The sequence below is a fragment of the Aquincola agrisoli genome (assembly GCF_036621135.1).
In the GTDB taxonomy this organism is placed as follows: Bacteria; Pseudomonadota; Gammaproteobacteria; order Burkholderiales; family Burkholderiaceae_C; genus Aquincola; species Aquincola agrisoli.
On the sequence record NZ_JAZIBG010000014.1, the window covers coordinates 1 to 57,671 of the forward strand.

The window sequence follows — 57,671 nt, forward strand, 5'->3', positions numbered from 1 at the left end:
GGCGCCGCGGCCCAGGCGGCCAGCCGGTCCGCGGCCTGGGCAGCCGACGCCGCCACCACGGCCAGCCGGTGCGGCAGCCGCGCGCGGCCGCGCCGGGCGCTGTCGCAATGCGCGCGCCAGGCGTTGCCCGCACGCAGCGCCTGCGCATGCCGCGCGGCCAAGGCACGCAGCGCGTCGCCGTCGCGGGCGGAGAGCATCAGCACGTCGGCGCCATCCGCGTCGCCAGGTTCGCCGGACGGCGCTGCGGCCACGGCCGGTGACGCCTCCAGCACCACGTGTGCGTTGGTGCCCGAGAAGCCGAACGAGCTGACGCCCGCGCGCCGCGGCGAGCCGTCGGCATGCGGCGCCCAGACCTGCCCCGCATGCGGCAGCGCCAGCGGCAGCGCCGCCCAATCGATGTGCGGGCTGGGCGGCTGCGCATGCAGTTGCGCTGGCAACCGGCCGTGCTGCAGCGCCAGCACCACCTTGATGAAGCCGCACAGCCCCGCGGCCGCCTCGAGGTGGCCGACGTTGGCCTTGACCGATCCGATCGCCAGCGGCCGGTCGGCGGCGCGGCCCTCGGCGAACACGGCACCCAGCGCGCCGGCCTCGATGGGGTCGCCCAGCGCGGTGCCGGTGCCGTGCGCCTCCACGTAGTCGACCTGTGCCGCCGCCACGCCCGCGGCCTTCAGCGCCTGGCGGATCACGGCTTGCTGTGCAGGCCCGTTGGGCGCGGTCAGGCCGCTGCTGCGGCCGTCCTGGTTGACGGCCGAGCCGCGCACCACGGCCAGCACGGTGTCGCCGTCGCGCTGCGCGTCCGACAGGCGCTTGAGCACGACCACGCCGCAGCCTTCGCCGCGGCCGAAGCCGTCGGCCATCGCCGAGAAGGCCTTGCAGCGGCCGTCGGGCGCCAACATCCGCGCGCGCGAGAAGTTGATGCCGAAGGCCGGCGACAGGATGCGGTTGACGCCGCCCACCAGCGCCACGCTGCATTCGCCCGCGCGCAGGCTCTGGCAGGCCAGGTGCACCGCCACCAGCGACGAGGAGCAGGCCGTGTCGACCGCGAGGCTCGGGCCGGTGAAGCCGAAGGTGTACGACAGCCGCCCGGCCGCCACGCTGTGTGCGTTGCCGGTGGCGAGGTAGGCGTCGATGGCCTCGGATGGCTGCTGCAGCAGGTGGTGCGAATGGTCCTGGCTGCTGATGCCGACGAAGACGCCGACGGGTTGTCCAGACAACTGGGTCGGCGGCAGACCGGCGTCTTCCATCGCTTCCCACGCCACTTCCAGCAGCAGCCGTTGCTGCGGATCGAGGCTGGCCGCCTCGCGCGGGGCGATGCCGAAGAACGCCGCATCGAACAGCTGCGGGTCGGGCACGAAGCCGCCTTCGCGCGTGACGATGCGCCCCGGCGCGGCCGGGTCGGGGTCGTGCAGCGCGTCGGCGTCCCAGCGGTCGGCGGGCACGGGGCCGATGGCGTCGCGGCCTTCGGCCAGCAATTGCCAGAAGGCCTCGGGCGTGTCGGCGCCGCCGGGGTAGCGGCAGCCCAGGCCGACCACGGCGATGGGCTCGCGCGCGGCGCCTTCGGCGACGGCCAGGCGCGCCTGCAGGCGCTCGATGGTGTGCAGCGCGCGGGCGATGCGCGCGTCGTGGGGGTCGGACATCGGCTTATCCAAGCGGGGCCTCGTCGAGCAGGCGGTCGAGGGCGTCGAGGCGGGCGTCGAGCTGGTCGGCGAGCGCGGTAGCAGGTTGATCGGGCGCTGCAGGCCCGCTCTCGCCCGTCGCCGCGGCCGGCTTCGGTGCGGCGGCGGCCGACGCCGGGCCGGCCTCCTCGGCCTGCGCCTGCAGGCGCGACGCCAGATGCGCCACCAGCGCGGCGGGCGTGGGATGGTCGAAAGCGAGCGTGCTGGGCAACGCCAGGCCCAGCTCGTGCTGCAGCCGGTTCTTCAGCTCCAGTGCCGACAGCGAATCGAGGCCGAGGTCGAAGAAGCCGGCCTGCCGGTCGAGTTCGGCGACGCCGAAGCCCAGCGTCTGGGCGATCAGCGTGCACAGCGCGTCGTCGAGCGCGGCGGCGCGTTCGGAAGCGGGCAATGCCAGCACGCGACCGCGCAGCGCGCCGGCCGGTGTAGCGGCGGCTTGCGCGGCGACCGCATCGGCAGGCGCGCCCGCGGCATCGCCGGCCGATGAACCCGCGACCAGCGGCGACCACATCGGCGCACCGCGCAGCGCCGGGTGCGCCGACAGCTGACGCCAGTCGATCGGCAGCACGCCCAGCACCGGCTGCGGCGCATGCCACAGCCGGCCGAGCCACTGCAGGCCTTCGCCGGGATCGATCCAGCCGACGCCCGGCAGGCCGCTCACCTGGCCGGCCCGGCCGGCGGTATCGGCCACGGATCCGTCGCGCCGATAGCGGAGCGCCGAGCCCACCTGCGACCACGCGCCCCACGCCAGGCTCAGCGCCGGCAGGCCCTGCGCGCGGCGCCAGCGCGCCAGGCCGTCGAGGAAGGCATTGGCCGCGGCGTGGTTGGCCTGGCCGGGCGCACCCAGCAGCCCGGCCGCGGAGCCGAAGAGCACGAAGAAGTCGAGCGGCAACGCGGCCGTGAGGCTGTGCAGGTGCCAGCCGCCCGCGAGCTTGGGCGCGAGCACACGCGCCAGCCGCTCGGGGTGCTGCTGCTCGATCGGTGCGTCGTCGAGCACGCCGGCGGCATGCACCACGCCGCGCAGCGGGCCGGTGATGGGTCCGCCGCCGCCGATGCCAGCCAGCAGCGCGGCGAGCCCGGCCCGGTCGCTCACGTCGACCGCACGCAGGTGCACCCGTGCACCCTGTGCGCGCAGGGCATCGAGCTGCGCCGCCGTGGCTTCGTCGGGTTCGGCATGGCGGCCTGCCAGCACCAGCTCGCGCGCGCCCTGCGCCACCAGCCATTGCGCCACCTGCAGGCCGAGCCCGCCCAGGCCGCCGGTGATGAGCGTGCAGCCGTCGGCACGCACGGTGACGCGCGACGGCGCCTCAGCGTCGCCGGGCGGCTGCAGCACCAGCTTGCCGAGGTGGCGTGCCTGCTGCAGCGTGCGCAGCGCGGCCGCTGCATCGGCGGGCGCGAACACCTGCACCGGCAATGGGCGCCAGCGGCCGGCCCGCACCTCCGCGGCCAGCGTGGTGAGCAGCGACTGCACATGCGCCGGCGCGCTGCGGCTCAGGGCCGCCAGGTCGACGCGGTGCAGCCGCACGCCCGGCGCCACGGCGGCGAAGCCGGCGTCGTCCAGGCCCCCGCCCTTGCCGATCTCGACGAAGCGGCCGTCGGCCGCCAGCGCGGCGAGGCTTTCGCGCTGCATCGCGCCGGGCAGCGGGTTGAGCACCACGTGCACGCCCGCGCCGCCGGTACACGCGGCGATCTCGGCCGCGAAGCCCGTGCTGCGCGAGTCCATCACATGCTGCACGCCCAGCGCCTGCAGCGCCGGCCACTTGGCCCGGCTGGCGGTGGCGAACACCTCGGCGCCCAGCGACTGCGCGATCTGGATCGCCGCCTGGCCGACGCCGCCGGTGCCGGCGTGGATGAGCACGCGCTCGCCGCGCCGCAGGCCGGCGCAGTGCACGAGGCCGTGGTATGCGGTGGCGAAGGCCACCGGCAGCGTGGCAGCGGCGGCATCGTCGGCCAGGGCCGCGGCGTCGGGCACGGGCACGACGAGTGCACGCGGCAGCACGGCCTCGGTCGCGAAGCCGTCGGCCGCCAGCGCCATCACCCGAGTGCCAACCGGCAGGTCGTGCACGTCGGTGCCGCAGGCGATCACCTCGCCGACACACTCGGCGCCGAGGCGGTCGGGCTGCGCCGGGTCGGCATGCGGGTACTGGCCGATCGCGATCAGCACGTCGCGGAAGTTGAGGCCCGCGGCACAAATGCGCACGCGCACGTCACCCGCGCCCAGGGCACGGGGCGTGAACGGCCGCCAGGAGAGCGAAGCGATCGAGACGCCGTCGCCTTCCAGCCGCTGAGGCGTGCTGCCCTCGTTGGCCTGCGTGATCGCGACGTCGACCGGCCGCAGCCGCGCCACCTGGCGCTGGCCGTTCAGCATCCGCACGTGGCGGTCGGCCGTGGCGTACAGCAGCGCGCTGGCCGCATCGGCGGGCGTGGCGACCTGCAGCAGCGTGCATTGCAGCTCGGGGTGCTCGAACTGCAGCGTCTGCACCAGGCCCCACAGCGCCGCGCTGCGCAGGGCGCCCGCGGCCGTGGGCTCGCTTGCATGGACAGGTTGGTCGGCCGCACCCTCGAGCAGCACCAGCCGCGGCGCGCGGGGCCACTGCGGCAGCTGCGCCAGCAGCGCCCGCACCTGGCCTGCGACGGCGTCGACGGCGGCGGTGCATTGCGCCGGCAACGCGTCGGCCTGCGTCTCAACGAGCGCGGGCAACAGCAGCGCCACGGTATCCACGGGCTGCACAGGCGGCGCGAACGCCGCTTCGCCAACGACGACGTGCGAAGCGATGCCCTGCACTGCCAGCGCGGTCTGCAGCGCCGCGGCGCCGGCCGTGCTGCCAGCCTCCACGATGCGGCACGCCTGCGCCGCGGCGCGCTGCGCCAGCAGCACCGTCTGCGGCAGCGCGCGTGCCCCCGCCACCGGCACCGCGGCGGCGAAGCCGGCCGACTGCAGCGCGCGGCACCAGGCCTCGGCCGGCAGCAGCGGATGGTCCGCGCGCAGCGCACGGTCGGTGAAGCGCCACCAACCGGGCAGGGTGCCGAACACCAGGTCGAGCCACTGCAGCGGCGTGGTCGCTTCCAGCAGCAGCAGCAGGCCGTGGGGCGCCAATCGATCGGCCACGTGCCGCAGCGTGCGGCCCAGGTCTTCGGTGGCGTGCAGGACGTTGGCGGCGACGACGAGGTCGAACCCCGTCTCGGCGCCGGCTGCGGCCTGGGCCGACTCGATGTCGAGCAGCCCGAAGCGCAGGAAGCCGTGCGCCGCGAAGCGCTCGCGTGCCTGCTGCAGGAAGTGCGGCGACACGTCGGTGAAGAGGTAGTCCACCGGCCGGCCGGCCCGCGCCAGCCCGGCCAGCACCGGCAGCAGGTGCGCGGTGCTGCCGCCGGTGCCGGCGCCGATCTCCAGCACCCGCAAGGGCGCGTCCGGCGCTGCCGCCGGCGGCAGCGCGGCCACGGCCGCCTGCAGCGACGCACGCAGCAGGCCGTTCATCACCTGCGCACCGGGCGAGCGCTCGTACAGCGCGGTGAGCAGCGACAGGTCGCCGCCCGGGAACAGCACGGCCAACGCATCGGCGCGGCCGGTGAGGATGTCGGCCAGCGCGGCGCCGCAGCGGCCGACCAGTGCCAGCTCGGGCCGGCCGGGGTGAAGGGCTTCGAGTTCGGCCTGCAGTGCGGGGGCATCCAGGCCTTCGGGCGTGCCCGCGGCAAGCGAGCCGGCGAGCGCCACGTCGCCGCCCGCGGCCGCCGGGCCGCGCTGCCGCGCCGCCGCCAGCGATCGCAGCAGTGCCGCGAGCAGCGCCTGGCGCTCGGGCGCCGAGACACCGCGCTGCGCCGCACGCTCGGGCGTCGCCAAAGCATCCGGCCCCCCGAGTTGGTCGATGGCCCGTGCCGCCCAGGCCAGGCTGAGCGCTTCCAGGCCGGGCTGCAGCGCTTCGTAGGCCGCGCAGTCGGCCGACTGCAGCGCGGCCTCGAAGGCCGGGCGCAAGCGCGTGGCCAGCACCGCGGGCGCCGGCCAGCGCGCGGCGGCGGGCAGCGGCTCGGCCTGCCAGGTGGGCTCGACGATGCGGATCGGCACCGAGGCGGTGGCAGCCGGCGAGGGCGCTTCGGCCTGCGCGGCCGGGAGCGACAGCGCCGCCAGCCGCAGGCCGTGCAGGCGCGCGACGCAGCGGCCGTCGGCCGCATGCCAGCGCAGGTCGATACGCGGCGACGCATCACCGGCCGGCGTGAGGCGCTGCGCGACGACCCAGGCCGGTGTGCCGCGCCGGGCTTCGAAGGCGGCGATGGCGGCAGGCAGCCACAGCCGGGCCGCGGCGCCGGTTTGGGCTTCAGCGCCCTGCTCGCCCGCCACCGCCGCGCCGGCGAGTTGCAGGCCGGCGTCGATCCACGCGGCGGCGACCGAGGCGTCGTCCCACGCGGCCTCGTCGCTTGCCGGGTCGGCAGGCGCATCGTCGTGCCGCACGCGGCCGATCGCCACGGCATCCCCCCAGGCCACTTCAGCGAGCGCCTGGAAACGCGGGCCGTAGACCAGGCCGTGGTCAGCCAAACGCCGATAGAGACCGTCGGACGACAAGCGCCGCGGCAGGCCCGCCCACTGCGCGCCCACGTCGCCGGCCGGCCAGGCCGCGCCAGTGTCGGCCGGCTTCAACCGGGCTTGCACGTGGCGCTGCCAGCCCGCCAACGATCCGGCGCCGCCGCGGCTGTGCAGCGACCAGCGCACGCCGGCCTCGCCGTCGGGCTGCCAATGGACCTGCACCGGCACGGCGCCTTCTTCGGGCAGCCACAGGCCCTGCTCCAGGCTCAGGGCTTCGATGCGCCACGCACCCGTGGCGGTGCGCGCCGCGGTGGCGAGCACGGCACACACGCTGGCCGCGGCCGGCAGCAGCGTGCGGCCGGCCACGCGGTGGTGGTGCCACGGCAGCTCGGCGTCGGCGGCCAGGTCGCGTTCGAAGACCTTCAGTGCATCGCCGGCCAGCGGCACTTCGCGGCCAGGCCAGCGACTGGCCGAGGGGGCCAGCGCGGATGCGGACAGCCGGCCTTCGGCCGGCCGAGCCGGCGCCGGCGGTGCATCCACCCAGCAAGGCCGGCGCACGAACACGCTCTTGGGCAGCGACGCGGGTGGGGTGCCCAGGGGCCGTGGCGACAGGGCGGACCAGTCGAGCGCGGCACCGGCTTCATAGAGCTGGGCGACGCTGCCGAGCAGCACCGTCGTCTCATCGCCCATCGGCGTGCCGCGCAGGCTGGGCAGCATCAGCGGGGCCGCAGCCGCTGCACCGGCCGCACCGGCCGATGCCGCCAGCAAGCCCAGCAGCACCGGCCGCGGGCCGATCTCGATGGCGACCTCGCAGCCCTGCTCGGCCAGCGTGGCCAGCGCGGCGTCGAAGGCCACCGGCTCGCGCACCTGGGCGACCCAGTAGCCGGGCTGCGCGATGTCGGCACCGGCCAGGCGGCCGCTACGGCTGGAGACCATCGCGATGCGCGGCGCGGCCATCGGCACCGCCGCCACATCGCCGGCGAAACCGTCGAGCATCGGCGCCATCAGCGCCGAATGGAAGGCGTGCGACACCTTCAGCCGCTGCGCACCGATGCCCTGCGCCGAGGCCACGGCCACGGCCTGCGCGACCGCGGCCTGCGTGCCAGCGACGACGGTGTGGGCGGGTCCGTTGCGCGCCGCGATCTCGGCGCCGGCCGGCAGCAGCGCGGCCACCACGGACGGTGCCGCCTGCAAGGCCGCCATCGCGCCGCCGGCCGGTAGCGCCTGCATGCGCGACGCACGCGACAGCAGCAGGTTCATTGCATCGGGCATCGCCATGACGCCGGCGGCGACGGCCGCGGCGTATTCGCCCACGCTGTGGCCCAGCACGCAGTGCGGCACCACGCCCCACGAGCGCCACAGCGCGGCCAGCGCGACCTGCAGCGCGAAGAGCGCGGGCTGCGCATAGCCGGTGCGGTCGAGGTCGGCGTCGCCAGCTTCTTCGTCCGGCCACATCACCTCGGCCAGCGGGCGCGGCAGGCGGGCATCGGCCAGTGCCGCGCAGCGGTCGAACGCCGCGCGGAAGACCGGCCAGTCGCGGTACAGCGTGCGGCCCATCTGGCGCTGCTGCGCGCCCTGGCCGGTGAAGAGGAAGGCCACGCGCGGCGCGGCGCGGCGTTCGGCCGGTGCGGTGGCGGCAGCGGCCAGCGATGCACGCAGCGTGTCGACGCTGCCCGCCACGAACGCGCGGCGGAACGGGCCGTGGCTGCGTGTCTGGCCCAGCGCATGGGCCAGCGCATCGGGCGACAAACCCGGCTTCGGCGCTTCGAGCCAGCGTGCCAGCGAAGCGGCCTGCGCCTGCAGCGCCGCGGCATGGCGGGCGGCGATGGGGAAGAGCTGCACGCGGGATGCGGGCGCGTCGCCAGCGGCAGGCGCCGCGGCGGGCGGCGCGGCCTCCACCACCACGTGCACGTTCGTGCCGCTCATGCCGAAGCTGCTGACGCCGGCGCGCCGCGGACCTTCGGTATCGGGCCAGGCGGTCGATGCGCGCGGCACGCGCAGCGCGAGCCGCTCCCAGGGCACGCGCGGGCTGGGGGTGCGCAGGTGCAGGTGTGCGGGCAGGCGGCCGTGGTGCAGCGACAGCACCGCCTTGATGAGCCCGGCCACGCCGGCCGCGGCTTCCAGGTGGCCGATGTTGGTCTTGACCGAACCCACCCACAGCGGCGCGGCGCGCTCGGTGCCGGCATAGGCCTCCTGCAGCGCGAGCAGCTCGATCGGGTCGCCCAGCGGCGTGGCGGTGCCGTGCGCTTCGACGTATTGCACATCGCTGGGCGTCAGCCCCGCACGGGCCAGCGCGGCGCGAATCACCGCCACCTGCGCGGGGCCGCTGGGGGCGGTGAGGCCGTTGCTGGCGCCGTCGTGGTTGACGGCCGAGCCGCGCAGCACGGCCAGCACGGGCCGGCCGGCGGCCTGCGCATCGGCCAGGCGTTCGAGCACCACCAGGCCGCAACCTTCGCCGCGGGCGTAGCCGCCGGCGTCGGCGTCGAAGGTTCGGCAGCGGCCGTCGGCCGACAGCGCGCCCAGGCGCGAGAAGCCGACGCTCGGCTCGGGCGCGAGCATCAGGTTGACGCCGCCGGCGATCATGCGTTCGGCCTCGCGCGAGCGCAGCGCCTGGCAGGCCAGGTGCACCGCCAGCAGCGACGAGGAGCAGGTGGTGTCGAGCTGCAGCGTGGGGCCCTGCAGGCCGAACACGTAGGCCACGCGGCCCGCGGCGATGGCGCGGTGCGTGCCCAGCGCGCCGGCCGCGTCGATGCGCGTCGGGTCGCCCGAAGCCACATGGCGGCGCGCATAGTCGTCGAAGCCGGTGCCGACGATCACGCCGGTGGCGTGGCCCCCTTGCGTGCCCTTCTGCGCGAACGGCGCGAGGCCGGCGTTCTCCATCGCCTCGTGCGCCACCTCCAGCAGCAGGCGCTGCTGCGGGTCCATGCGCTCGGCGTCGCGCGGGGTGATGCCGAAGCACTGCGGGTCGAAGCCCTGCACCTCGTCGTCGGACAGGAAGGCGCCGTGGCGCGTCACCATGCCCGCGTGGTCGCCGGAGGGGTCGTGCCAGCGCGCGGCGTCCCAGGCTCGGGGCGGCACTTCGCTGACGGCGTCGATGCCGCCGTCGAGCAGGCGCCAGAACGCTTCGGGCGTGTCGGCGCCGCCGGGAAATCGGCAGGCCATGCCGACGATGGCGATGGGCTCGTCGACGCCCTGCTGCGCTGCGGCGGCCTTGGCCTGCGACTCCAGCGTCTGCACACGCGCGCGCAGCCGGCGGATCTGCAGCGTGGCGTCCTGCAGCAGGGTGCGCATCGAAGGCGCGCCGGCGGCAGCGGTGGGGTCGTGCGGTACGTCGGCCATCGGGTCGGGGTCAGTTCAGGGCCGGATCGGCGGCCAGTTCGGCGGCCAGCGCGCGGGCGAGTTCGTCGTCGGTGAGCGTGTCGAGCGCGGCGGACCCGGCGGTGTCGCCGACGTCGGCACGGGCCGGGGGCGTGGCGTTCGGTGCCGCGGCGCCGGCAGGCGCAGACAGCGCGGCGACGTGCGCAGCCAGGGCCTGCAGCGTGGGGTGGCTCCAGGCCAGCGTCGCGTCGAGCGGCTCGCGCACCGCGAAGGCCTGCTCCAGCGCCTGCACCAGCTCGACGGCCAGCACCGAATCGACGCCGAGGTCGGCCATCGGCGCTGCGCTGTCGATGGCGCCGGCGCGCACGCCGAGGCGGACAGACAGCCAGTCGACCAGCCAGCGTTCGATGCCGAAGGCGGTGCCCGGGGGCGGCGCGGCCGGATGGGCGGCAGCGGGGGTCGCCCGGGCGCTGCCGGCGGCAGCCCCACCGGCCGCGCCGTCCCTGCGCAACAAGGCATCGGGCGCGTGGTCTTCGCCGATGCCGTGCACGTCCACGTCGCCGATGGCGTCGGCATAGGCGGCGACGCGCTCGGCGAACATGGCGGCATCGGCACGCCAGGGCTCCTGCGCCGGGTCACGCAAGGCGCGGGCGCGGGCAGCGTCGAAACGCGCCCGCGTCCAGGCCAACGCGGCAGCCTTGGAAGTCGCGGCGTCGGTCGCGTCGTGCAACGCAGACCAGGCCATCGCCCAGGCCGCCGCCTCGCCCAGCTCCACCTGCCGGCCGGCAGTGGCGGCACCGGCGTGCGCCAGCGACCGCAGCGCATCGCCCGCCTCGCCCTCGCCCGCGAACTGCAGCAGCGGCCGCGGCTGCCGCAGCAGGCAGGCGCCCAGGTGCGCCGCCAATGCCTCGGTCGGCCCTTCGAAGATGCGCAGCACGCGGGCATCGCGCAGCATCTGCGGCACGCCGTTCGATTCGATGTAGCCGCGGCCGCCGAGCATCTGCATCAGGCCGTCGACCGCTTGCCAATACAACTCGGGCGCCAGCACCTTGCAGGCGGCGTAGGCCTCTTCGGGCACGGGCCGTCCGGCGTCGAGCTGCGCGGCGAGGCGGTCGACCAGCGCCTGCAGCAGCGCGATGGCGGCGGTGAGTTCGCCCAGCCGGGCCAGCGTGGCGGGCTGGTCGAGCAGGCGGCCGCCGGCCACGTGGCGGCGGCCGGCATAACGCACGATGAGCTGCGCGCAGCGCTTCATGCCGCCCACGCAGGCGGCGGCGATGGTGAGGCGGCCGTAGCTCATCGCGTCCTGCGCGACGGCCATGCCCTCGCCGGCGCGGCCGAGCCGGTCGGCCTGCGTGACGGGCACGCCTTCGAGGTGCACGGCGTTCTGCACCATCGCGCGCATGCCCATCGTGAGCGCCTCGGCGCCCTGCCGCAGCCCGGGCCGCCCGCGCGGCAGCACGAAGGCGCTGATCCCGGCCGGCCGGCCTTCGGCGTCGTGCTCACGCACGAACACGTTGAGCAGGCCGGCCCATGCGGCCGCGCCGCTCCACAGCTTGTGGCCCTGCAGCCGCCAGCCATCGGCCGCCGGGTGCGCCGACGCACGCATCGCATGCGGATGCGAACCTGCGCCCGGCTCGGTGAGCGCGAACGCCGCCAGCACGCGCCCGCTGGCGAGCTGCGGCAGCCATTCGGCCTGCTGCGCGGGCGTGCCATGGCGCAGCAGCGGGCGCACGCCGAGCACGTTGTTGAGGCCGACGAAGAGGCCGAGCGTGGCGTCGATCGCGGCCAGTTGCTCGACCACGCGCAGGAAGCCGGCGTGCGACAGGCCCGGCCCGCCCCACTGCGCGGGCACCTGCAGGCCGAGCAGGCCGCGGTTGCCGAAGTCGAGCACGACCGCCGGGCTCAGGCTGCGGCGCTCGTCCATCAGGCGGGTGTCGAGGTGGTGCTCGGCGTAGTCGCGCAGCCAGGCGAGGTACGGTGCCGCGTCGTCGCCGGGACGGGTGCCGCTCCACCCGGGCAGGCACCAGCGCGCCACTTCGGCGAGCGTGCCCTCGCGCCAGCCTTGCGCGCAGCGATGGCGCTGCAGCTTGCCGCTGGGCGTGCGCGGCAGCGACTGCGGACGCACCAGCACGATGGCCGCGGCCTGGACGCCGTGCTCGCGCGACAGTGCGGCGCGGATGGCGGCGATGGCCGCCTCGGCATCGAGGCCATGGCGCGCGCTGCGGTCGACCTCGGCCACCAGCACAAGGCCGGGTTCGTCGGCCGTCTGTGCCGGCGGCGTGGCGGTTAACGCGGCAATGCCACCGACGGCCAGCGCCGAATGGCTGCGCTCGGCGCTGTCTTCCAGGTCCTGCGGCGCATGGTTGCGGCCGCGAACGATGACCAGGTCGCGCAGCCGGCCGGTGACGTAGAGCGCGCCGTCGTGCAGGAAGCCGAGGTCGCCGGTGCGCAGGTAGCGCGGGGGCTCGGTTGCGGCGCCGGGCAGGCGTGCGTCGAACAGCGCCTGGTCTTCCGGCGCGGCCTGCCAGTAGCCGCGCGCGACGCTGTCGCCGCGGAGCCAGAGTTCGCCGACCTGGCCGTCTGGCAGCGGTGTGCCGGTCTCAGCGTCGACCACCGCAAGCGTGGTGCCGATGGGGGCGCCGCAGCCGACAAGCATGGCTTGCCGGCCTGCGCCGCCGTCCGCAGCAGCCGTGGCCTGGAGGGGCACCACGCGGTGCTCGGCCAATGCATCCCGGTCGACCGTGAGCGTCCGCGGCCGGCCGGTGCCGCCGGCGACGAGCAGCGTCGATTCGGCGAGCCCGTAGCACGGCAGGAAGGCCTCGGGCCGGAAGCCGTGCGGGCCGAAGGTTTCTGCAAAACGGGCGAGCGTGGCGGCGCGCACCGGCTCGGCGCCGACGAAAGCGACCTGCCAGCTCGACAGGTCGAGCCCTTGCAGGTCGGCGCCCACGGCACGGCGCGCGGCATGGGCGTAGGCGAAGTCGGGGCCGCCGCTGGTGGTGGCGCGCACGTGGGACACCGCCTCCAGCCAGCGCAGCGGCCGCTGCAGGAAGGCCTGCGGCGACATCAGCGTGACCGGGAAGCCGCTGTACAGCGGCTGCAGGATGCCGCCGACGAGCCCCATGTCGTGGTACGGCGGCAGCCACACCAGGCCGCGGCTGCCGGGGCCGTGGCCGAACAGCGCCTCGATCTGCGCCAGGTTGTGCGCGAGGTTGCCGTGCGTGACGACCACGCCGCGCGGCCGGCGCGTGGAGCCGGAGGTGTATTGCAGCAGCGCGGGGTGGTGCGCGTGGGCGGCCAGGTCGCTGGGGGCGGCGGCTTCATCGGCCACGGCGGCATCGAGTGAATCGACGGCGATGACCTCAGGCCGCCGCGTGCCGGCGGGCGCGTGGGCCATCAATGCCTGCACCGCCGGTTCGAGTGCGCTGGTCGTGAGCACGGCCGCCGGTGCCGCGTCGGCCAGCACCTGCAGCCAGCGCGCGGGGTCGTCGCGGCGGTGCGGCGTGGGCATCGGCACCGCGATGGCGCCGGCCCGCAGGCAGCCGAACAGCGCGGCGACGAAGTCGAGGCCCGGCGAGAAGGCCAAGACGGCGCGCGGCGCGGCGTTGCCGTCGTCGGCTGCCCCGGCAGGCAGCCCGAAGGGCGCTGCCGGACGCAAGGCGTTGGCCACGGCCGCCGCGCGGCGCTGCAGGCCGGCGTAGGTCAGCGATGCCAGTGCGGCGTCGTTCAGCGGGCCGGTGCCGTCGGGCAGGAACTCGTAGGCCAGGCGGTCGGCCTGATGGCGCGCACGCCACGCGAGCAGCGCGGCCAGGCCCGCGCGCAGCGGCGCGCCGGCCGGCTGCATGCGCTGCGCCGAGCCTTCATGACGCTCATCGCCCCGGCGTTGATCGCCCAGGCTGTTGCCGCCGACTGCCACGTATCCGCCCTCTTGTTGCTGTTCGATTGCCATGATCTTAACGCGAACCATTCTCACTTACACTATCATTTGTGAACTGCATCACGTCCGGCAACCTGCCCCCATGACGGCCACGACAGCCCCCATCGCACACGACAAGTCCCTGCAACGTCCGGCCGCCGAATGGGTGGCCACGCTGGCGCAACAGGGCGTGCGGCTGTGGGCCGACGGCGAACGGCTGCGCTGCGCCGGGCCCGATGCGCTGCTGACCGACGCCCTCTTCGCCGAGCTGCGGGGCCGCCGCGACGAGCTGCTGTCGCTGCTGCGGCAGCCCGTGTCGCCTGCCCCTGGCGCAACGGCCGATGCCCCCGCACCGCTGCCGCGCGACGGCGCGCTCCCCCTGTCGTTCGCTCAGCAGCGGCTGTGGTTTCTGGAACAGATGCCGCAGGAAGCGGGCGTCTACAACGTGCCGCTGGCCGTGCGCATCACGGGCTGGCTCGACGTGCGCGTGCTCCAGGCCACGCTCGACGCCGTCGTGCGCCGCCACGAAGTGCTGCGCACCCGCTACGCAGCCGACGCGCTGGGCCAGTCGCGCCTGCAGATCGACCCGCCCGCCGCGGTGCCGCTGCGGCAGCTCGACCTGCGCGGCGACGCCGATGCGCGTGCCCGGCTGCAGCAGTACCTGGCCGACGATGCCGTCGCGCCCTTCGACCTGGCGCAGCACTGGCCCTTGCGCGCCACGCTGTTGCGCCTGGCCGACGACGAGCACGTGCTGGCGCTGACGCTGCACCACATCGCCTGCGACGCCTGGTCGCTCGACCTGCTGGTGGCCGAGATCGGCCGCCAATGGCGCGCCGCATTGATCGGCACGCCGTCCGAGCCCGAAGGCGCGCAACGTCTGCAATACGCCGACTTCGCCGCCTGGCAGCAGCAGCGCCTGCAAGCCGGCACGCTCGAAAGCCAGCGCATCTACTGGCGCGACCGCCTGCAGGGCGCGCCCACCGTGCTGCCGCTGGCCACCGACCATCCGCGCCCGCGCCTGCAGACGCACCACGGCGCGGTCCATCAGTTTTCCCTGCCCGCGCCGCTGGTCGATGCCCTGCGCACGCTGGGCCAGGCCCGGTCGGCCAGCCTCTTCATGACGCTGCTGGCCGGCTGGCAGCTGCTGCTGTCACGCGTGACCGGCCAGCGCGACCTGCTCGTCGGCGTGCCGGTGGCCAACCGCCAGCAGCAGGCGCTCGAAGGGCTGATCGGCCTCTTCGTCAACACGCTGGTGCTGCGCGCGCAGGTGCAGCCGGCAGAGGGCTTCGGCACGCTGCTGGCGCGGGTGCGACAGACAACGCTGCAGGCGTTGTCGAACCAGGACCTGCCCTTCGAGCAGTTGATCGAGCTGCTGCAACCCGAGCGCGACCTGAGCCGCCACCCGCTGTTCCAGGCCAAGTTCCGCCTCGAAAACGCCGCCCCCGCCCGCACTGAGCTGCCCGGCCTGGTGCTCGAACGCCTGCCGCAGGCCGCCATCCGCGCCAAGCTCGACCTGAGCATGGACCTGTACGAAACGCCTGGCGGCATCGTCGGCGGCATCGAATACAACGCCGATCTCTTCGAGCCCGCCACCATCCAGCGGCTGGCCGAGGGCTACCACGCGCTGCTGCAGGCCGCGGCCGCCGACCCGCAGCGCGCCGTCGCCACGCTGCCGCTGCTGGGCACCGAACAGCGCCGGCGGCAGCTGGCCGACTGGAACACGACGCGCCGGCCCTACCGCAGCGACACCTGCTTCCACCACCTGGTCGAAGCCATCGCGGCCGAGCGGCCCGACGATGTCGCGCTGGTGTTCGACGGCGCGCCGGTCCAGCAGCTCAGCTACGCGCAGATGAACACGCGGGCCAACCAGCTCGCGCATTGGCTGCGCGCGGCCGGCGTGGGGCCGGAGGTGGTGGTCGGCATCGCGCTGCCGCGGTCGCTGGACATGATCGTCGCGATGCTCGCGGTGCTCAAGGCCGGCGGCGCCTACCTGCCGCTGGATGCCGACTACCCGCCCGAGCGCCTGGCCTTCATGCTGTCGGATGCGCAGGTGCCCGTGCTGCTGAGCCACCAGGGCGTGGCGCTGCCGGCGCTGCAGGGCGGCGTGCGGCGGCTCGACCTCGACGCCGCCTGGCCCGAGCTGCAGGCACGCCAGCCCGCGCACGACCCGGCACCGCTGGCCGGCCCGCAGCACCTGGCGTACCTCATCTACACCTCGGGCTCCACAGGCCGCCCCAAGGGCGTGATGATCGAGCACGGCGGGCTCGTCAACCTCACCGAAGACAAGATCCGCACCTGCGACGTGCGGGCCGGCGACTGCGTGCTGAACTTCTTCTCGTTCAGCTTCGACGCGTCGATTCCCGAGATCGTGATGGCGCTGGCCACCGGCGCGCGGCTGCTGCTGGCGCCGCCCGAGACGCTGCTGCCCGGCCCCGCGCTGGCCTCGCTGATCCGCCGCCACGGCGTGACGCACGTGACGATGACGCCGTCGGCGCTGGTCGCGCTCCCGCCGGAAGATTTCAGCGCACTGCGCATGGTGCTGGTCGGCGGCGAAGCGCCTTCGGCCGAGCTGATGCAGCGCTGGAGCACCCAAGGCCGGCGCTTCATCAACGCCTACGGCCCGACGGAGACCACCGTCAACGCCAGCATGGTGAGTTGCGGCAACGGCGCGCCGCTCGAAGCGACGCTGGCCCCCGCGGCCAACAAGCAGATGGTCGTGCTCGACGAAGCGCTGGAGCTGCTGCCGCCCGGTGCGCCTGGCGAGCTGTGCCTGGCCGGCGTGGGCCTGGCGCGCGGCTACCTGCGCCGCCCGGGCCTGACGGCGCGCCAGTTCGTGCCCAACCCGTTCCGCGCCGCAGGCGATGCCGATGCCTCGCCCTGCCTCTACCGCACCGGCGACCTGGCGGTGCAAGGCGCTGACGGGCGCATCCGCATCCTCGGCCGCATCGACCAGCAAGTGAAGATCCGCGGCTTCCGCGTGGAGCTGGGCGACATCGAGCAGGCCCTGGCCGAGCACCCGGCCGTGCAGGCCGCGGTGGTGGCGGCGCTCGATGCCACGCCGGTCTCAGGTGCCAAGGATGCCGATGCCGGCGTCGTGCCCGACAAACGCCTGGCGGCCTGGGCCGTGCCGCGCGACGCGGCCACCGCGCCATCGCCTGCCGAGCTGCGCGAGCACCTGGCCCAGCGCCTGCCGCGCTACATGGTGCCGGCGGCCGTGCAGTGGATCGCGCGCATTCCGCTCAACGCCAACGGCAAGCTCGACCTGAAGGCGCTCGCCACGCTGGGTGCGCTGGGAGAGGCGCCGGAGCGCGCCGCCGCGATCCCGCCGCGCAACGACACCGAAGCCGCCGTCGCCGCCGTATTCGCCCGCGTGCTGGGCCTGCCGGCCGTGGGCATCGGCGACGACTTCTTCGCACTCGGCGGCCATTCGCTGCTGGCGACGCGGCTGGTGTCGCAACTGCTCGATCGGCTGTCGGTGGAGGTGACCGTCATCGACCTGTTCGAGGCACCCACGGTGATGGGGCTGGCGCAGCGGATCGAACACAAGCTGAAGTTGAAGGGGTTGAGTGCGGGGGTGTCGGCTGAGGGTGAGGCGGGGCGGGAGGAGTTCGAGCTGTGAGTGTTGGTGTTGGGTGGGCTTTGGAGTTGCGCTTGCTGCGCCGGGGGCGGGCGGCTGCGCTCGCGCTGCTGCGGCGGTCGGCCCAGAGGGCCGACTGCCCTGCGCTGCTCGGTCGGCCGGCCCGAGCAGCGCAGGGCAGTCGGCGCACCGCGCCGACCGCGGAAGTCGCACGCCCAGCCGCCTGCCCCCGCGACCTTGCAAGCGCATCAACACCACAACAAGAACAACAACGACCATGACCACCGCCCACCCACCTCAATACCTCCGGCACAACGTCATCGCCGAACCCCTCGTCAACCAGTGGTACGCCTGGAGCTACCTGCTCCCGCCCGCCACCGCCGCGCGCTACCTCACCGAATCGCAGCTCCCGGTGATGGCCTCGTTCGTCGAAGCACCCGAGGTCCATATCGCCGCGCTGCGCGACCCGGCCATGATGGGCGGCCCCTTCATCCAGTACGGCACCGACCGCGTACCCGAGATGCGGGCGCTGCTGGCGCGCACCCGCAGCGGCCAGCGCGAGCTGATCGCCCTCAGCGCCGCCATCGCCCAGCTCGAGCGCCTGCTCGCCGCGCACCCCGCCGGCGAATCGATGGACGGCCTGTACGCCCGCCTCCCCGAAGCGCTTCGCGGCTACGTCGAGCTGGTGACGGATGCCCGCAACCACCCGTCGGCCCGCTGGCATGAAGGCCTGCTCTACCGCAGCGGCTACTGGCGGCCCGACAACCAGAGCATCGCGCTGCGCCAGGTGCCCGACAGCGACCGCCGCGCCTTCGTGATGAGCACGCCGCGGCTCGACAGCGATGTCGACGTCGCGCTGCACCTGCCCTTCGCCGACCCCGCGCTCGACGTGCTCTTCGCCGCCCGCCACACCCCGGTGGACGTGCATGCCCTGGCCGACCGCCTCGGCCTGCACGACGGCGCCACACGCCGGCGCTTCGCCGCGCTCTTCACCACCGAGCCGCCGCGCACCGCCGACCCCTGGCGCGGGCCCGGCGTGCGCGTGCGCTACCTCGGCCACGCCTGCGTGCTGGTCGAGACGCCCACTACCACCGTGCTCGTCGATCCGCTCGTCAGCTACGAGCACCCCGAGGGCCTGCCGCGCTTCAGCCTGGCCGACCTGCCCACGCGCATCGACTACGCGCTGATCACCCACAACCACCAGGACCACGTGATGCTGGAGACGCTGCTGCAGCTGCGCCACCGCATCGGCCAGGTGGTGGTGCCCGCGGGGCACCGCGGCTCGCTGCTCGACCCCTCGCTGCGCCTGGCGCTCAAGCAGATCGGCTTCACCGACGTGCGCGAGATCGATCGCCTGGAAGACATCGCGTTCGACGGCGGCCGCATCCTCAGCCTGCCCGTGCTGGGCGAGCACGGCGACCTCGACATCGCGACCAAGACCGCGTGGTGGATCGAGGCCGAGGGCCGCAGCGTGCTGTGCGCGGCCGATTCGAACAACCTCGACAGCGCGCTGTACGACCACGTCGCGCAACTGTGCGGCCCGCTCGACCTGCTGTTCATCGGCATGGAATGCGAAGGCGCGCCCTTCACCTGGGCCTACGGGCCGCTGCTGCCGGTGAGCGTGCCGCACGCGCAGGCGCAGGCCCGGCGCCTCAACGGCTCCAACGCCGACCGCGGCATGGGCCTGATCGAGCGGCTGCAACCCGCCGAGGTCTGCGTGTACGCGATGGGCATGGAGCCCTGGCTGAACTACATCACCTCGATCCACTACGACGACACCTCGATGGCGATCGTGGAAAGCGGCAAGCTGGTGGAACGCTGCCGCGCACGCGGCCTGCCGGCGCAGCGGCTGCTGGGCTGCGCGGAGTTCCACTTCGCGCCCACGGCCCGATCCCACACCGCGGCCGCGCCGCTGCCCGCCAGCACGACGATCGATGCCGAAGCCGCCAGCGCCGCCGCACCCGCCATCGCGATGGCCCCGCGGGTGACCGCGCCGGCCGCGCCCACCCCACCGGCCGACGACCCCCTGGGCCGCCTGCTCGACACGCTGCAGCAGCAGCAGATCCGCCTGCACGTGCAGGACGGCAAGCTGCGCGTCAACGCACCACAGGGCGCGCTGACCGACGCGCTGAAGGCAGAGCTGCAGCAGCGCAAGCCGGCGCTGATGGCGCTGCTGGGTGCGCGCGCACCGGGCGGCGCACCTGCCACCGGCGCCGGGGCGCCCTCCCTCGCCGAACTGCCGCCGGACGCGCACCTGCCGCCCGACCTGACGCCGCTGCCCTGGCCCGGCACGCAAGGCCCCGGTCAGCCGCCGCGCGACGTGCTGCTCACCGGCGCCACCGGCTTCATCGGCAGCTACCTGCTGCACGAGCTGCTGCTGCAGACCGACGCCCGCATCCACTGCCTGCTGCGCCTGCCTGAAGGCATGCAGCCTGCCGACGCCGCCGCGCGCCTGCGCACCGCGCTCGAAGCCATCGGCCGCTGGGAGCCGGCGCATGCGAAGCGGCTCGCGGTCATCGCCGGCGACCTGTCGCAGCCCCGCCTGGGCCTGGGCGAGACGGAATGGCAGGCGCTGGCCCAGCGCATCGACACGATCTGGCACAACGGCGCGCATGTGCACCACCTGATGCCCTACGAACAGCTGCGCGCCGCCAACATCGGCGGCACGCTGGCACTGATGCAGCTGGCAAGCATCGGCCGACCCAAGCGGCTGCACCATGTGTCGAGCCTCAGCGTGCTGCCCCCCCTCGCGCAGGCCGGCGGCCGCCGCTTCCTCGAGACCGATGCGCTGCCTGCGCAGCCCGTGCCGGCCGGCGGCTACAACCGCAGCAAGTGGGTGGCCGAGCAACTCGTGCGGCAGGCCATGGCACGCGGACTGGCCGCGACGATCTACCGCCCCGGCCCCATCTCGGGCGACAGCGCCACCGGCGCCTTCAACCGCAACGATTTCCTGATCCGCCTGATGCAGGGCTACCTGCGCTCGGGCATCGCGCCGCAGGGCGAGCTGCCGCTCGACCTGCTGCCGGTCGACTGGCTCGCGCGGGCCATGGTGCATGCCGGCGCGCAGCCCGCGGCGCGCGGCGCCACGCTGCACCTGCTGCACCCGCAGCCGGTGTCGTCGCAGGTGCTGTTCGATGCCTGCGCCGCCGCCGGCCACGCGGTGCGCCGCGTGCCGTATGCCGACTGGTACCGCGAGCTGCAGCGCGTGGCGCGCGAGGCGCCGGAGCACCCGCTGTACCCGCTGGTCGCGCTGTTCGGCGGGCGGGCCGAGGGCGGCGATGCCGGGGCGCCGACGGCCCCCACGGCGGCGGCGCCCCACGCCACGCCCTACGACAGCAGCGTGATGCGCGCGCTGCTGCAGGGCACCCCCTTCACCCTGCCCGCGCTGGACCAGCCGCTCTTCGCGACCTACCTGCGCGCGATGGACCGCACCGGCCTGCTGCCTGACCGCACAGGCGCCAGCCTCCCCGTCGAGGCCAAGGCATGAGCGGCCAACTGCACCCGCCCGCCGATGCACAACTCGGCCCGGCGCCCGCGCCGCCGCCCGGCACGCCGCACCACGGCCATGCCGATGCCTACGACGACTGGGCCACGCTCTACGACGAGACGGTCGGCATCGACTACGTCGAGCCGCAGCGCAAGCTGCTGGAACGTGTGCTGCTGCCCGGCCTGCCGGCGGGTGCGCAACTGCTCGACCTGTGCTGCGGCAGCGGGCTGCTGATCCGCCCGCTGCTGCAGGCCGGCTACCGCGTCACCGGCCTCGACGGTTCGGCCGGCATGCTGGCATGCGCACGCCGCAACGCCCCCCAGGCCGCCTTCCTGCTCGACGATGCGCGGCACTTCGACCTGGCACCGCAGTTCGACGGCGCCTTCTCAACCAGCGCGTCGCTCAACCACATCGACACGCTCGAGGACCTGTGCCTGGTCTTCGAACGTGTGCATGCGGCCCTGAAGCCGGGCGCGGCCTTCGTGTTCGACCTCAACCACCCGGCACAGCTCGCGCGCTGGTGGCGCGGCGTGCCGTACGAAGGCGAGCTGCGCGCCGACGTGGGCTGGCTGATCACGCCGCGCTACGACGCCGCCACCCGGCGCGGCGCCTTCCGCGTCACCACCTTCCGCCCGCCGGCGGACGGCGCCGGCGGGCTGCTGCGGCCCTTGAAGCGGCTGCTCTACGGCGTGCTGTCGCGGCCGCGCTTCATCGGGCTGCGGTTGGCGCTGCTGCAGCGGCTGGGCCGCATCGAGCCGAGGTGGCGGCGGCAGGACGTGGACTACCCGATCACCGGCCATGACCTGGGTGAAGTGCGTGCGGCCTTGCTGGCGGCGGGGTTCGCGAGCGTTCGGCTCGAGACCATCGATGGGTCGACCGATGTGGACGATCGGCATGCGGCGCATTTCATTGCAGTCAAGGGGGGTGGGTGATGCGCGGCGGTGTTGTTGTGTGTGGGGTGGTTGGGGTTGAGGTTGTGCCGCTGCGCCGGGGGTGGGTATGGGCAGTCGCGCGACTGCGGCGGTCGGCCCGGAGGGCCGACTTCTCTGCGCTGCTCGGTCGGCCGGCCCTGCCGCAGAACTCACTTCGCTCACTGACGTTCGCTGCGTTCAAACAGGCTGCGGCAAGTCAGTTGTCGACGCGCGCTGCGCGCGCGGGCCAACCGCCCTGCGCTGCTCGACGCCGCACACGCGCGACTGCCCATACCCACCCCCGGCTTCGCCAACACCGCCGCGCGGTAGAGGTGGGGGTGAACCAAAACGCCCGACCCCTGGGGTCGGACGTTTTGGCTTTCCTTTCCACACCCACGGCGGTGACGGGCAAGGGCGCGGGGGCAGGCGGCTGGGTGTGCGTGTGGAGCGCCGAGAAGCGCAGGCCGGTTGGCGGCGCGCGCAGCGCGCTTCAACCACTGACTTGCCGCAGCCTGTTTGAACGCAGCGAACGCAGTGAGCGAAGTGAGTTCTGCGGCACGCCAACCGGCCGAGCATCGCAGGGCAGTCGGCGCGCAGCGCCGACCGCGGAAGTCGCACGCCCAGCCGCCTGCCCCCGCGACCTTGCAAGCCCAAACCAACAACAAGAACCATGAACGGCCCCGCCCTCCCCACACCCGAGCGCCACCTCCTCGAGCTCGTCGCCGCTTACAACGCCAAAACCCCGGGCTCCAAACGGCTGGCGGCGCAGTACCGCGGCGTATTCGCCGACAAGAGCTCCATCGGCATGCGCTTCGCGCCCGAGACCAAGGAGATCTGCTATCCGCTGGCGGTCGATCGCGCCGCGGGTGCGTACCTGTGGGACGTGGACGGCCACCGCTACACCGACATCCTGCTCGGCCTCGGCCTCAACCTCTTCGGTCACAACCCCGCCTTCGTTCGCGAAGCGCTCACAGCACAGCTCGAACGCGGCTTCGCCATCGGCGCGCAGCATCCGCTGGTCGGCGAAGTGGCCACGCTGGTCAGCGAGCTGACGGGCGCCGAGCGCGTGTGCTTCAGCAACACCGGCACCGAAGCGGTGATGACGGCCATCCGCATCGCCCGCGCCGCCACCGGCCGGCCCTGCATCGTCACCTTCACCCACTCGTACCACGGCCACCACGATGCCGCGCTGATGCGCGCGCCGGTGGCCGAATACGCCCGCAAGCGCATCGTCGAACGCCTGGCCGGCCGGCCCTTGCTCCGGCCCGTGGCCGCATTGCTCGGCCGCATGGGCTCCAGCCGCGCGGTGCCCGCCTTCCCCGGTGTCTCGGCCGCCGCGGCGCGCGAGGTCATCGTGCTGGAGTACGGCCACCCGCGCTCGCTCGACGTCATCCGCGCCCGCGCCAAGGACATCGCCGCCGTGCTGGTCGAGCCGGTGCAAAGCCGCGCCACCGAGCTGCAGCCGCGGGCCTTCCTGCATGAACTGCGCGCGCTGACGCAGCGCACCGGCAGCGCGCTGGTGTTCGACGAGATGGTCACCGGCTTCCGCGTGCACCCGGGCGGCGCCGCGGCGCACTTCGGCCTCCGGCCCGACCTCGCCACCTACAGCAAGATTGCCGGCGGCGGCATGCCGCTGTCCGTCATCGCCGGCAGCGCGCGTTTCATGGACCGCATCGACGGCGGCCCCTGGCAATACGGCGACGACTCCGCGCCGCGCACGCCCACCACCTTCTTCGCCGGCACCTTCACCAAGCACCCGCTGTCGCTGGTGGCCGCGCACGCGCTGCTGTCAAGGGTGAAGGCCGAAGGCCCGGCGCTGCAGGCCGGCCTGAACGACCGCACGCAGGCGCTGGTCGCCCGCATCAACGGCTTCTGCAGGCAGCAGGACCTGCCGCTGGAGTTCACCCACTTCGGCTCCTTCTTCGCGCTGGCCGCCAGCCGCAGCCGCATCGGCGAACGCGCGCGGCAACTGCTCGCCTACCACCTGCTGCTGCGCGGCGTGCACCTGCGCGTCGGCGATGCGGGCGGCTTCCTCAGCATCGAGCACGGCGACGCCGAACTCGACCACATCGTCACCGCGTTCTCCAACAGCCTGGCCGCGCTGCGCGACGGCGGGTTGCTGTAGGCCCCTTTTCCTCCACCCTCCACCTGTCTAGACAAACCGATGGAAACCACCCCCTCGCCGACCCCCGCCGCCCTCGCCGACCTGCCCGAGCCGGTGTGGCGCGTCGTCCTCAGCGACGAAGGCCGCTACTCGATCTGGCCCGACTACAAGGAGATCCCCTGGGGCTGGCGCGCGGAGGGCTTCAGCGGCGCCAAGCAGGCCTGCCTCGACCACATCGAGCAGGTGTGGACCGACATGCGCCCGCTGAGCCTGCGCCAGGCCATGGATGCCGGCGCCAGCGGCGCCTGAGCGCAACGCCGCACCGAAGTACCGCCGTACCCGCTGGCCTGCCCCCGTGACGCTCCCGCTGCCTGACGACACCCCCGCCCCTTCGGCGCTGCTGGCCCTGCCTTCGCCGTGGGCACTGGCAGCCTGCGTGCCCCTGCCCGAAGGCGCCACCGTGCCGGCACGGCAGCTGATCTCGGCGCTGGCCGCCGTGCGCTGCGCACTGGGCGGGCACGCCCCATCAGCAGCGGCGCGGCTGGCGCAGGCGATCGTGGCGCTGCCGCCGGCCGGGCCGCTGGCCCACGTGCCCGAAGACACCGGCACGCCCCTGTCGCGCGACGAGGTGATCGACTACGACCGGCGCTTCGCGGTCGCGCGGCACGAAGGCGCCTCGGCCGCGCTGCTCGCGCGCAGCATGGTGGAGACCGTGCAGCGCTTCATGGTGCTGTGCACCATCGCGCCCTCACTCGATGCCCCGGCCGTCGCGCAGCAGCGCGAGGGCTTCGCGTGCCACCTGGGGCTGCTGTTGCGTTGCTTCGGACTGCCGCCTGAACTGCCGGCACCGATCGACGGGCCGCCGCTGGACCTGCTGCCCGAGGAACCGTCTCCCACCGCATGGACGCTGTGGCAGGGCTTCCACTGGACCTTCTTCCTCGACGTGCAGGGCCTGGTGCTGAGCCTGCTGCGCTTCGAGGCGGCGCTGTCCGATGCTTCAGGCCCGCGGCTCGAAGAAGCGGAACTCGAACTCGACACCGCCTCCACGTTGTTGGCCGCTTCAGGCGCCGCGATGGTGCTGGCATCCGACTTCAACCCGCGGCTCTACGAAGACGAAGTGCGCCCGGCCATGATGCCCCCGCACGTCGACTCCGACCGTTTCAGCGGCCTGATGGCGTGGGACCACGCGCGCCTGGTCCGGCAATGGCAACAGCTGCGGCCCTGCTTCGCGGCGCTGCCGGGCGCGCTGCAACCCGCGCACGAGCGCTTCGTGCAGGCCTACGGCGGCATGATGGCAGCGCACAAGGGCGTCTGCGCCCGCTTTGCCGGCGACGGCAGCAGCCTGCGCTCGCGCACCGATTCGGCGGCGGTGCAGACGCTGGATCGGATGGGGCAGTTGCGGCGGCAGCTCATCGTTGGGGGTGGGCTTTGATGGAGCGGGTGTTGTCGGGCCTGCTGCGCCGGGGGTGGCTGTGTGCGCTCGCGCGACTGCGGCGGTCGGGCCTGGGGGCGTGCGTGTGGAGCGCCGAGAAGCGCAGGCCGGTTGGCGGCGCGCGCAGCGCGCTTCAACCACTGACTTGCCGCAGCCTGTTTGAACGCAGCGAACGCAGTGAGCGAAGTGAGTTCTGCGGCACGCCAGCCGGCCGAGCATCGCAGGGCAGTCGGCGTGCAGCGCCGACCGCGGAAGTCGCACGCTCCCAGGCCCCTGCCCGAGCCCTTGCAAGCGCACAACAACCACAACAACAAGAACAACGATGACCACCGCCCTCCCACCCCATATCGAGGCCGTCTACCCCCTGGCCCCCACGCAGCGCGGCCTGCTCTTCCACAGCCTCTACGCGCCCGCCTCCAGCGTCTACTTCGTGCAGCTCGCGTTCGACCTGCACGGCCCGCTCGACACCGCCGCGTTCGATGCCGCCTGGCAGGCGCTCGCCACGCACCACGCCGTGCTGCGCACCGCCTTCGCGTGGGACAAGCTCGACGCGCCGCTGCAGGTGGTGGGCCGCTCGGTGCGCCTGGCCGTCACGCACGCCGAAGCGCACGCGATGACGCCATCCGCCTTTGACGACTGGCTGGCGGCCGACCGCCGGCAGGGCTTCGACCTGCGCCGCGCGCCGCTGGCCCGCGTGCACTGCCTTCGCCTGGCCGACGACCACCACCGCGTGGTCTTCAGCCACCACCACCTGCTGCTCGACGGTTGGTCGCTCCCGCTGCTGCTGCGCGACTGGCAGACGGCCTACCGTGCCGCGCTCGACGGCACCGCGCCGGCGCTGGCACCTGCCCCTTCGTACCGCGACCACGTCGAGTGGCTGGCGGCGCAGGACACGGCCGCCGCACGAGCCTTCTGGCGCACGCTGCTGGCCGGTTTCGACACGCCCTCGACCCCCGGCTTCGTCCGCCCCGCGCCCCAGGCGACGAGCACCACGGCGACGCCGCCGCTCACGCTGCGCCACACCCTCGGCATCGACGACACCCAGGCACTGCACACGCTGGCGCGCCGCCTGCGCGTGACGCCGGGCACCGTGCTGCAAGGCGCATGGGCCGTGCTGCTGGCCCGCAGCAGCGGCAGCGACGACGTGGTCTACGGCCTCACCCGCGCCGGCCGCCCCGCATCGCGGCCGCAGGCCGCCGGCACGGTGGGCCTCTTCATCACCACGCTGCCGGTGCGGATGCCGCTGCCGGCCGCGCAGCCGCTGGCCGAGGGGCTGGCCGCACTGCAGGCGCGCGTGCTCGCGCAGCAGCCGCACGAGCATCTGGCGCCCGCCGAAGTCCAGCGCGCCGCGGCCACGCTGACCGGCCAGCCGCTGTTCGACAGCGTCGTCGTGATCGAGAACTACCCCGGCGGCCCCGCCGCCCCCGATGCGCCGCTGCGCCTGGGCGATGTGCGGGTCAGCGAATCGACGCACTATCCGCTCAGCCTGTACGCGGTGCTGGGCGACACCATCGAGCTGCGCCTGCTGGCCGATCCGCAACGCGTGCCGGCGGCCTCCGCGGCGCGCTGCCTGGCCGCGCTGCCACGGCTGCTGCGCGGGTTCGCGACCCGACCCGGGGCGGCGCTCGGCGAGTTCCTGCTGGCCGACGACACGGCACTCGCCGCCCTGCGCGACGCCGACCGGAAGGCCTGCCAACCGATGCCTCGGCCACTGGTGCCCGAGGCCGTTGCCGCCCTGGCCCAGGCCGCGCCCGAAGCCGACGTGCTCGTCGATGCACAAGGCCCGCTGGACCGCGCAGGGCTGCAGACCCTGGCGGCGGAGATCGCCACCCGCCTCGCGGCACAAGGCGTGGCCCCCGGCCACCGCGTCGGCGTGAGCCTGGCGCGCGGCCGCGGGATGCTGGCCACGCTGCTCGCGGTGTGGCGCCTGGGCGCCGCCTACGTGCCGATGGACGCCGCCTACCCCGAGGCGCGGCTGCGCCACATGGCCGCCGACGCCGGCCTGCACACGCTGGTGCTGCATGCCACCACCGGCGATGCACTGGCATGGTGGACCGGCTCGCGCTGCGACCTCGACGCACCGGCCCCTGGCGGCACCGCGCCCGCGCCTGCGCCCATCGACGCCGCCACGCCCGCCTACCTCATCTACACCAGCGGCAGCACCGGCACGCCCAAGGGCGTGGCCATCACGCACGGCAACCTCGCCAACATGCTGGCCGCGATGAACGGCCGCATCGGTCTCGCCGCGGCCGACCGCTGGCTGGCCGTCACCACGCTGTCGTTCGACATCGCCGCGCTCGAACTCTTCGGCCCGCTGGTGGCCGGCGCCTGCACGGTGATCGCCACCGAAGCCGAAGCACGCGACGGCGAACGCCTGGCCGCGCGGCTGACGCGGGCGCGCATCACCGTGCTGCAGGCCACCCCGTCCACCTGGCGCCTGCTGGGCGCGGTGGGCTGGCAGGCACCCGCGGGCCTGAAGCTGCTGTGCGGCGGCGAGGCGCTCGACCGCCCGCTCGCCCGCAGCCTGCTGGCCGGCGGCGCGGCGCTGTGGAACGTCTACGGCCCCACCGAGACCACCGTCTGGTCGACCGCGCTGCACGTCACGCCCGCGCTGCTCGATGCCGACGAAGCCGCCGGCATCGGCGGCCCGGTGCCGGTGGGCGACGCGCTGGCCAACACCACGCTGCGGGTGCTCGATGCCGACCTGCGCCCGCTGCCGCCCGGCGTGCCCGGCGAGCTGTGCATCGGCGGCGCCGGCGTGAGCCCCGGCTACCACCGCCGTGCCGCGCTCACGGCCGACCGCTTCGTGCCCGACCCGCTGGCCGCGGGCGATGGGCCTGCTGCCGCCTTCCCCACGCTCTACCGCACCGGCGACCGTGCGGCCTGGCGCGAGGACGGGCTGATCGACTTCCTCGGCCGCCTCGACCACCAGGCCAAGCTCCGCGGCCAGCGGCTGGAGCTGGGCGAGGTGGAGGCCGCGCTCATTGCTTGCGCGGGCGTGGTGCAGGCCGTGGCGGTGATCGAAGGCGAAGGCGCCGCCGCGCGGCTGGTGGGCTACGTCGTCGCAGACCGCCGCGCGGACGATGCACCCGCGTTCACCGCTTCGCTGCGCACGCAACTCGCCGCACGCCTGCCCGCGGCGATGGTGCCGGCCGCGCTGCGCCTGCTGCCCGCGCTGCCGCTCACGCCCAACGGCAAGATCGACCGCCGCGCGCTGCGCCCGGCCCCATCGGCCGGCAACGCCGTGCCGGCGGCCGCCGCCACGCCGCTCGAGGCCGCGCTGCTGGCACTGTGGCGGGAGCTGCTGCAGCAGCCGCAACTCTCGCCGCACGACCACTTCTTCGAGTCCGGCGGCCATTCGCTGCTGCTCGTCACGCTGCAGAGCCGGCTGCGGCAGATGGGCCACGAGCTGGCACTGGTCGACCTGTTCAACCACCCCACGGTGGCCAGCCTCGCGGCGCGGCTGCAGGCCGGCACGCCCGCCGCCGCCGCGCAGGCCGCGGCGGAGACCGCCGCACGTGCCGCCGGCCGCAACCGGCTGATGCAGCGCCGCCGCACGGCCGACCCGTCACCCCAATCCGAAGCCGCCCGATGACCACCGCCCCCGACCTGCACGGCCTCGAGATCGCCATCATCGGCATGGCCGGCCGCTTCCCCGGCGCGCCCACGCTGGCCGACTACTGGCGCCTGCTGGCCGAAGGCCGCGAAGGCATCACCACCTTCGACGACGCCTGGCTGCGCCAGCAGGGTGTGGACGGCGCCACCCTGGCCGACCCGGCCTTCGTGAAGGCCGGCGCGCCGATCGCCGAGGCCGACCGGTTCGATGCCGGCTTCTTCGGCCTGAGCGCCCGGGAAGCCGAGCTGATGGACCCGCAGCAGCGCCTGTTCCTCGAATGCGCCTGGACGGCGCTCGAAGACGCCGGCCACGACGCCGCGCGCCATGCCGGCGCGATCGGCGTGTTCGGCGGCGCCGGGATGAACGGCTATCTGCTGAACTTGTATGGACATGCGGCGACCCGCGCTTCAGCCAGCCCGTACGAGATCTTCCTCGGCAACGACAAGGATTTCCTCGCCACCCGCGTGGCCTACAAGCTCGGCCTGCGCGGCCCGGCGGTGGCCGTGCAGACGGCCTGCTCGTCGTCGCTGGTGGCGGTGCACCTGGCCTGCCAGAGCCTGCTGGCCGGCGAATGCGACATGGCGCTGGCCGGCGGCGTGGCGCTGTCGCGCCAGCTCGGCTACCGCGCCCAGGCAGGCGGCATCCACGCGCACGACGGCCATTGCCGCGCCTTCGCGTCCGATGCCGCCGGCACCGTGCCGGGCAACGGCGTGGGCATCGTCGTGCTGCGCCGGCTGGAAGACGCGCTGGCCGCGGGCGACCACGTGCTGGCCGTCATCAAGGGCTCGGCCATCAACAACGACGGTGCACACAAGCAGAGCTTCACCGCGCCCAGCGGCGAGCGCCAGGCCGCGGTGATCGAGGCCGCGCTGGCCGCAGCGGGCGTCGACGCCGCGAGCATCGGCTGCATCGAGGCGCACGGCACCGGCACCCGGCTGGGCGACCCGGTGGAGGTCGCCGCGTTGAAGCAGGTCTTCGGGCAGGCGTCCACGCCCTGCGCGCTGGGCTCGGTGAAGAGCAACATCGGCCACCTCGACGCCGCCGCCGGCGTCGCCGGGCTCATCAAGCTGGTGCTCGCACTGCAGCACCGGCAGATTCCGGCGACGCTGCATGCGGCCACGCCCAACCCGGCGCTGGGCCTGGACGGCAGCCGCTTCCACCTGCCGGCGCGGCTCGCCGACTGGCCCGCCGCGCCCGGCCAGCCGCGTCGCGCGGGGCTCAGTTCGTTCGGCATCGGCGGGACCAACGCGCATGTGATCGTCGAAGAGGCGATGGCCGGCTCCGCGTCGGCCAGCACCTGCGCCGCATCGGCATCCGCGTGGCAGCCGGCCACCGGCGCGACCGACGGCGCACCGCAGCTGCTGGTGCTCTCGGCCCGCAGCCCGGCCGCGCTGGCGCAGGCCTCGCAGGCGCTGGCCACGCACCTCTGCGAAGGTCCGGCGCAGCCGCTGGCGGACATCGCCCACACGCTGCAGCAAGGCCGCCGCGCCTTCGATCACCGGCGTGCGGTGGTGGCGCGCAGCGCGGCCGAGGCCGCGGCGCAACTGGCGCTGCCCGCGCCGGCCGCCGCGGTCGCCGCCCTGCCATCGCTGCTGTGGCTCTTCAGCGGCCAGGGCACGCAGTCGGCCGGCATGGGCCGCGGCTTGTATGCACAAGTCCCGGCCTACCGCGCCGCCATCGACGAATGCGCCGCGCTGCTCGACCGGCAGCTGCCCGTGCCGCTGGCCGAGCTGCTGTGCGGCCCGGCGCGTGCCGACGCGCCGCTGGACGACACCGCGCTCGCGCAGCCCGTGCTGTTCGCGCACGGATGGGCATTGGCCCGCTGGTGGCAGCAGCTCGGCCTGCCGCCGCGTGCGATGGCCGGCCACAGCCTGGGCGAACTGGTCGCCGCCTGCGTGGCCGGCGTGTTCGACCTGCCGGCGGCGCTATCGTTGGTGGCCGCCCGCGGCCGCCGCATGCAGGCCATGCCGCGCGGCGCGATGCTGGCGGTGGCCGCTTCGCCCGAAGCGCTGGCGCCGTGGCTGGCGGCCGAGCCCGAGCTGGCGCTGGCTGCCGTCAATGCGCCCGAGTCCTGCGTGGCCGCTGGCCCGCAGCCGGCCGTCGAACGCCTCGCGGTGGCACTGCAGGCACAAGGCGTCGCCAGCCAGCCGTTGCGCACCTCGCACGCCTTCCACTCGGCGATGATGGAGGCCGCCGCGCGTGCGTTCGGCGACGACGTGGCCACGCTCTTCGCGCAGCACCCGCCGCGGGCGCCGCGCATCCCCTTCGTCTCCAACCTCAGCGGTACCTGGATCACCGACGCCGAAGCGGCCGATCCCGCGTACTGGGCGCGGCAGCTGCGCGGCACGGTGCGCTTCGCCGATGCGGTGGTGACGCTGCAGGCGCTGCCGTCGCCGGTGCACGTCGAGCTGGGTGCCGGCCGCGTGCTGACGGGGCTGGTGCGCCAGCAGGTGCCGGGTGCCGTGGTCGTGGCCTCCCAACCCGAGCCCACGCAGGCGGCCGGCCACGCCGACGCCTTGCTGCAGGCGCTGGGCCAGGCGTGGTGCGCCGGCCTCTCGCCTGACTGGCGCCGGCTGGCCGACGGCCCCCGCCGGCGCGTGCCGCTGCCCACCGCGCCGTTCGAGCGCCAGCGCTACTGGGTCGATGCGGACCGGCTGCCCACGGCCGCGCACGGCGGCGCGTCGGCCCCCGCCGTGGCCGGCAGCACCGTGTCCGAACCGGCCGCGACGGCCGCCGCCGTCGAACGCCCGCTGTCCGACTGGTTCACCGTGCCCGGCTGGCATCGCAAGCCGCTCGCGCCCGCCGCCGGCCCGGGCCGCCCGCAGACCTGGCTGCTGATCGACGGTGCCACCGAGGCGGGCAGCCCGGTGCGCGCACTGGCCGAAGCGCTCGCGCAGCGCCTCGAAGCGCTGGGCGACCACGCCTTCACCGTCGGCGACGCACCGCGGTTCGAGCAGGCCGGCTTCCGCGCGTTTGCGCTCGACGGCCTGCAGCCGGCGCAGTGGCAGTCGCTGCGCACCGCGCTGGCCGAACGTGCGCTGCCACCCACCGGCATCGTCGACCTGCGCGCGCTCGGGCTGCCGGCCGATGCGCCTGCGCAAGACGCCGTGCAGCGCCTGCTGGTGCTGGCCCAGTCGTTCGCCGACACGACCGAGCCGCTGCAACTGGCCGTGCTCACCCGCCATGCCTGCGAGGTGCAGGCCGACGACCGCCCCGAGCCCGTGCAGGCCGCCTTGCACGGCCTGGCGCTGGTGCCGGGGCAGGAGCATCCGTCGCTCGGCGTGCGCGTCGTCGACCTGGCCGGCGCGCTGCAGCCCAAGGCCGCCGCCGCCACCGCGCACCTGCTGGCCGACGAACTGCGCCAGGCCGAAGCGCTGCCGCTCGTCGCCTGGCGCGGCCGCCACCGCTGGGCCTTCGAGCCTGCGCCGCTGCCGCTGCCCACCGACGATGCCAAGCCCCGCACGACCATCGGCCTGCGCCGCGGCGGCAGCTACCTCGTCGTGGGCGACCTGGAACGCGGCCTCGGGGCCCTGTGGGCCGGGCGCCTGGCCGCTTCGGGTGCGCGCCGGCTCGTGCTGCTGTCGGCCGCGCTGCCGCAGGCCGACGTGCCGCCCGCGCTGGCCGAAGCCTGCCGCGGCCACGGCACCGAGATCGTCACGCTGCAGGCGGCAGCCGACGATGCCGCTGCGCTGGCCGAGGCACTCGATGGCGCGTCGGTCGATGCCCTCGACGGCGTGTTCGTCAGCCTGCCCACCACGCACACCGGCATCGCCGCGCCGCTGGCGCTGCTGGGGCCGACGCAGTGGGCGCACAACCAGCGCAGCCGGCTCGACCTGCTGGCCGCGCTGGCCCCCTGGGTCGCGCGCCAGTCGCCGGCCTTCTGCTGCGTGCAGTCGTCGATGTCGTCGCTGCTCGGCGGCCTGGGGCTGGCCAGCTACGCCGCCGCCAGCCAGGCGATCGATGCCTTCGTCGCGCAACAGGCAGGGGCCCAGCCGGCCGCCACGGGGGCCCGTGCCCGAGGCACACGCTGGACGGCGATCCAGTGGGACCCGGTGGCGCTGGACGCACACGCTGGAACCACCCCCCAGGGCCTCGGCGCCGGCCTGCAGGCGCACACGCTCAGCGCCGACGATGCCTGGACGGCCACCACCCGCGTGCTCGCCGCCGGCCTCACCGGCGCCGTCGCCGTCTCGCGCCAGCCGCTGGCGGCGCGCCGCGCGCAGTGGCTGCGCGCGCAGCCACTGCGCGCGGCCGATGCCGCCGCGGCCGGCCTGATGCCCGCCCGCGCCGCGCACCCGCGTCCCGCGCTGGCCACGCCCTACGCAGCCCCGCGCAACGAGACCGAACAGGCCATCGCCGACATCTGGCAATCGCTGCTGCGGCTGGAACAGGTCGGCGTGCACGACTCGTTCTTCGATCTCGGCGGCCATTCGTTGCTGGCCATCCAGGCGATCGGCCGGCTGCGCGAGGCCTTCGCGGTGCCGCTGGAGCTGCGCGACCTGCTGGACGGCACGCCCACGGTCGCCGGCATCGCCGCGCACGTCGACCGCCAGCGCGCGCCGGTCGACGCCGACACCGCCGACCGCATGGCCGCGCTGCTGGCCGAGGTGCAGGCCCTGAGCGCCGACGACGTCCAGGCCCAGTTGGCGCAGCACGCCGATCCGGCACGCCCCGCCCGCTGACCCGACCGCGCCCACACCACCACAACGCCGCCGAAGCGACCTTTCCCGGAAGTCCTCCCATGTCCGTGACCTCGCCCCGCCTGCCCGATGCGCTGCTGCGCGAACTCGAACGCCTGTCGCCCGAGCAGCGGACGCTGTTCGAGCGCCGGCTCGCCGCGCAAGGGCTGGTGGCGCCGCCGCCGGCACCGCAGGCCGCGGCGCCGAAGCGGCGCGACGCGGGCGCGGGGCCGGCGCCGCTGTCGTTCGCGCAGCAGCGGCTGTGGTTCCTGCAGCGGCTGGCGCCGCACAGCAGCGCCTACAACGTGGCCAGCGTGCTGCGGCTGGCCGGCCCGCTCGACGTGCCGGCGCTCGCGCGCGCGCTGCACGCGGTGGTCGATCGCCACGAGGTGCTGCGCACGGCGTACCCGGCGCGGGAGGGCGGCGTGCCGGTGCAGGACGTGCGGCCCACGCCGCCCGATGCGGCAGCGCTGCTCGCCGTGCACGAGGTGGGCGCCGACGAGGCCGCCGCCCAGGCTTGGATAGACAAGCTCGCGGCTGCGCCGTTCGACCTGGCCGAGCCGCCGCTGCGGCTGGCGCTGCTGCGCCACGGCCCCGGTGACCATCGGCTGCTGCTCGTCACGCACCACATCGCGAGCGACCGCTGGTCGGTCGCCGTGTTCCTGCGCGAGCTGCGCGCCGGCTACACCGCGTTCGTGGCCGGCGAAGGCGCCGCGCCGCTGCCGCCGCTGGCGATCCAGTACGCCGACTGGGCGGCCTGGCAGCATGCGCAGCTCGCCGGCCCCGAACTGGCGCGTCACGAAGCCTGGTGGCGCGGCCAGCTCGGCGGCGAACTGCCGCTGCTCGACCTGCCGCTGGACCACCCGCGCCCGCCGGTCGCCACCGACCGCGGCGCGCAGCATCCCCTCGTGCTGCCGCCGGCGCTGGGCACGGCCCTGAAGGCGCTCGCGCAGCGCCGTCAGGTCACGCTCTTCATGCTGCTGCTGGCCGCCTTCCAGGTGTGGCTGCACCGGTTGACGGGCGGCGACGACGTCATCGTCGGCACCGAGGTGGCCAACCGGGAGCAGCCCGGCACCGAGCCGTTGATCGGCCTGCTGGTCAACACGCTGGTGCTGCGCACGCGCATCGGCACGGCGGGCACCGCCGGCCACCCCCGCTTCGACGAGGTGCTGGCCCACGTGCGGCGCAACTTGCTCGACGCGATGGCGCACCAGGCGCTGCCGTTCGAGAAGCTGGTGGAGCTGCTCAACCCCGAGCGCCACCTCGACCAGATGATGCCGCTGTTCCAGGCCAAGTTCGACCTGCAGCCGGCTGCACCGCAGGACCTCGCGATGGGCGGCATGACGCTCACGCGTGAGCCGCTGCCCGAGCACCGCACCAAGTACGAACTGCGCTTCAACCTCGTCGATGCGCCCGAGGGCCTGCGCGGGCAGATCGAGTACCGCAGCGACCTGTTCGAGCCGGCCACCATCGCCCGCATGGCGCGGCAGTTCGAGGTGCTGCTGGGCGGCATCCTGGCCGCACCCGAGGCGCCCATCGGCACGCTGCCCCTGCTCGATCCGGCGGAACGCGCCGCGGTGCTGGCGATGGGCCGAACCCCGCCGTTGCCGCCGGCGGCAGGCGACGCGGCGACGCTCGACGCGATGGTCTTCGCGCAGGCCGCGCGCACGCCCGGCGCGGTGGCGGTGGTCGACGGCACCGAACGCTGGACCTACGCGCAGCTCACCGCCGCCGCCGACCGGCTGGCCGCCGCGATCGGCCGTGCCGGCGTGGCGCCCGGGGAGCCCGTGGGCGTGTGCATGCCGCGCTCGGCCCGCCTGCTGGCCGCGCTGCTCGGCGTGCTGCGCAGCGGCGCGGCCTACGTGCCGCTCGATCCTGAGTACCCGGCCGCGCGGCTCGACTTCATCGTCGAAGACGCCGGTATCGGCATCGTGCTGGTCGACGCGCTGGCCCCGCCGCCGCCGCTGGCACGCGCCGCCACGCTGCGGCAGATCGCGGTCGGCCCGCTGGGCGATGCGGCGCCCGCCGCGCCCGGCGCACCCGCCCCGCGCCACGCAGAGCCCGGCCGGCTCGCCTACCTGATCTACACCTCCGGCTCCACCGGCCGGCCCAAGGGCGTGGCCATCGAGCACCGCAGCGCGGTGGTGCTGATGCACTGGGCACGCGAGCGCTTCGGTACCGAAGGCCTGGCCTCAATGCTGGCTTCCACGTCGGTGTGCTTCGACCTCTCGGTGTTCGAACTCTTCGCGCCGCTGGCCTGGGGCGGCTGCGTGGTGATGGCCGAGAACGTGCTGGCCCTGCCGCGCCTGCCCGCGGCCGGCGAGGTGCGCTTCGTCAACACCGTGCCCAGCCTGCTGCAGCAGCTGCTCGACACGCACGGCCTGCCGCCGTCGGTGCGGCTCATCGGGCTGGCCGGCGAGCCGCTGCCGCCGGGGTTGGTGGAGCGGCTCCGCCGGTTGCCCCAGGTGGAGGCCGTCTACAACCTCTACGGCCCGTCGGAAGACACCACCTACTCCACCGAGGCCTGCTTCCCTGGCCTGCAGGGCGCCGACCCCGAAGGCGCCGAACCCGTGCGTCGCGTGCCCATCGGCCGGCCGCTGCCGGGCTCGCAGGCCTACGTGGTCGATGCCTATGGCGAGCCGGTGCCGCACGGCGTGGCGGGCGAGCTGCTGCTGGGCGGGCAAGGCCTGGCGCGCGGCTACCTGGGCCGCCCGGCGCTGACGGCCGAGCGCTTCGTGCCGAACCCGTTCGCACCGGAAGACGGTGCCTGGCTCTACCGCACCGGCGACCGCGTGCGCTGCCTGCCCGACGGCCAGCTCGAGTTCTTCGGCCGGCTCGACCACCAGGTCAAGATCCGCGGCTTCCGCATCGAGACGGGCGAGATCGAGCACGCGCTGCGCGAACACCCTGACGTCCGCGATGCAGCAGTGCAGGCACCGCACGGCCCGGACGGCCAGCGCCGCCTGGTCGCTCACGTCGAAGGCGCGACCACCGCCGACGTGCTGCGCGACTACTTGCAGCAACGCCTGCCTTCGCACCTGGTGCCCGGGCACCTGCAACTGCTGGCCGCGCTGCCGCGGCTGCCCAACGGCAAGATCGACCGCGCCGCGCTGGCCGCGCTGCCGCTGGAAGACGCCGCCGCGTCCGCCGCCCCGGTGGCACCGCGCAACGACACGGAAACGCACCTGGCCGCCATCTGGCAGCAGGCGCTGAAGCGCAGCGATGCGCAGCCGGTCGGCGTCCACGACAACTTCTTCGCGCTGGGCGGCCATTCGCTGCTGGCCATCGAGATCGCCGCGCGCATCGAGCAGCACTGGGGCCGGGTGCTGCCGCTGCAGGCGCTGTTCCAGGCGCCCACCGTGGCGCAGCTCGCGGCACGGCTCGACAAGATGCACCGGGCCGACGGCCCCGCGGGCGGCGACTTGCCCGCCGAGGCCCCACGCCCGGCCATCGTGCCGGACGACGCGGCGCGGCACGAACCCTTCCCGCTCACCGACATCCAGCAGGCCTACCTGCTCGGCCGCCACGCCGCGTTCGAGCTGGGCCAGGTCAGCACCCATGGCTACCGCGAGATCGAAGCGACGGGCCTGCAGCCGGCTGACGTAGCCGCCGCGCTCGACACGCTGGTGCAGCGCCACGGCATGCTGCGCGCCGTCGTCACCGGCGATGGCCGCCAGCGCGTGCTGCCCGAGGTGCCGCGCATCCAGCTCACGCAGCACGACCTGGCCGGGCTCGACGCCGAAGCCTGCGGAGAGGCGCTGCTGCGCACCCGCGAGCGCCTGAGCCACCAGCGCTTCGAGCCGTCGCAATGGCCGCTGTTCCAGATCGAGGCCTCTCGGCTGCCGGTGGCCGAAGGCACACCTGATCGCTGGCGCTACCACCTGAGCTTCGACGTGCTGATCGGCGATGCCTTCAGCTTCCAGCTGCTGGGCCGCGAGCTGGCCGCGCTGCTGGTGAGCGGCACGCTGCCGCCGCTGGCGCTGGGCTTTCGCGACTGCGTGCTGGCAGAAGCCGCGCACGCCGCGTCGCCCGCCGGCCAGGCCGACTGGGCGTGGTGGCTATCGCGCATCGACGAGTTGCCGCCGGCCCCCGAGCTGCCGCGCGTGCAGGCGCCGGCCGAATCGGCCTCGCGCTTCGTGCGCCGCTCGGCCACGCTGGACGCGCCGGCCTGGCAGCGCGTGAAGGCCCGTGCGCAAACGGCCGGCCTCACGCCGTCGGCCGTGCTGCTGGCCGCCTTCGCGCGCAGCCTGGCCGCCCATGCGCGCCGGCCGCGCTTCACGCTCAACCTCACGCTCTTCAACCGCCCGCGGCTGCATGCGGACATCGACCGCATCGTCGGCGACTTCACCGCATCGCTGCTGCTGGCCTGCGAGCCGCGGCCGGGCGAATCGTTCATCGCCGCGGCGCAGCGGCTGCAGGCCCGCCTGTGGCAGGACCTGGAGCACCGCAGCGTCAGCGGCGTGCGCGTGCAGCGCGCGTTGGCGCAGCGCCAGCAGCGCGGCGGGCAGGCGCTGTTCCCGGTCGTCTTCACCAGCACGCTCGGCCATGCGCAGCCGCCGGCCGGCGCCCGGCCCTGGGCCACGGAGGTGGTGTACGGCGTGAGCCAGACCTCGCAGGTGCTGCTCGACCACCAGGTGTCGGAGCTGCAGGGTGCGCTGCAGGTGAACTGGGACGCGATCGACGCGCTGTTCCCGGCCGGCCTGCTGGAAGGCTTGGTGCAGGAGCACGCCGAGCTGCTGGCGCTGCTGGCCGACCCGTCGCCGGCCGGCGAAGCGGCGTGGACCGCGCGCGACGCGGCCCCCGCTGCGCGGCGCATGGCGGCCTGGGCGGCATACAACGCCGATGCGTCTGCGCTGCCCATGCAGGCGCTGCAGTCCGCTACCGACGCCACGCTGCTGCACCTGCTGTGCTTCCGCGCCGCGCAACACCATCCGCTGTCGCCGGCCGTCATCACCGCCGACCGCACGCTGACCCATGCCGCGCTCGCACACGAAGCGCTGGCGGTGGCCGCGCGCCTGGCCGAAGCCGGCGTGCAGCCCAACGAGCTGGTCGCCATCGGCTGCGCCAAGGGCTGGGCGCAGGTGGTCGCGGTGCTGGGGGTGCTGGCCGCGGGCGCGGCTTACGTGCCGATCGACCCCGGCCTGCCGGCCGCTCGGCGCGCGCAACTCGTCGCCGATGCGCGCGCACGTGTGGTGCTGGTGGCCGCAGCCGATGCCGCTGCGCCGGGCGACTGGACCACTTCCACGCTGGCGATCGCCGCACCCGCCGGCCCCGCACGTACCGAGGCGCCGCCGCTGCCGCCCGCCCGCCAGGCCGGCACCGACCTGGCCTATGTGATCTACACCTCCGGCTCCACCGGCGCGCCCAAGGGCGTGATGATCGACCACCGCGGTGCCGTCAACACCGTGCGCGACATCAACCACCGCCACGGCATTGGCCCGGGCGACCGCGTGTTCGGCCTGTCGGCGCTGAACTTCGACCTCTCGGTGTGGGACATCTTCGGCCCGCTGGCCGCCGGTGGTGCGCTGGTGCTGCCCGCGCCCGACGACTTGCAGCAGCCGGCGCGCTGGCCCGCACGGCTGGCCGCCGACCGCGTGACGGTCTGGAACACCGTGCCCGCGCTGCTGCAACTGCTGCTCGACGCGCTGCCGGCCGGCGGCGGCGCCGCGCTGCCGCTGCGGCTGGCGATGCTGAGCGGCGACTGGATCCCGCTCGCGCTGCCGCCGCGCCTGGCCGCGGCCTGCCCGCAGGCGCGGCTCTTCAGCCTGGGCGGTGCCACGGAAGCGTCGATCTGGTCGATCGAGCACCCAGTGGACGGCATCGACGCATCGTGGCGCAGCGTGCCCTACGGCCGGCCGCTCGCGGGCCAGCCCTGGTACGTGCTGGACGACGACCTTCGGCCCTGCCCGCCCTCGGTGCCCGGCGAGCTCTACATCGCCGGCATCGGCGTGGCACGCGGCTACTGGGGCCGGCCTGCGCTGACGGCCGAACGCTTCGTGCCCAACCCTTTCGCCGTGCCGGGCGACGCGGCCGGCGCCGTGCTCTACCGCACCGGCGACCTGGGCGTGCTGCGCCCGGAAGGCTGGATCGAGTTCCTCGGCCGCGAAGACCACCAGGTCAAGGTCAACGGCTACCGCATCGAACTCGGCGAGATCGAAGCCGCACTGCAGCGCCACCCGGCCCTCGCCGGCGCGGCCGTGGCCGCCGGCGGCACGCCGCCCGCGTTGACGGCCTATGTGGTGCCGCGCCTGCACGATGCCGAAGGCGGCGGCCTGCTCGACCGCCTGGCGCGCCGCGCCGCGCTGCCCGGCAGCGCGCCGGGCTGGCGGGCGCCGGTGGCGGGCGACGAGGTGGTCGACCTGCCGCTGGCCGCGACCGCCGGCCCCACGCTGCCGCGCCAGAGCCACCGCCGCTTCGCCGATGCACCGCTCGCGCTGGCCACGCTGGCCGAGGTGCTGGCCGGCCTGCGTGCCCACACGCTGCCCGGCGCGCCGCTGCCCAAGTTCGACTACCCCTCCGCCGGCCACCTCTACCCGCTGCAGGCCTGGCTGCAGGTGCAGCCCGGCCGCGTCGACGGGCTGGCCGCCGGGTGGTACGCCTACCACCCCGCCGAGCACCGGCTGCACCGCGCCACCGGCCTGCCGCCGCTGGACGCGGCCGCCATCGACGCGCTGTACGGCAAGAACCGCGCGCTGGCCGAAGGCCGGGCGTTCGGCCTGTTCCTGGTGGCTCAGCTCGACGCGGTCGAAGCGGCCTATGGAGAGCGGGCGCGGGATTTCGCGTTGATCGAGGCCGGCCACGTCGGGCAGGTGCTGATGGCACGCGCCGCGGCTGCCGCGGCCGGCGACGTGCCCGCGGGCACGCTGCCACTGGGGCTGTGCGCGCTGGGCGGCACCGACCCCGCCGCACTGCGGCAGGCCCTGGCCTTGCAGCCCGGCCAGCAGCCGGTGTATGCGCTGATGGGCGGCGCGATCGAGCCCGCGTGGGCGTTGCGTTGGCAGGCGGCGGAACCGCCGGTGGCCGCACCGGCCGCTGTCGAGGGCCTGCAAGCGTGGCTCGCCGAGCGGCTGCCCGCCTACATGCTGCCGTCGCGCTTCGTCGTGCTGCCGTCCCTGCCGCTGACGCCCAACGGCAAGCTCGACCGCCAGGCACTGCCGGCGCCGGGGGCCGAGCGGGCCGCCTGGCGCGCCGCCGCCACCGGGACCGAACACCGCGTGGCCGAGGCCTGGCAGCAGACGCTGCAGGTCGAGGCCGTCGGCATGGACGACGACTTCTTCGCGCTCGGCGGCCAGTCGCTCGCGGCGCTGCAGCTGCTCACCCGGCTGCAGCAGGCCTTCGCGCTGCCGCTCACGCTGGGTGACCTGCTGGGCGCGCTGACGCCGGCCGCGCAGGCCGCGTTGATCGACGGCCGACTCGCCGCGCGGGCCGGCGCCCCGGCCGAAGCCGCGCCGCTGCAGGCCGCATCGGCACCGGCGGCCGTGCCCGACGTGGCGGCGCTGGCCGACGACGAGGTGGACGCGATGCTGGCCCAACTGCTGGCCGAGGAGGCCGGCCGATGAGCGCCGTGCTGCCGCCCTCGCCCGCGCTGTCCGCCGCCGACAAGCGCCGCCTGCTGGCCGAACTGCTGGCGAAGAAGCAGCAGCAGGCCGCGGCCGCGGTGCGCCACCCGCTCACCGCGGCGCAGCGCCGGCTGTGGTTCATCGAGCAGCTCTCGCCGGGCCTGGCGGCGTACCACATCCCCGCCGCGCTGCAGCTCGACGGGCCGCTCGATGGCCATGTCCTCGCCCGTGCGCTCGACGGCGCCCTCGCGCGCCACGACGTGCTGCGCGCCCGCTTCGTCGACGAGGCCGGCGAGCCGTGGATGCAGATCGCGCCGGCGGCCCCGCTCGGGCTGGCCGCCGAGCGCATGGACGCTTTCGGTGACGACGCCCGAGACGCCGCTGGCGCGCCGCTATCCGCCGATCAACAGGCGGAAGCGCAAGCCGCGCTGCGCGCCCTCGTCACGCCGCACTTCGACCTGCGCCACGGCCCGCTGCTGCGCGCCCGGCTGCTGCAGGCCGCGCCTCAGCGCCACGTGCTGCTGCTGTGCGTGCACCACCTGGTGGCCGACCACGCCTCGCTGCGCATCCTGCTGCGCGACATCGCGGCGCTCTATGCCGCGCTGCCGCTGCCGCCGCTCACGCTGCAGTACACCGACTACGCCGCCTGGCAATCGGCCCGCGAGCAGGCCATGGCCGACGAGCGCGAATGGTGGCTGCGGCAGCTCGCCGATGCGCCGCCCGACCTGCCCCTGCCCACCGACCGGCCCCGGCCGCCCGTGCAGCGCGGCCGCGGTGCCCGCTTCACCTTCACGTTGCCGGCCGGGCTGAGCGACGCCCTGCGCGGCTTCGCGCGGCAATCGCAGGCCAGCCTCTTCGCCACGATGCTGGCCGGCCTGCAGGCGCTGCTGGCGCGCTGCAGCGGCCAGCACGACGTGTGGGTGGGCACGCTGGTGTCGCAGCGCGAACGGCCCGAGACGCGCCCGCTGGTCGGCCTCTTCGTCAACAACCTGGTGCTGCGCACGCGGATCGAGCCCAAGGCGCCCTTCGCCGCGCTGGTGGCCGATGTGCGGCAGACGGTGCTGGGCGCGCTCGCGCACCAGACGCTGCCGTTCGAGCAGGTGGTGGACGCGCTGCGCACCGAGCGCCGGCTCGATCGCCATCCGCTGTTCCAGGTGAGCTTCGTGCTGCACGAAGGCGACGGCGCGCCGGTGCAGCTGCCGGGCCTGCGCATCGCCGCGCTGGCCGCCGACGCGGGCACCACGCGCTTCGACCTGGCGCTGGACGTCAACGACACGGGCGGCGCGCTGCACACGGCCTGGGAGTACGACGCCGACCTGTTCGATGCCGCCACCATCGAGCGCATGGCGCGCCAGTACCGCACGCTGCTGGCGGCCGCCGTGGCGCAGCCGCAGGTGCCGCTGGCCGCGCTCGACTTGATGGACGACGACGCGCGCCGCAGCATCGCGGCGTGGAACGCCACCGAGCGCGCGTTGCCCGACACCGACGTTTTCGGCCTCTTCCTGCAGCAGGTGCAAGCGCGGCCCGATGCGCTTGCGGTGACAGCCGGCGGCCGCACCTGGGACTACGCCGCGCTGGCCCGCCGCGTGGCGACCATCGCCGCGCGCCTCGACGCCGAAGGCCTGCGCCGCGGTGACATCGCCGGCATCGCGCTGCCGCGCGGCGCTGACCTGCCTGCGGCACTACTGGCCTGCCTGTCGCGCGGCGTGGCCTATGTGCCGCTCGATCCGCAGCAGCCGCCCGCACGCCTGGCCGGGCTGCTCGACGCGGCCGGCGCCGCCTGCGTGCTGGTGTCGGCACCCGAAGCCTCGCTGGCGTCCGCGCTGGGCTTCCGGCTGATCGACCTGTCCAGGCAAGACGACGCGGCCTCGCCCGCGGAAGAAAACACGGCGCCGGCCGCACCGGCCCAGCCGCCCGACACCCTCGCCTACCTCATCTTCACCAGCGGCACTACCGGCCAACCCAAGGGCGTGCCGATCACGCAGCGCAGCCTGCTGAACCTGCTGTGCGCGATGGCCGAGGTGCCGGGCATCGCGGCCGGCGACACGCTCGTGGCCGTGACGACGATCTCCTTCGACATCGCCGCGCTGGAGCTGCTGCTGCCGCTGGCGGCCGGCGCCCGCGTCGTCATCGCCGACCGCGACACCGCGGCCGACGGCGCGGCGCTGGGCCGGCTGCTCGATGCGGAAGAGGCCACGCACCTGCAGGCCACGCCGGCCGGCTGGCGGCTGCTGCTCGAAGCCGGCTGGGCCGGCCGCCCGGGCCTCACGATGCTGTGCGGCGGCGAAGCACTCGACGCCGCGCTCGCGCAGCGCCTGCTCGCCACCGGCGGCACGCTGTGGAACGTCTACGGCCCGACCGAGACCACCATCTGGTCGGCAGCGCTGCGCCTGTCGCCCGCGCTGCTGGCCGGTGGCACGGTGCCCATCGGCGGCGCCATCGCCAACACCACGCTCGACGTGCTCGATGACGCAGGCCGCCCGCTGCCGCCCGGCCTGGCCGGCGAACTGGCCATCGGCGGCCTGGGCCTGAGCCCGGGCTACTGGCGCCAGCCGGCCCTGACGCGCGAGCGCTTCGTGCCCGCCGTGGCAAACGGCACGTCCCCGGGCCCGCTCCTCTACCGCACCGGCGACCGGGTGCGCCGCCGTGCCGATGGGCTCTTCGATTTCCTCGGCCGCACCGACCACCAGATCAAGCTGCGCGGTTTCCGCATCGAGCCCGGCGAGATCGAGGCCGCGCTCTGCGCCCACCCGCAGGTGGCGCAGGCGCTGGTGCTGCTGCACGGGCCGGCGCAGGGTGAGCCGCTGCTGACCGCCTACGTGGTGGCGCGGACCGCCACCGACCCCGCTGCGCCGCACGTCGACGCCGCCACGCTGCGCGCCCACCTCGCGCCACGGCTGCCCGGCTACATGCTGCCGGCAGCATGGGTGCTGCTGCCCGCCTTCCCGCTGTCGGCCAACGGCAAGATCGACCGCAAGGCCCTGCCGGCGCCCGATGCCGGCCCCGCAGCGCCCGCCGTCGTCGCCGTGCGGCGGCCCGAGGGCCTCACCGAGCGGCGGCTGGCCGAGGTGTGGGCCGCGCTGCTCGGCCGTCCGGTGCACGACCGCGATGCCGACTTCTTCGCGCTCGGCGGCCACTCGCTGCTGGCCGCGCGCCTGATGGCGCGGCTGCCCGATGCCTTCGGTTGCCACCTCCCGCTGCGCGCGTTGTTCGAGCGGCCGACACTCGCGGGCCTGGCCGGGCGGATCGACGCAGCCATCGCTGCCGACGCGGGCCCCCTTGCCGGCACGGCACCTGTCCAGACAACGGCAGCCGCATCGCAACCTACCGTGATCACGCCGCTGCCCGCCGACGCCGCGCCCCCGCTCTCGCCCGCGCAGCAGCGCCTGTGGGTGATGGCGCAGCTGGAGCCCGGCAACCCCTTCTACAACATCGCCGCCGCGGTGCACCTGCCGGGGCCGCTGCCGCGCAGCGTGCTCGACGCGCGGCTGGCCGCGCTCGCGCAGCGCCACGACAACCTGCGCAGCCGCTTCCCGGCGCAGGACGGGCAGGCCCGGCTGGTGATCGAGCCGCGGGTCGATGTGCACGTCGAGCTGCTGGCACCCGCCCCGGGCCAGACCGTGGACGAGCTGATCGCGGCCGAGGCCCGCCGGCCGTTCGACCTGGCGAGCGCTCCGCTGTGGCGCGTGGCCGCCGTGCGCGACGAAGTGGACGGCACCGAAGGCCACCGCGTGCTGGTGGTGATGCACCACATCCTGGGCGATGCCTGGTCGCTGGGGCTGCTGGTGCAGGCACTGGCCGACGACGCCGGCACGGTGGCGCCGCTGCCGCCGCCGTTGCCACTGCAGTACGCCGACTTCGCCGCCTGGCAGCGCGCGCAGGACCACGCCGACGCGCTCGGCTGGTGGCGCACGCACCTGGCCGGCGCGCCGGCCCTGCTCGACCTGCCGACCGACTTCGCGCGGCCCGCGCGGCAGCGCCTGGACGGCGCGAGCCTCCGCTTCGAGATCGACCCCGCCACGCGCGACGCGCTGCAGGCCCTGGCACGGGCCGAAGGCGCCACGCTCTACATGCTGCTGCTGGCCGCGTTCAAGCTGCTGCTGTCGCGCTACGCCGGCAGCACCGACGTGGTGGTGGGCACCCCGGTGGGCCACCGGCCCGACCCCCGGCTGGACGAGGTGATCGGCCTTTTCGCCAACACGCTGGCGCTGCGCACCCGGCTCGACGGTTGCACGCACTTCGGCGAACTGATCGCGCGCGTCCGGCAGACGGTGCTCGACGGCTTCGCGCACCAGCAGGTGCCGTTCGAGCAGGTGGTGGAAGCGCTCGACGTGCCGCGCCATTGGCGGCACGCGCCGGTGTTCCAGGCCATGCTGCTGTGGCAGCCCGCCGCGCCGGCCGGCACCCCGCGCCGGCCGTGGACGCCGCAGCCCGTCGACCTGGGCGTGACGCGCTTCGACCTCACGCTGGCGCTGGCCGACCAAGCCGACGGCGCGGCCGGCCTGGCGGGCCGGCTCGAATACCGGACCGACCTCTTCCTGCCCGGCAGCATGGCCGCGATGGCCGAGGCCTTCGGCGAACTGCTGCGGCAGATCGCCCGCGCGCCGCGGCAGCCGCTGGCCACGCTGCCGATGCTGCCGCGCCGGCAGCGCCTGCAGATCGAAGCGTGGAACGCCGCCACCGCACGCCCGCACAACCGCGGCGCCACGCTGCCGGCGCTGGTGCTGGCGCAGGCCGTCCGCACGCCCGACGCGCCCGCGCTGACCTGCGGCGACCAGACGCTGAGCTACCGCGAACTGGTGGCCCGCAGCACCACGATGGCCGCGCGGCTGCGCGCGCTGGGCGCCGGCCCCGAGCAGCGCGTGGGCGTGTGCCTGCCGCGGCGCACGGAGCTCGTCGTCTCGCTCCTGGCGGTGCTGCAGGCCGGCGCGGCCTACGTGCCGCTGGATCCGTCCTACCCGGCCGAGCGCATCGCCTTCATCGCCGCCGACGCGCAGCTGCGTGTGCTGCTCGCACCGGCCGGCCATGGCATCGCGGGGCTCGACGCCGGTGTGGCGGTGCTCGATCCGTCTGCGTTTTCCACGGTAGCGGCCGACGCCGCCCCGCTTGCCTATGCAAGTGCCGGCCCGCGGCCCGACCACTTGGCCTACCTGATCTACACCTCCGGCTCCACCGGCCGCCCCAAGGGCGTGGCGATCGAACACCGGCAGGCCGTGGCGATGGTGCACTGGGCGCTGGCCACCTTCAGCCCCGCGCAGCTCGCCGGCGTGCTGGCCGCCACCTCGGTGTGCTTCGACCTCTCGGTCTACGAACTCTTCGTGCCGCTGGCCGGCGGGGGCTGCGTGATCCTGGCCGACGACGTGCTGGCACTGCCCACGCTGCCGGCCGCGGCCCGCGTGACGCTGATCAACACCGTGCCCACCGCCTGTGCCGAGCTGCTGCGCCTGGGTACGCTGCCCGCGGGCATCCACACCGTCAACCTGGCGGGCGAGCCGATTCCGCCGGCGCTGGTGGGTGCGCTCTACGCGCAGCCGGGTGTCGAGGGCGTCTACAACCTCTACGGCCCGTCGGAAGACACCACCTATTCCACCGGCATGCGGCTGCCGCGCGAGATCACCGGGCCGGTCACGCCGATCGGTGCGCCCATCGCCAACAGCCAGGCCTGGGTGCTGGACGACACGATGCAGCCGGTGCCCATCGGCATGCCCGGCGAGCTGTACCTGGGCGGCGAAGGCGTGGCGCGCGGCTACTGGCAGCGGCCCGCGCTGACGGCTGAACGCTTCGTGCCCGACCCGTTCACCGCTGCGGCGGCGCCGCCGCGCACCGCCACGCTCTACCGCACCGGCGACCGCGTGCGCCAGCGGCCCGACGGCGTGCTCGACTACCTTGGCCGCATCGACCAGCAGGTGAAGATCCGCGGCTTCCGCATCGAGCTGGGCGAGGTGGAGGCCGCGCTGTGCGCCCACCCCGGCGTGCGGCAGGCGGTGGCCACCGCGCACCGCGACGCGCGCGGCCACCAGCGGCTGGTGGCCTACGTGGTCGCCGCCGACGGCGCATCGCCGTCCGACAGGGCCGCGTTGCCCGGCGTGCTGCGGCGCCAGCTGCGCGAGCGGCTGCCCGAGTTCATGGTGCCGTCCGCCATCGTCCCGCTGGCGGCGCTGCCCGTGCTGCCGAACGGCAAGCTCGACCGGCAGGCGCTGCCGGATCCCCTGGCTGCAGCGAACGCCGGCGCCGAAGCCACCGCGCCAGGCTCTGATGCAACGCCGGCCGACGCGCCCGGCACCGACGCCGAGCGCCGCCTCGCCACCGTGTGGGCCGGCGTGCTGGGCCGCGCGCCGGCCGGGCGCGATGCACACTTCTTCGAAAGCGGCGGCGATTCGATCCTCGCGATCCAGCTCGTCGCCCGTGCCCGCGAGGCCAACCTGCCGCTGGCGCCGCGCGACGTGTTCCTGCATCCGCAGCTCTCCGCGCTCGCGGCGCAGGCCGAGGCGCGGCAGGCCGAAGGCACAACGGCCACCGCACCGCGCGGACCGGCCACCGGCCTGCAGCCGCTGACGCCCGCGCAGGCCTGGTTCTTCGAGCTGGGCCTCGAATACCCCGCGCACTGGAACCAATCGGTGATGCTGCGTCTGCCCGCGCCCATCGAGGCGAGGCGGCTGGCGCAGGCCACCGCCGCGCTGGCCGCGCACCACGACGTGCTGCGTGCACGTTTCGAGCGCGCGCCCGACGGCTGGCGGCAGACCTTCGACGCTGTCGACGCTCAGGCCGATGCAGGCAACGAAACACGCAGCGACACGGATCGCGATGCACGCACCGACGCGGATGGCCACGCCGAGCCAGACGCGCCTCAGCCGGCCCCGGCCCGCGATGCGGAATCGCGCTTCGGACGGTCGCCGCTGCTGCACCTGCACCGCCGCGTGGCCGACGCCGCCGCGGCCCGTGCCGAGATCGAAGCGCTGGCACAGGCCGCGCAAGCCAGCCTCGACCTGGCCCGCGGCCCGCTCTGGCGCATCGTCGCGATGCAGGTCGACCACCCCGGCGGCAGCGAGCACCGGCTGCTGTTCGTCGCGCACCACCTGCTGGTAGACGGCGTGTCGTGGCGCATCCTGCTGGGTGACCTGCAGGCCCTGCTGCGGCCCGGCACCGATGCCCCCATGCCAGCGCCCACCGCGCTGCCGCGCACCAGCCCGGCCGCGGACTGGGCACAGGCGCTGCACCAGCCCGGCCGCTTCGACGCGGAGCGGGCCTATTGGCACACGCAGGCGCGGGCCGAAGCCGAACCCTGGCCGATCGACCACGCCGGCGGCAGCAACCGCATGCGCGATCACGCGACCGTCACCGTCACGCTCGACGAAGCGCTCACGCGCCAGTGGTTGGAAGCCGTGCCCGCCGCGGCGCGGTTGCGGCCGGAGGAACTGCTGCTCGCGGCGCTGCTGCTCGCGGTGCGGCAGCAGATGGGCCCGGGCCCGCGGCGGTTGATGCTCGAAGGCCATGGCCGCGGCGAGCTGGACTCGGCGCCGCTCGACCTCGGCCGCACCGTGGGCTGGTTCACCGCGCTGCATCCGCTGCGCCTGGACATCGGCGCGGCCGCCGACGACGGCACGGGCCTCGACCATGCGCTGAAGCAGGTGAAGGCCGCACTGCGCGCCGTGCCGCAGCACGGCCTGGGCTGGAGCGTGCTGCGCCAGGCCGGCGGCGACGACGCGCAGGCGCTGCAGGTCGCGCCCGGCCTGCGCTTCAACTACCTCGGCCAGAGCGACGGCCTGTTCTCTCGCGCGGAAAACCCGCCCTTCGCGCCGGCCGACGAGCGCACCGGCGCCGCGCGCCACCCCGACGACGAACGCGAGGTGCTGCTCGACTTCAACGCACTGGTGGCCCGCGGCCGGCTGCAGCTGCACGGCGGCTACAGCCGCGCGCTGCACCGGCCCGAGCGCATCGAAGCGCTGATGGCCGCGTGGCGCGACGCGCTCGCCGCGCTGGTGGCGCACAGCCTGTCAGACCGCACAGACGGCAGCCACGTGCCCGCCGACTTCCCGTTGATGGACCTGAGCGCCGACGCGCTCGACGACCTGCTCGACACCCTGTGACGACCCCGCGATGACCGCCACCTCATTCACCGCGACGCCCCCGGCGACCCCTGCCGCCGCGTTCGACCGCCGCCAGGTCGAGAACTTGATGCCGCTGGTGCCGATGCAGCAGGGCCTGCTGTTCCACAGCCTGCTGGCCCCGGCCGGCGGCGCCTACGTGCCGCAGGTGGTGCTCACGCTGCGCGGCCCGCTCGATGCCGCGAGGCTGCGCCAGGCCTGGGCCGACACTGTCGCCCGCCACGCCGCGCTGCGCACGAGCTTCCACTGGGAGCAGCGCGAGCAGCCCTTCCAGGTGACCTGGCGCACGGCCGAGCTGCCCTGGGTGGCACACGACGTGTCGGGCCTGCCCCCGGTAGGCCAGCAGGCGCGGCTGCAGGCCCTGCTGGCCGCGCAGCGCGCGGAGCCGTTCGACCTGAACCGGCCGCCGCTGATGCGCCTGGCGCTGCTGGCGCTGGGTGCCGACCGGCACCAGCTCGTCTGGTGCCACCACCACCTGCTGCTCGACGGCTGGTCGGCGAGCCTGGTGCTGCGCGAGGTGTTCGCGCGGCTGCACGGCCTGCCGCTGCCGCCCGCGCCGCGGCCCTATGCCGACTTCGTCGCGTGGCACCAGCAGCGCGTGCGCTCGGGCGCCCAGGCGGCTTCGCTCGACTGGTGGCGCGGCGAACTGCAAGGCCTGCCCGCCGCCGCGCCGCTGCCCCTGCTGCGGCCATCGCCGCGCGGCGGCGCCGCCCGCCCGGCGATGGCCGAGCGCCTGCTGCCGGCCGATGCGCAGGCGCGGCTGCGCGCCGCGCTGTCGCGCCAGGGCCTGACGCTGGCCACGCTGCTGCAGGCCGCGCTGGGCCTGCTGTTGCGGCGCTACGGCCAGGGCGCATTGGCCGACGAGTCCAAGGCCGGCAGCGCCGCCGACGTGGTGTTCGGCCACACCGTGGCCGGCCGCCCGGCCGAGCTGCCCGGCGCGCTGGAGATGGTGGGCCTCTTCATCAACACCGCACCGGTGCGGCTGCGCGTGCAGCCCGCGTTGACGGTGGCCGCATGGCTGGCCCAGGTGCAGGCGTCGCGCTTCACGGCCGCCGAGCACGAGCACTTGCCGCTGCGCGAGCTGCAGTCGCTGGCGGCGGGCGGCGGCGCGGGCTCGCCGCTGTTCGACTGCCTGCTGGTGATCGAGAACTACCCCGCGGGCGGCGCGCTGCCGGCGGCGCCTTCCGAAGGGCCGGACGGCGTCCGGCTGGCATCGCTGGCGATCGAGGAAGCCACGCACTACGGCCTCACGCTGCAGGCCAGCGACGGCGACACGCTGCGGCTGGCCGCGCGCTGGGACGCCCGCCGCGCCGACGCGGCCGACGTCGAACGGCTGCTGGCGCATTGGCAGCACCTGGTGATGGCGCTGGTCGACCAGCCCGATGCAGCGGTGGGCACGCTGGCGATGCTGTCGGCCGACGAAGCCGCGCAGCTCGCGGCCTTCGGCGACGGTGGGCCGGCGCTCGGTGCCGGGCAGCCTTTTGCGTCGCTCGCCGACCGGTTCGAGCACCAGGCGCGGCAGCGGCCCGAAGCCGTCGCGCTGTGCTTCCAAGGCCGGACGATGCGCTACGCCGCGCTCGACCGCTGCGCCAACCGCTTGGCCTGGCAGCTGCGCGAGGCGGGCGTGGGCAGGGAGGACATCGTCGCCCTGCACTTCGAGCGTTCGTTCGAGCTGATGGTCGCGCTGCTGGCGGTGCAGAAGGCGGGTGCCGCGTGGCTGCCGCTCGACACCGACCAGCCGGCGGCACGCCTGGCCGCGATGCTGGACGACGCCCGCCCGCGCGTGCTGCTGCACGGCCGTGCCGACGGCGCGGGCCTGCCGGCCTGCCCCGAGGGCACGCAGCGGCTGCCGTGTGCCGATGCCGCGGCCGACGGCCTCGACGAGGCGGCTGAACTTGCCTATGCAGGTCCGCCGCCACGCAGCACGCACCCCGCCCAGGCCGCCTACCTGATCTACACCTCCGGCTCCACCGGCCGCCCCAAGGGTGTGCTCAACCACCATGCCGGCATCGCGAACCGGCTCGCCTGGATGCAGCGGCACCTCGGCCTGGCGCCGCAGGACCGCGTGCTGCAGAAGACGCCGGTGGGCTTCGACGTCTCGGTGTGGGAGCTGTGGTGGCCGCTGCTCGAAGGCGCGACGCTGGTGCTGGCGCCGCCCGGCGTGCACCGCGACCGCGACACGCTGGCCGGGCTGATCGCGCAGGAGCGCATCACCGTGGCGCACTTCGTGCCGGCCATGCTGGCCGACTTCCTCCAGGCCGCCGAGGTGGGCCGGCGGGCCGCCACCCTGCGCCACGTGGTGTGCAGCGGCGAGGCGCTGGCCGGTCCGCTGCAGCAGCAGGTCTTCGAGCGGCTGCCCGGCACGGCGCTGCACAACCTCTACGGCCCGACCGAAGCGGCGGTGGACGTGACGGCCTGGCGCTGCACGCCCGCGACCGCCGGCGCGCCGGTGCCGATCGGCCGGCCCATCGACGGCCTGCAGGTCCGGCTGCTCGATGCCGACGGGCACCCCGTTCCCGTGGGCGTGCCCGGCCGGCTCTTCATCGGCGGCGTGGGCCTGGCCCGCGGCTACCGGCGCCGGCCGGCCCTGACGGCCGAGCGCTTCGTGCCCGACCCCTTCGCCCAGGGGCCGGGCGGCGGCCTGCTGTACGACAGCGGCGACCTGGCGCGCTGGCGGCCCGATGGCGCGATCGACTACCTCGGCCGCGCCGACGACCAGTTCAAGCTGCGCGGCGTGCGCATGGAGGCGGGCGAGATCGAAGCCGCGCTGCTCGGCCTGGCCGGCGTGCGGCAGGCCGCGGTGAAGCTGTGGCCGGCCGCGCAGGGCGAGGCCGCGGTGCTCGCCGCCTACGTGGTGGCCGAGGGGCCGGCGACGGAGGCCGGGAACGCCGGCGCCGCGCTGCAGCGCGCGCTGCGCGAGCGCCTGCCCGACGCGATGGTGCCTTCGCACATCGTGGTGCTGGACAGCCTGCCGCTCACGCCGAACGGCAAGCCCGACCGCCGCGCGTTGCCGCGGCCGGCGGCCCCGCAACAGGCCTTCGAAGCGCCCCGCACCGACACCGAACGCGGCCTGGCCGAGATCTGGCGCGAGACGCTGCAGCTGCCCGCATCCCAGGGCCCCGGGCTGCAGGACAGCTTCTTCGAACTGGGCGGGCATTCGCTGGTGGCCATGCGCATCGCCGCCCGCGTGCGCAGCCGCTTCGGCATCGAGCTGCCGCTGGCCGCGGTGTTCGAGCACCCCACGCTGCACGCGCTGGCCGTGCATGTGGACACGCTTCGCGCGCCGTCGGCCGCCGCCGGCGGCTACAGAGAGGTGGAACTGTGAGTGCGCTCGGTGGACCCGCGGGCCGCGTCGCCACGGCCCCGCTCGCCGTGCCGCGCCGCGCAGCGCAGCGCCGCCGCTGGTTCGCCGCGCTGCTGGCCGCCACCCTGCTGCCGCTGGCCGGGCTGCCGCTGGTGGCGCTGCTCGACCTGCCGTTCCGCGAATCGACCGTGATTGGCCTGGCCGTGTTCATCGGCGGCGTGTGCCACGTGGGCAGCACGGCCACGTTCTACGCCGATGCCGATGCGCGCAGGCTGATGGCACCGATGAAGCCGCGCTTCGTCGTGCTGCCGCTGGCGGCCATCGCCGTCTCGGTGGTCGCCGTGGTGGCGGGCGGCGCGCTCGGCAGCGGGCCAGGGATGCTGGGCGACGCGGTGATGGCGATCTTCTTCGTGCACCTGGTCTGGCTCTACTACCACTACCAGAAGCAGAACTACGGGTTGATGTCGTTCGCCGCGGCAGCGTCCGGCACGCGGCTGCCGCCGGGCACCGTGAGGATCGTGCTGGTGCCGCCGCTGGCCGGCGGGCTCGCGACCATCCCCGCGCTGCTGGCCGACGGGCTGGCCCTGCCGCTGCCGGCGTGGCTGGCCGAGCAGGCGCCGCTGTGGCGCACGCTGGCCTGGTGGGCGTATGCGGTGGCCGCGGTGCTGATGGTCCGGCTGGCCTGGCGGCACCGCGAGGTGTTCCGCCAGCCGCTGGTGGCGGTGTTCTCCGCCGCGTCGTTCGGCTTCTTCCTGCCCGCGCTGCTGGTGGAGAACCTCGACTACGCGTTCTGGAGCTATGCGCTGGCGCACGGCTTCCAGTACCTGCTGATGGTGGGCATCGTCTCGCGCGGCGCGGCGCGCCCGCTGGCGGTGCTGCCGGCCTTCGTGGGGGCGGCGCTGGCGGGCGGCTGGGCGCTCAGCCGCTTCGGCGGCAACCATGCGCTCTTCGTCTGCGGCATCCTGCTGACCTGGGTGCACTTCGTGCTGGACGCCAGGCTCTGGAAGATGAGCGACGCCGCCGTGCGCAGCTTCCTGCGCGGCCGCTTCGCGTTCATCTTCGAACGGTAGCGGCCGACAATGGCCGCCCCGCCACGACTTTCCGAAGCGCGATGACGACGCCACCGCACCCCGGCCAGCCGAGCAACCGCATCCCTGCCGGGGTGTGGGTGCTCGGCGGCGTGAGCATGCTGATGGACATCTCGTCGGAGATGATCCACAGCCTGCTGCCGCTCTTCCTCGTCGCGGGCCTGGGCACCAGCGCCCTGGTGATCGGCCTCATCGAAGGCGTGGCCGAGGCCACCGCGCAGATCGTCAAGGTGTTCTCCGGCGTGCTGAGCGACTACCTCGGCAGGCGCAAGCTGCTGGCCGTGATCGGCTATGGCCTCGGCGCACTGAGCAAGCCGCTCTTCGCGCTGGCGCCCGGCGCGGGGCTGGTGTTCACCGCGCGCTTCGTCGACCGCGTCGGCAAGGGCATCCGGGGTGCACCCCGCGATGCGCTGGTGGCCGACGTGACGCCGCCGCACCTGCGCGGGGCCGCCTACGGGCTGCGCCAGTCGCTCGACACCATCGGTGCCTTCTCCGGGCCGCTGATCGCGGTCGGGCTGATGCTGCTGTGGGCCAACGACTTCCGCGCGATCTTCTGGGTGGCGGTGATTCCCGGCGTGCTGTCGGTGGCGCTGCTGGCCTTCGGCCTGCACGAGCCGCCGCCGAGCCATACCGGCAAGCCGCGCACCAACCCCGTCCGCCGCGAGAACCTGCGCCGCCTGCCCGCGGCGTACTGGTGGGTGGTCGGCGTGGGCGCGGTGTTCACGCTCGCACGCTTCTCCGAGGCCTTCCTGGTGCTGCGCGCCGAGCAGATCGGCATCGCGCTGGCGCTGGTGCCGCTGGTGATGGTGGCGATGAACCTGGTTTATTCGCTGTGCGCCTACCCCTTCGGCAGGCTGGCCGATCGGATGAGCCACCGCGCTCTGCTGGCGGGGGGGCTGGCGGTGCTGATCGCGGCCGACCTGGTGCTGGCTTCCAGCGACGACTGGCGCGTGCTGCTGGTGGGCGTGGCGCTGTGGGGCGTGCACATGGGCATGACGCAGGGCCTGCTGGCCACGATGGTGGCCGACAGCGCGCCGGCCGACCTGCGCGGCACGGCCTTCGGCTTCTTCAACCTCGTGAGCGGCTTCGCGCTGCTGCTGGCCAGCGTGATCGCCGGCCTGCTGTGGGATGCGCTGGGCGCGGCCACCACGTTCCAGGCCGGCGCGGCGTTCAGTGCGCTGGCGCTGGCCGCGCTGCTGCTGCAGCGTTCACCCCCGCGGCCGGTGCAGGCCGACGGCGGCGGACCTTGATGCCGCGGCCGGTGCCCGCGGTGCCTGGCCCTCTCCACACCCCTTGCTGCTTCTGGACGTTCCCGTGACCCCGTCTCCCATCCGCCGTGCCGGCCGACCGGCAGCGACCGCCCCGTACCGGCTCTTCTGCCTGCCGCCCGCGGGCGCCGGCCCGAGCCTGTTCTTCCCGTGGCTGGACGCGGCACCGCCCGACATCGACGTGTGCCCCATCGCGCTGCCCGGGCGGGAGGACCAGTTCGGCCAGCCCCTGCCGGCCTCGATCGCGGCACTGGCCGACACGCTGGCCGAGGCCCTCGCGCCTGCACTCGACCGGCCGTACGCGCTGCTCGGCTACAGCATGGGCGCGCTGATCGCGTGGGAGCTGGTGCAGCGCTGGCGCCGCCGGGGGCTGCGCCAGCCGGAGGTGTTCTTCGCGCTCGCCGCACGTGCGCCGTCGGCGCAGGTGCCGCGTGAAGTACCGCTGCATGCGCTGCCCGCGGCCGCGTTCCGCCAGACGCTGATCGACATCGGCGGTACGCCGCGTGAACTGCTCGACAACGCCGATGCGATGAGCCTGTTCGAGCCGATCCTGCGCAACGACCTGCGCATCGCCGAGACCTACCGGCCTGGCCCCGACGCCGCGCCGCTGGACGGCCCGCTGCATGCCGTCTTCGGCAGCGACGACGCACTGATGACGCGCGACGACGTCGCGCCCTGGTCGGCCTGCACGCGGGGGCCCTTCAGGCTGCACGAACTGCCGGCGCCGCACATGCTGCCGCGCCCGCAGCTCGTCGCGCTCATGCCGGCCCTGGCGGGATGGTGGCGCCGGGGCTGAACGCTTCGCCGGCGATCCGCAGCGAAGCATGCGGATCGCGCACCGCCACCGCCCAGGGCAGCCCCGGCCGCAGCGCACCACGCCAGAAGCGCCAGGCGCCGGGGTGGGGCTCGATGTCGGGCGGGGCCTGGAGCAGCACGCCCCCGTCGGGCTGCGGCAGCACCCCGAAGCGCTGCAACGGCATCGACAGCCCCTGGCCGCAGGCCTTCACGAACGATTCCTTCAGCGTCCACAGCGCGAGGAAGCGGTCGACGCGGGCCTCGGCATCGGGCGGCGCGGCATTCAGCCACGCACGCTCGGCCGGCGAGAAGACCAGTTCGGCCATGCCGGCCGCATCGCCTGGCCGGTGGCTTTCGACATCGACGCCGATGGCCTCGTGGCGGGCGACGACCATCAGGACGGCGTCGGCGCTGTGCGATACGTTGAAATGCAGCGGCAGCCCGGGCACCGGTGCGGCCACGGCGGGCCGGCCCCAGGTGTTGTCGGCGAAGCGCCAATCGGCCGGGGGAACGCCCGGCGCGTAGTGCGACAGCACGCGGCGCACCAGCCAGCGCGTGGCGAGGTGGCGGTCGCGGTCGCGGCCGAAGTGGAAGCGCGCGGCGCGGGCGTGCTCTTCGCGCTGCAGGTGGGCAAGGACCTCGGGCGGCGGCGCGTCCGCGCGGCACCACCAGAGGTGCACGTCGCGCGGCGGCAGCGGATCGGCCGGTGCGCCCATGCCGGACCTCAGAAGCGCGCCGTCAGCGTGACGCCGACACGCCGGGGATCCCCGACATAAGCGCCGCCCCGGGTGTCGCGGCCGGTGAGGTATTCCTTGTCGGCCAGGTTGTCGACCCAGACCACGACCGACGTCCACTCGCCCTCGTAGCCGCCGCGCAGGCCGAGTATCGTGCGCCCCGGCACGCGGAAGTCCTTCTGGTTGTCCAGGTCGCCGGTCGCCCAGGCCTTGCTGCGGGCGGCCAGGTCAGCCGACACGAACCAGCCGCTGCCGAAGCGCGCCGTCGCCCACAGCCCGCCCGACAGCCGCGGGGCCTCCGGAAACTCCTTGCCGGAGAAGTCGCGCTGGATCACCGTCATGCGGCCGTCCTCGATCTTCGACCGCGTCAAGCCCAAGGACCCGCCGACGTCCAGCCTCCGGCCCTGGCGCCACAGCAGGGACAGCTCCGCCCCGTCGACGCTCGACCGCCCGACGTTCTCGGTGGTCATCAGCCCCGCCGAGCCCTGCGCCACCGACAGCTGCTGGTCGCGCCAGTCGTAGTGGAAGGCATTGGCGTTCAGCAGCATGCGCCCCTCCAGCCAGCTGGAGCGGTAGGCGACTTCATAGCTGGTGAGGTACTCGGGATCGATGTCGCGCCCCTCTTCGCGGAAGCCGGCACGGTAACCGGTCGCGACGGTGAAGGCCAGGCTGCTGGTGGGCGACAGCTCACGCGCCAGCGCCACCTTCGGCAGGAACGCATGGTGGCTGAAGCGGCTGCGCTCGACCTCGCCGGCGAGCCGGTCGTTGAAGCGCAGCGTCGAGCGTTCGTGGTCGTAGCGGGCGCCGAGCGTCAGCTTCCACAGCGGATGGAAGGCCCAGGTCGCCTCGCCGAACACGGCGGCGCTGCGGTCGCGCCGCTGGCTGTCCAGGTCCTGGAGGGCATTGCCGCCGACGGTGACCAACGAGTCCCGCGTGTTGCCGAAGCGGCCGACAAACACGCCCGCCACGCCGGTGATCGCGCTGCCCGGCGGGGCGTAGGTGTAGCGGAATTCCTGCGTGGTGTCGCTGTCGGCGCGCACCTCGTCGCGGTCGTACGCCAGCCCCTGGATCGCGCCGAGCCCGGTCAGCAGGGCATCGGTGTCGACGTGGGCGGTGATGCTGGCGACGGTGACGCCCGGCTGCAGCTCGTAGCTCAACTCCAGCACCCGGTTGCGCACCTTGTTGCGGCGCGCCTCGGCCGTGCCGGAGCTGCTGTCGTAGACGCGGTCGAAGTACGGCGCGCTGACCGCCGCCACCGCCGGATCGTCCATCGTGTCGGACAGCGTGAGCTTGGCCTCGAAGCCGCGCAGCGCCTGCGGACGCCAGCGCAGCTTGGCGCGCACGTTGCGGTACTCGTCGTCGTCGAGGAAGGCGTCGATCGGCTGCGTGTAGCGGATGCCCTTGTGGCCCCGGGCGCTCTCGGCCGCGAGGCGGAACGACCAGTCCCGCCCCAACGCGCCCGACAGCATCGCCGCCCGGCCGAACAGGTCGCCCTCGCCCGCGTTGAGCCGGGCCGCCCCTTCCCAGAAGTCGGTCGGGTCGTTGGTCTTCACCGTCACCGCGCCGGCCAGCGAGTTGCGGCCCTGCAGCGT

General features: G+C 74.7%; 19 protein-coding genes (1 of these 19 running past the window's edge). 14 read left to right on the top strand and 5 right to left on the bottom strand.

Annotated elements, in window-relative coordinates; all coding sequences use genetic code 11:
- The 3 genes from V4F39_RS04325 to V4F39_RS04335 all read right to left on the bottom strand — a co-directional run.
- A partial coding sequence (locus tag V4F39_RS04325) for a type I polyketide synthase (protein WP_332288068.1) occupies positions 1-1,637 on the bottom strand: 1,637 nt, incomplete at its 3' end.
- A 4-nt stretch (positions 1,638-1,641) separates the two neighbouring features.
- Positions 1,642-9,528, bottom strand: coding sequence for an SDR family NAD(P)-dependent oxidoreductase (locus tag V4F39_RS04330; protein WP_332288069.1), 7,887 nt, complete (start codon positions 9,526-9,528; stop codon positions 1,642-1,644).
- Between the two features lie 10 nt (positions 9,529-9,538).
- Complete coding sequence (locus V4F39_RS04335; protein WP_332288070.1) at positions 9,539-13,420, bottom strand: AMP-binding protein; 3,882 nt, start codon at positions 13,418-13,420, stop codon at positions 9,539-9,541.
- A 103-nt stretch (positions 13,421-13,523) separates the two neighbouring features.
- Here V4F39_RS04335 and V4F39_RS04340 point away from each other — a divergent pair, with 103 nt between their 5' ends.
- The 14 genes from V4F39_RS04340 (at position 13,524) to V4F39_RS04405 (ending at position 55,346) form a co-directional block, all read left to right on the top strand.
- On the top strand, positions 13,524-17,039 hold the full coding sequence (locus V4F39_RS04340; protein ID WP_332288072.1) for an amino acid adenylation domain-containing protein: 3,516 nt from the start codon (positions 13,524-13,526) through the stop codon (positions 17,037-17,039).
- A gap of 235 nt (positions 17,040-17,274) precedes the next feature.
- Positions 17,275-20,484, top strand: a complete 3,210-nt coding sequence (locus V4F39_RS04345) for a thioester reductase domain-containing protein (RefSeq protein ID WP_332288074.1) — start codon at positions 17,275-17,277, stop codon at positions 20,482-20,484.
- Positions 20,481-21,416, top strand: coding sequence for a class I SAM-dependent DNA methyltransferase (locus tag V4F39_RS04350; RefSeq protein WP_332288076.1), 936 nt, complete (start codon positions 20,481-20,483; stop codon positions 21,414-21,416). Before V4F39_RS04345 ends, V4F39_RS04350 begins: the two co-directional genes overlap by 4 nt.
- A gap of 649 nt (positions 21,417-22,065) precedes the next feature.
- Complete coding sequence (locus tag V4F39_RS04355) at positions 22,066-23,520, top strand: aminotransferase class III-fold pyridoxal phosphate-dependent enzyme (RefSeq protein ID WP_332288077.1); 1,455 nt, start codon at positions 22,066-22,068, stop codon at positions 23,518-23,520.
- A gap of 39 nt (positions 23,521-23,559) precedes the next feature.
- The gene (locus V4F39_RS04360) at positions 23,560-23,808 is read left to right on the top strand and encodes an MbtH family protein (RefSeq protein WP_332288079.1); all 249 of its coding nucleotides are present in this window, start codon (positions 23,560-23,562) and stop codon (positions 23,806-23,808) included.
- 46 nt (positions 23,809-23,854) lie between these two features.
- Positions 23,855-24,931: a hypothetical protein gene (locus V4F39_RS04365; protein ID WP_332288080.1), complete on the top strand. Its 1,077-nt coding sequence runs from the start codon at positions 23,855-23,857 to the stop codon at positions 24,929-24,931.
- Positions 24,932-25,253: 322 nt separating this feature from the next.
- Positions 25,254-28,526: an amino acid adenylation domain-containing protein gene (locus V4F39_RS04370; RefSeq protein WP_332288082.1), complete on the top strand. Its 3,273-nt coding sequence runs from the start codon at positions 25,254-25,256 to the stop codon at positions 28,524-28,526.
- Positions 28,523-33,229 carry a type I polyketide synthase gene (locus tag V4F39_RS04375; protein WP_332288084.1) on the top strand — a complete coding sequence of 1,569 codons (4,707 nt, stop codon included), beginning with the start codon at positions 28,523-28,525 and terminating at the stop codon, positions 33,227-33,229. The genes V4F39_RS04370 and V4F39_RS04375 overlap by 4 nt, the downstream gene beginning before the upstream one ends.
- 59 nt (positions 33,230-33,288) lie before the next feature.
- Positions 33,289-40,785: an amino acid adenylation domain-containing protein gene (locus V4F39_RS04380; protein WP_332288086.1), complete on the top strand. Its 7,497-nt coding sequence runs from the start codon at positions 33,289-33,291 to the stop codon at positions 40,783-40,785.
- Positions 40,782-48,872, top strand: coding sequence for an amino acid adenylation domain-containing protein (locus tag V4F39_RS04385; RefSeq protein ID WP_332288087.1), 8,091 nt, complete (start codon positions 40,782-40,784; stop codon positions 48,870-48,872). Before V4F39_RS04380 ends, V4F39_RS04385 begins: the two co-directional genes overlap by 4 nt.
- Before the next feature lie 10 nt (positions 48,873-48,882).
- Positions 48,883-52,215 carry an amino acid adenylation domain-containing protein gene (locus V4F39_RS04390; RefSeq protein ID WP_332288088.1) on the top strand — a complete coding sequence of 1,111 codons (3,333 nt, stop codon included), beginning with the start codon at positions 48,883-48,885 and terminating at the stop codon, positions 52,213-52,215.
- Positions 52,212-53,264, top strand: a complete 1,053-nt coding sequence (locus V4F39_RS04395) for a hypothetical protein (protein WP_332288089.1) — start codon at positions 52,212-52,214, stop codon at positions 53,262-53,264. The genes V4F39_RS04390 and V4F39_RS04395 overlap by 4 nt, the downstream gene beginning before the upstream one ends.
- Positions 53,265-53,305: 41 nt before the next feature.
- On the top strand, positions 53,306-54,532 hold the full coding sequence (locus V4F39_RS04400) for an MFS transporter (protein WP_332288090.1): 1,227 nt from the start codon (positions 53,306-53,308) through the stop codon (positions 54,530-54,532).
- 64 nt (positions 54,533-54,596) lie between these two features.
- On the top strand, positions 54,597-55,346 hold the full coding sequence (locus tag V4F39_RS04405; RefSeq protein ID WP_332288091.1) for a thioesterase II family protein: 750 nt from the start codon (positions 54,597-54,599) through the stop codon (positions 55,344-55,346).
- Here V4F39_RS04405 and V4F39_RS04410 read toward each other — a convergent pair.
- Both V4F39_RS04410 and V4F39_RS04415 read right to left on the bottom strand, forming a co-directional pair.
- Positions 55,309-56,061, bottom strand: coding sequence for a 4'-phosphopantetheinyl transferase family protein (locus V4F39_RS04410; protein WP_332288092.1), 753 nt, complete (start codon positions 56,059-56,061; stop codon positions 55,309-55,311). The genes V4F39_RS04405 and V4F39_RS04410 overlap by 38 nt on opposite strands.
- Before the next feature lie 8 nt (positions 56,062-56,069).
- Positions 56,070-57,671: the 3' portion of a TonB-dependent receptor gene (locus V4F39_RS04415; RefSeq protein ID WP_332288093.1), read on the bottom strand. Its footprint extends 492 nt past the window's final position; 1,602 of the gene's 2,094 nt are visible here — the last part of the coding sequence; the start codon falls outside the window, past its right edge; its stop codon occupies positions 56,070-56,072.

What these genes read in the sequence shown, in the direction of transcription:
- V4F39_RS04330 (WP_332288069.1), bottom strand. Translation starts at nt 9,528, where the DNA reads ATGGCCGACGTACCGCACGACCCCACCGCTGCCGCCGGCGCGCCTTCG.
- V4F39_RS04410 (WP_332288092.1), bottom strand. Translation starts at nt 56,061, where the DNA reads ATGGGCGCACCGGCCGATCCGCTGCCGCCGCGCGACGTGCACCTCTGG.
- V4F39_RS04340 (WP_332288072.1), top strand. Translation starts at nt 13,524, where the DNA reads ATGACGGCCACGACAGCCCCCATCGCACACGACAAGTCCCTGCAACGT.
- V4F39_RS04355 (WP_332288077.1), top strand. Translation starts at nt 22,066, where the DNA reads ATGAACGGCCCCGCCCTCCCCACACCCGAGCGCCACCTCCTCGAGCTC.
- V4F39_RS04375 (WP_332288084.1), top strand. Translation starts at nt 28,523, where the DNA reads ATGACCACCGCCCCCGACCTGCACGGCCTCGAGATCGCCATCATCGGC.
- V4F39_RS04400 (WP_332288090.1), top strand. Translation starts at nt 53,306, where the DNA reads ATGACGACGCCACCGCACCCCGGCCAGCCGAGCAACCGCATCCCTGCC.
- V4F39_RS04370 (WP_332288082.1), top strand. Translation starts at nt 25,254, where the DNA reads ATGACCACCGCCCTCCCACCCCATATCGAGGCCGTCTACCCCCTGGCC.
- V4F39_RS04360 (WP_332288079.1), top strand. Translation starts at nt 23,560, where the DNA reads ATGGAAACCACCCCCTCGCCGACCCCCGCCGCCCTCGCCGACCTGCCC.
- V4F39_RS04345 (WP_332288074.1), top strand. Translation starts at nt 17,275, where the DNA reads ATGACCACCGCCCACCCACCTCAATACCTCCGGCACAACGTCATCGCC.
- V4F39_RS04350 (WP_332288076.1), top strand. Translation starts at nt 20,481, where the DNA reads ATGAGCGGCCAACTGCACCCGCCCGCCGATGCACAACTCGGCCCGGCG.
- V4F39_RS04390 (WP_332288088.1), top strand. Translation starts at nt 48,883, where the DNA reads ATGACCGCCACCTCATTCACCGCGACGCCCCCGGCGACCCCTGCCGCC.
- V4F39_RS04380 (WP_332288086.1), top strand. Translation starts at nt 33,289, where the DNA reads ATGTCCGTGACCTCGCCCCGCCTGCCCGATGCGCTGCTGCGCGAACTC.
- V4F39_RS04385 (WP_332288087.1), top strand. Translation starts at nt 40,782, where the DNA reads ATGAGCGCCGTGCTGCCGCCCTCGCCCGCGCTGTCCGCCGCCGACAAG.